The organism is Thalassotalea ponticola (genome assembly GCF_041379045.1).
In the GTDB taxonomy this organism is placed as follows: domain Bacteria; phylum Pseudomonadota; class Gammaproteobacteria; order Enterobacterales; family Alteromonadaceae; genus Thalassotalea_A; species Thalassotalea_A ponticola.
Window position 1 is genome coordinate 3,055,549 of record NZ_CP166871.1, and the last position, 57,671, is coordinate 3,113,219.

General features: G+C 46.4%; 52 protein-coding genes (2 of these 52 only partly in view). 24 read left to right on the top strand and 28 right to left on the bottom strand.

What is annotated here, in order from left to right:
- Positions 1 to 209: the final stretch of a TetR/AcrR family transcriptional regulator gene (locus ACAY30_RS13450; RefSeq protein ID WP_290251654.1), read on the top strand. 451 nt of this gene lie to the left of the window's left edge; the window shows 209 of its 660 coding nt (coding positions 452-660); its start codon lies beyond the left edge, outside the window; the stop codon is at positions 207 to 209.
- A 105-nt stretch (positions 210 to 314) separates the two neighbouring features.
- Here ACAY30_RS13450 and ACAY30_RS13455 read toward each other — a convergent pair whose 3' ends face one another.
- Positions 315 to 992 carry a 3-deoxy-D-manno-octulosonic acid kinase gene (locus ACAY30_RS13455; RefSeq protein ID WP_371189932.1) on the bottom strand — a complete coding sequence of 226 codons (678 nt, stop codon included), beginning with the start codon at positions 990 to 992 and terminating at the stop codon, positions 315 to 317.
- A gap of 173 nt (positions 993 to 1,165) precedes the next feature.
- On the opposite strand from ACAY30_RS13455, the gene ACAY30_RS13460 reads away from it, so the two are divergent.
- Entirely contained in the window at positions 1,166 to 2,203 is a 1,038-nt protein-coding gene (locus ACAY30_RS13460; RefSeq protein WP_290251652.1) for a glycosyltransferase family 9 protein, read from the top strand.
- An 82-nt stretch (positions 2,204 to 2,285) separates the two neighbouring features.
- Here ACAY30_RS13460 and waaA read toward each other — a convergent pair whose 3' ends face one another.
- Positions 2,286 to 3,572, bottom strand: a complete 1,287-nt coding sequence (gene waaA, locus ACAY30_RS13465; RefSeq protein ID WP_290251651.1) for a lipid IV(A) 3-deoxy-D-manno-octulosonic acid transferase — start codon at positions 3,570 to 3,572, stop codon at positions 2,286 to 2,288.
- A 275-nt stretch (positions 3,573 to 3,847) separates the two neighbouring features.
- On the opposite strand from waaA, the gene ACAY30_RS13470 reads away from it, so the two are divergent.
- The 8 genes from ACAY30_RS13470 to ACAY30_RS13505 all read left to right on the top strand — a co-directional run bounded on the left by ACAY30_RS13470 (position 3,848) and on the right by ACAY30_RS13505 (position 11,977).
- Positions 3,848 to 5,041, top strand: coding sequence for a glycine C-acetyltransferase (locus ACAY30_RS13470; RefSeq protein WP_290251650.1), 1,194 nt, complete (start codon positions 3,848 to 3,850; stop codon positions 5,039 to 5,041).
- Between the two features lie 14 nt (positions 5,042 to 5,055).
- Complete coding sequence (tdh, locus tag ACAY30_RS13475; RefSeq protein ID WP_290251649.1) at positions 5,056 to 6,081, top strand: L-threonine 3-dehydrogenase; 1,026 nt, start codon at positions 5,056 to 5,058, stop codon at positions 6,079 to 6,081.
- A 128-nt stretch (positions 6,082 to 6,209) separates the two neighbouring features.
- Positions 6,210 to 6,527, top strand: coding sequence for a thiosulfate sulfurtransferase GlpE (glpE, locus tag ACAY30_RS13480; protein ID WP_290251648.1), 318 nt, complete (start codon positions 6,210 to 6,212; stop codon positions 6,525 to 6,527).
- A gap of 6 nt (positions 6,528 to 6,533) precedes the next feature.
- On the top strand, positions 6,534 to 7,391 hold the full coding sequence (gene glpG, locus ACAY30_RS13485; RefSeq protein WP_290251647.1) for a rhomboid family intramembrane serine protease GlpG: 858 nt from the start codon (positions 6,534 to 6,536) through the stop codon (positions 7,389 to 7,391).
- A gap of 4 nt (positions 7,392 to 7,395) precedes the next feature.
- Positions 7,396 to 7,971 carry a chorismate lyase gene (locus tag ACAY30_RS13490; RefSeq protein ID WP_290251646.1) on the top strand — a complete coding sequence of 192 codons (576 nt, stop codon included), beginning with the start codon at positions 7,396 to 7,398 and terminating at the stop codon, positions 7,969 to 7,971.
- A gap of 137 nt (positions 7,972 to 8,108) precedes the next feature.
- Positions 8,109 to 8,519: a DUF3718 domain-containing protein gene (locus tag ACAY30_RS13495; protein ID WP_290251645.1), complete on the top strand. Its 411-nt coding sequence runs from the start codon at positions 8,109 to 8,111 to the stop codon at positions 8,517 to 8,519.
- A 230-nt stretch (positions 8,520 to 8,749) separates the two neighbouring features.
- Positions 8,750 to 9,565 (top strand): 4-hydroxybenzoate octaprenyltransferase, encoded by an 816-nt coding sequence (ubiA, locus tag ACAY30_RS13500; protein ID WP_371189933.1) that lies wholly within the window; start codon positions 8,750 to 8,752, stop codon positions 9,563 to 9,565.
- A gap of 87 nt (positions 9,566 to 9,652) precedes the next feature.
- Positions 9,653 to 11,977 carry a hypothetical protein gene (locus ACAY30_RS13505; RefSeq protein ID WP_290251643.1) on the top strand — a complete coding sequence of 775 codons (2,325 nt, stop codon included), beginning with the start codon at positions 9,653 to 9,655 and terminating at the stop codon, positions 11,975 to 11,977.
- Here ACAY30_RS13505 and recQ read toward each other — a convergent pair.
- Entirely contained in the window at positions 11,974 to 13,806 is a 1,833-nt protein-coding gene (gene recQ, locus ACAY30_RS13510) for a DNA helicase RecQ (RefSeq protein ID WP_290251642.1), read from the bottom strand. The two genes, ACAY30_RS13505 and recQ, sit on opposite strands and share 4 nt — an antisense overlap.
- 195 nt (positions 13,807 to 14,001) lie before the next feature.
- Here recQ and rarD point away from each other — a divergent pair, with 195 nt between their 5' ends.
- The gene (gene rarD / locus ACAY30_RS13515; RefSeq protein WP_290251641.1) at positions 14,002 to 14,916 is read left to right on the top strand and encodes an EamA family transporter RarD; all 915 of its coding nucleotides are present in this window, start codon (positions 14,002 to 14,004) and stop codon (positions 14,914 to 14,916) included.
- Between the two features lie 127 nt (positions 14,917 to 15,043).
- Here the strand turns inward: rarD and ACAY30_RS13520 are convergent, their stop codons facing one another.
- The 8 genes from ACAY30_RS13520 to ACAY30_RS13555 form a co-directional block, all read right to left on the bottom strand.
- A complete protein-coding gene (locus ACAY30_RS13520) occupies positions 15,044 to 16,243 on the bottom strand; it encodes an alanine racemase (RefSeq protein ID WP_290251640.1) in 1,200 nt (399 codons plus the stop codon).
- Positions 16,244 to 16,514: 271 nt separating this feature from the next.
- The gene (uvrD, locus tag ACAY30_RS13525) at positions 16,515 to 18,683 is read right to left on the bottom strand and encodes a DNA helicase II (protein ID WP_290251639.1); all 2,169 of its coding nucleotides are present in this window, start codon (positions 18,681 to 18,683) and stop codon (positions 16,515 to 16,517) included.
- A 187-nt stretch (positions 18,684 to 18,870) separates the two neighbouring features.
- Positions 18,871 to 20,424, bottom strand: coding sequence for a S10 family peptidase (locus ACAY30_RS13530; protein ID WP_290251638.1), 1,554 nt, complete (start codon positions 20,422 to 20,424; stop codon positions 18,871 to 18,873).
- 94 nt (positions 20,425 to 20,518) lie between these two features.
- Positions 20,519 to 21,232, bottom strand: coding sequence for an HAD-IA family hydrolase (locus ACAY30_RS13535; protein ID WP_290251637.1), 714 nt, complete (start codon positions 21,230 to 21,232; stop codon positions 20,519 to 20,521).
- A 4-nt stretch (positions 21,233 to 21,236) separates the two neighbouring features.
- On the bottom strand, positions 21,237 to 21,935 hold the full coding sequence (locus ACAY30_RS13540; protein WP_290251636.1) for a DUF484 family protein: 699 nt from the start codon (positions 21,933 to 21,935) through the stop codon (positions 21,237 to 21,239).
- Positions 21,936 to 21,962: 27 nt separating this feature from the next.
- Complete coding sequence (dapF, locus tag ACAY30_RS13545; protein WP_290251683.1) at positions 21,963 to 22,793, bottom strand: diaminopimelate epimerase; 831 nt, start codon at positions 22,791 to 22,793, stop codon at positions 21,963 to 21,965.
- Positions 22,794 to 22,811: 18 nt separating this feature from the next.
- A complete protein-coding gene (gene lysA / locus ACAY30_RS13550) occupies positions 22,812 to 24,059 on the bottom strand; it encodes a diaminopimelate decarboxylase (protein ID WP_290251635.1) in 1,248 nt (415 codons plus the stop codon).
- A gap of 30 nt (positions 24,060 to 24,089) precedes the next feature.
- Positions 24,090 to 24,272 (bottom strand): lipoprotein, encoded by a 183-nt coding sequence (locus tag ACAY30_RS13555; RefSeq protein WP_290251634.1) that lies wholly within the window; start codon positions 24,270 to 24,272, stop codon positions 24,090 to 24,092.
- 161 nt (positions 24,273 to 24,433) lie between these two features.
- On the opposite strand from ACAY30_RS13555, the gene cyaY reads away from it, so the two are divergent.
- From cyaY to ACAY30_RS13585, 6 genes are read left to right on the top strand one after another with little or no spacing between them, the layout of a single operon-like run.
- On the top strand, positions 24,434 to 24,766 hold the full coding sequence (gene cyaY, locus ACAY30_RS13560) for an iron donor protein CyaY (RefSeq protein WP_290251633.1): 333 nt from the start codon (positions 24,434 to 24,436) through the stop codon (positions 24,764 to 24,766).
- Between the two features lie 22 nt (positions 24,767 to 24,788).
- On the top strand, positions 24,789 to 25,721 hold the full coding sequence (gene hemC / locus ACAY30_RS13565; protein ID WP_290251632.1) for a hydroxymethylbilane synthase: 933 nt from the start codon (positions 24,789 to 24,791) through the stop codon (positions 25,719 to 25,721).
- Positions 25,708 to 26,469 carry a uroporphyrinogen-III synthase gene (locus ACAY30_RS13570; protein ID WP_290251631.1) on the top strand — a complete coding sequence of 254 codons (762 nt, stop codon included), beginning with the start codon at positions 25,708 to 25,710 and terminating at the stop codon, positions 26,467 to 26,469. The genes hemC and ACAY30_RS13570 overlap by 14 nt, the downstream gene beginning before the upstream one ends.
- Positions 26,459 to 27,766 carry a uroporphyrinogen-III C-methyltransferase gene (locus tag ACAY30_RS13575; RefSeq protein WP_290251630.1) on the top strand — a complete coding sequence of 436 codons (1,308 nt, stop codon included), beginning with the start codon at positions 26,459 to 26,461 and terminating at the stop codon, positions 27,764 to 27,766. Before ACAY30_RS13570 ends, ACAY30_RS13575 begins: the two co-directional genes overlap by 11 nt.
- Positions 27,766 to 28,938, top strand: a complete 1,173-nt coding sequence (locus ACAY30_RS13580; RefSeq protein ID WP_290251629.1) for a heme biosynthesis HemY N-terminal domain-containing protein — start codon at positions 27,766 to 27,768, stop codon at positions 28,936 to 28,938. Before ACAY30_RS13575 ends, ACAY30_RS13580 begins: the two co-directional genes overlap by 1 nt.
- Positions 28,939 to 30,081, top strand: coding sequence for an MltA domain-containing protein (locus ACAY30_RS13585; protein WP_290251628.1), 1,143 nt, complete (start codon positions 28,939 to 28,941; stop codon positions 30,079 to 30,081). It begins immediately after the preceding gene.
- Between the two features lie 903 nt (positions 30,082 to 30,984).
- Here the strand turns inward: ACAY30_RS13585 and ACAY30_RS13590 are convergent.
- From ACAY30_RS13590 to plsB, 4 genes are all read right to left on the bottom strand, one after another.
- A complete protein-coding gene (locus tag ACAY30_RS13590; RefSeq protein WP_290252636.1) occupies positions 30,985 to 31,626 on the bottom strand; it encodes an outer membrane beta-barrel protein in 642 nt (213 codons plus the stop codon).
- Positions 31,627 to 31,771: 145 nt separating this feature from the next.
- Entirely contained in the window at positions 31,772 to 33,778 is a 2,007-nt protein-coding gene (locus ACAY30_RS13595; RefSeq protein ID WP_290252637.1) for an alpha/beta hydrolase domain-containing protein, read from the bottom strand.
- Between the two features lie 284 nt (positions 33,779 to 34,062).
- Positions 34,063 to 34,191, bottom strand: coding sequence for a hypothetical protein (locus ACAY30_RS13600; RefSeq protein ID WP_290252638.1), 129 nt, complete (start codon positions 34,189 to 34,191; stop codon positions 34,063 to 34,065).
- Positions 34,192 to 34,346: 155 nt separating this feature from the next.
- The gene (gene plsB, locus ACAY30_RS13605; RefSeq protein WP_290252639.1) at positions 34,347 to 36,773 is read right to left on the bottom strand and encodes a glycerol-3-phosphate 1-O-acyltransferase PlsB; all 2,427 of its coding nucleotides are present in this window, start codon (positions 36,771 to 36,773) and stop codon (positions 34,347 to 34,349) included.
- Positions 36,774 to 37,103: 330 nt separating this feature from the next.
- Here plsB and ACAY30_RS13610 point away from each other — a divergent pair, with 330 nt between their 5' ends.
- Together ACAY30_RS13610 and ACAY30_RS13615 are read left to right on the top strand one after the other, a co-directional pair.
- The gene (locus ACAY30_RS13610) at positions 37,104 to 37,856 is read left to right on the top strand and encodes an electron transfer flavoprotein subunit beta/FixA family protein (RefSeq protein ID WP_290252640.1); all 753 of its coding nucleotides are present in this window, start codon (positions 37,104 to 37,106) and stop codon (positions 37,854 to 37,856) included.
- Positions 37,853 to 38,779 (top strand): electron transfer flavoprotein subunit alpha/FixB family protein, encoded by a 927-nt coding sequence (locus ACAY30_RS13615; protein ID WP_290252641.1) that lies wholly within the window; start codon positions 37,853 to 37,855, stop codon positions 38,777 to 38,779. The genes ACAY30_RS13610 and ACAY30_RS13615 overlap by 4 nt, the downstream gene beginning before the upstream one ends.
- Positions 38,780 to 38,865: 86 nt before the next feature.
- On the opposite strand, the gene ACAY30_RS13620 is transcribed toward ACAY30_RS13615, so the two are convergent.
- Genes ACAY30_RS13620 through ACAY30_RS13630 form a run of 3 tightly spaced genes read right to left on the bottom strand, consistent with a single transcriptional unit; the run spans position 38,866 to position 41,336 of the window.
- The gene (locus ACAY30_RS13620) at positions 38,866 to 40,068 is read right to left on the bottom strand and encodes an acetyl-CoA C-acyltransferase (protein ID WP_290252642.1); all 1,203 of its coding nucleotides are present in this window, start codon (positions 40,066 to 40,068) and stop codon (positions 38,866 to 38,868) included.
- Between the two features lie 27 nt (positions 40,069 to 40,095).
- A complete protein-coding gene (locus tag ACAY30_RS13625) occupies positions 40,096 to 40,551 on the bottom strand; it encodes a MaoC family dehydratase (protein WP_290252643.1) in 456 nt (151 codons plus the stop codon).
- Between the two features lie 2 nt (positions 40,552 to 40,553).
- Positions 40,554 to 41,336: an SDR family oxidoreductase gene (locus ACAY30_RS13630; protein WP_290252644.1), complete on the bottom strand. Its 783-nt coding sequence runs from the start codon at positions 41,334 to 41,336 to the stop codon at positions 40,554 to 40,556.
- A 307-nt stretch (positions 41,337 to 41,643) separates the two neighbouring features.
- On the opposite strand from ACAY30_RS13630, the gene ACAY30_RS13635 reads away from it, so the two are divergent.
- Positions 41,644 to 41,982, top strand: a complete 339-nt coding sequence (locus ACAY30_RS13635; protein ID WP_290252645.1) for a tRNA-binding protein — start codon at positions 41,644 to 41,646, stop codon at positions 41,980 to 41,982.
- Between the two features lie 82 nt (positions 41,983 to 42,064).
- Here ACAY30_RS13635 and ACAY30_RS13640 read toward each other — a convergent pair whose 3' ends face one another.
- Positions 42,065 to 43,105 carry a Rieske 2Fe-2S domain-containing protein gene (locus tag ACAY30_RS13640; RefSeq protein ID WP_290252646.1) on the bottom strand — a complete coding sequence of 347 codons (1,041 nt, stop codon included), beginning with the start codon at positions 43,103 to 43,105 and terminating at the stop codon, positions 42,065 to 42,067.
- 138 nt (positions 43,106 to 43,243) lie between these two features.
- Positions 43,244 to 44,605, bottom strand: coding sequence for an MFS transporter (locus tag ACAY30_RS13645; RefSeq protein ID WP_290252647.1), 1,362 nt, complete (start codon positions 44,603 to 44,605; stop codon positions 43,244 to 43,246).
- A gap of 261 nt (positions 44,606 to 44,866) precedes the next feature.
- Between ACAY30_RS13645 and ACAY30_RS13650 the strand changes: the two genes are divergently transcribed.
- The 3 genes from ACAY30_RS13650 to ACAY30_RS13660 all read left to right on the top strand — a co-directional run bounded on the left by ACAY30_RS13650 (position 44,867) and on the right by ACAY30_RS13660 (position 49,102).
- Positions 44,867 to 46,588 carry a class I adenylate-forming enzyme family protein gene (locus tag ACAY30_RS13650; RefSeq protein WP_290252648.1) on the top strand — a complete coding sequence of 574 codons (1,722 nt, stop codon included), beginning with the start codon at positions 44,867 to 44,869 and terminating at the stop codon, positions 46,586 to 46,588.
- A gap of 231 nt (positions 46,589 to 46,819) precedes the next feature.
- Complete coding sequence (locus tag ACAY30_RS13655; protein WP_290252649.1) at positions 46,820 to 48,043, top strand: acyl-CoA dehydrogenase family protein; 1,224 nt, start codon at positions 46,820 to 46,822, stop codon at positions 48,041 to 48,043.
- 15 nt (positions 48,044 to 48,058) lie between these two features.
- Positions 48,059 to 49,102, top strand: a complete 1,044-nt coding sequence (locus tag ACAY30_RS13660) for a ferredoxin--NADP reductase (RefSeq protein WP_290252650.1) — start codon at positions 48,059 to 48,061, stop codon at positions 49,100 to 49,102.
- A 126-nt stretch (positions 49,103 to 49,228) separates the two neighbouring features.
- On the opposite strand, the gene ACAY30_RS13665 is transcribed toward ACAY30_RS13660, so the two are convergent.
- From ACAY30_RS13665 to ACAY30_RS13695, 7 genes are read right to left on the bottom strand one after another with little or no spacing between them, the layout of a single operon-like run.
- The gene (locus ACAY30_RS13665; RefSeq protein ID WP_290252651.1) at positions 49,229 to 50,017 is read right to left on the bottom strand and encodes an enoyl-CoA hydratase; all 789 of its coding nucleotides are present in this window, start codon (positions 50,015 to 50,017) and stop codon (positions 49,229 to 49,231) included.
- A gap of 14 nt (positions 50,018 to 50,031) precedes the next feature.
- Complete coding sequence (locus ACAY30_RS13670; RefSeq protein ID WP_290252652.1) at positions 50,032 to 50,796, bottom strand: SDR family oxidoreductase; 765 nt, start codon at positions 50,794 to 50,796, stop codon at positions 50,032 to 50,034.
- Positions 50,797 to 50,799: 3 nt separating this feature from the next.
- Positions 50,800 to 51,825 carry a 4-hydroxy-2-oxovalerate aldolase gene (gene dmpG / locus ACAY30_RS13675; protein ID WP_290252653.1) on the bottom strand — a complete coding sequence of 342 codons (1,026 nt, stop codon included), beginning with the start codon at positions 51,823 to 51,825 and terminating at the stop codon, positions 50,800 to 50,802.
- A 9-nt stretch (positions 51,826 to 51,834) separates the two neighbouring features.
- A complete protein-coding gene (locus ACAY30_RS13680; protein WP_290252654.1) occupies positions 51,835 to 52,752 on the bottom strand; it encodes an acetaldehyde dehydrogenase (acetylating) in 918 nt (305 codons plus the stop codon).
- 15 nt (positions 52,753 to 52,767) lie between these two features.
- Complete coding sequence (locus ACAY30_RS13685) at positions 52,768 to 53,559, bottom strand: fumarylacetoacetate hydrolase family protein (RefSeq protein WP_290252655.1); 792 nt, start codon at positions 53,557 to 53,559, stop codon at positions 52,768 to 52,770.
- Between the two features lie 13 nt (positions 53,560 to 53,572).
- Positions 53,573 to 54,376: an SDR family NAD(P)-dependent oxidoreductase gene (locus ACAY30_RS13690; RefSeq protein ID WP_290252656.1), complete on the bottom strand. Its 804-nt coding sequence runs from the start codon at positions 54,374 to 54,376 to the stop codon at positions 53,573 to 53,575.
- Positions 54,349 to 55,326, bottom strand: coding sequence for a flavin reductase family protein (locus ACAY30_RS13695; RefSeq protein ID WP_290252657.1), 978 nt, complete (start codon positions 55,324 to 55,326; stop codon positions 54,349 to 54,351). Before ACAY30_RS13695 ends, ACAY30_RS13690 begins: the two co-directional genes overlap by 28 nt.
- A 184-nt stretch (positions 55,327 to 55,510) precedes the next feature.
- On the opposite strand from ACAY30_RS13695, the gene ACAY30_RS13700 reads away from it, so the two are divergent.
- The gene (locus tag ACAY30_RS13700) at positions 55,511 to 56,950 is read left to right on the top strand and encodes an aldehyde dehydrogenase family protein (protein WP_290252658.1); all 1,440 of its coding nucleotides are present in this window, start codon (positions 55,511 to 55,513) and stop codon (positions 56,948 to 56,950) included.
- A gap of 248 nt (positions 56,951 to 57,198) precedes the next feature.
- Here the strand turns inward: ACAY30_RS13700 and ACAY30_RS13705 are convergent, their stop codons facing one another.
- A protein-coding gene (locus ACAY30_RS13705; protein ID WP_290252659.1) for an SDR family oxidoreductase crosses the window boundary here: on the bottom strand, positions 57,199 to 57,671 show its 3' portion. It continues 412 nt past the right edge of the window; 473 of the gene's 885 nt are visible here — the last part of the coding sequence; the start codon falls outside the window, past its right edge; the stop codon is at positions 57,199 to 57,201.

Genomic DNA, 57,671 nt, shown 5'->3' on the forward strand with positions numbered 1-57,671 from the left:
TGCGCTTAACCACCACATTTTGGTTAAGTTATTTGCAAACTCAAGTCGATGACGAACCTGAAATAAATGACCAACGCATTTATGAAGGCTTACTTAAAATATTTGCTCTGTTGAGCCCCTATGTCACCAACGATGCACGCGATGCCTTTGAAACCGCTCGAGGCAAATACAAAAACCTATTACAACAGGCGATGCAGGAAGAAAGCTAAAGCGTCCGCTTGTAGACTGTTTATGGCGTTCGTCGCCGCGCGTTAACGGCGCCCTTAGCGATGGCGCCAGCATCTGTTTTTGCGCAAGTAGTGGCGGTGACGTAGTCAACCTTGCTGATATCCCTGCACTAGCGATTGCCAATTTTGCTCGGTAAAATTAAAGTTGGTCAATTGCGAGCGCTCTTTGACAAACGATCGGTGCAAGCGATCCAGGTTTTGCTGCTGCCACGCCCCTTGCTCGGGCATTTGTTTGCCTTGGTCAAAATCAATCAACCAGACTTTAGCATTGTTGTCCAACATGATGTTGTGCGCATTCAAATCGTGATGATAGATACGCTGTTGATGAAAGCGCTTAATGCATTGGCCAATGCTGAGCCAAGTATCATGATCTAACGCTTGTTTACTTAGAATCGCAACCAAGTCTTGGGCATCTCTAATCAGCTCAATTAAAATATCTGCGCGATACGTCAACCCTTGCTGTTGTACTTTAATAGCCAGCGGTTTAGGCGCCGGCAAATGTAATGTTTGCAGTGTTTTTAGCAACACAAATTCGCGCGCTGCGCGGGTGTTCATTAACCCTGCAAACACATAGCTGTCGTTGACGAGCTTACCGATTAAACCGCCGCGATAATAATGGCGCAACACCATATTGACGTTCTGATGTTTAACAAACCAAGCAGTCCCCCTACCGGTGGACGAACCCAGAACTGCATCGCGCTGTTGCCAATACTCGGGATCAAACATGTCGACGCTAAAGTCACTGAGCAGTTCAGCATCATACAAACAGGTGATGTTGCCTTGTTGAGAAAGATTTATGCCTGAATGTTTTACAAATCTCGCTAGGTTCAAGATAATAAGCCTTTAAGTAAGCGCTTGCTGTTACGTGATATTCTCTAACGAGGGAAACACGCCGAGGTGCAAGCACGAGTTTTAACATTAATTGTGGTGAATCCTTTATGGCGGGTCAACTTCCAACTGAGCCAAAATCTCTGTGTATTTTAAGACTGTCAGCAATTGGCGATGTTTGCCATGCCGTTGCCATGGTACAACAAATTCAAAAGCAATATCCACAAACGCAAATCACTTGGGTCATCGGCAAAGTTGAGCATATGTTGCTAAGCGGCTTACCCGGCGTTGAGTTTATCGTATTTGACAAGTCTAAAGGTTGGCGTGGCTACCGACAATTGCAACAGCAGATGTCAGGCCGACGCTTTGATGTATTACTGCACATGCAAGTAGCGCTAAGAGCGAGTATCGCCAGTCTTTTTATACCTGCCAACGTCAAAATCGGCTTTGACAAAAGTCGCGCCAAAGAAGGGCAATGGTTGTTTACTAATCACCAAATAGACGCACAAAGTGAGCCCCATGTATTAGACGGCTTTCTCAATTTCGCCAAAGCCATTGGCGTCAAAACGAGCGAACCGAGTTGGTTGATGCCTTTTGGCGACGAAGAAAGGCAGTGGACTAAGCAGCATATCAGTCAAGACAAACTGTACTGTGTTATTGCGGCGGCGGCGAGTAAAGCTGAGCGAAATTGGCATGCTAAAGGCTACGCAGAAGCGGCTGATCACATGGCCAAGCAAGGCTATAACGTGGTGTTGTGTGGTGGGCCAGCAGAGTTGGAAAAACAGTTGGCGCGTGATATTGAAGCGTTAACTGAGTGCTCACCGATTAATCTCGTTGGCAAAACCAACCTCAAGCAAATGCTAGCGGTACTAGAGTCGGCCAAGTTGGTGATTGCTCCAGACACTGGCCCTGCACATATGGCAACGGCGGTGAACACCCCTGTTATTGGTCTGTATGCTCATTCTAATCCAAAGCGCACAGGTCCGTATTGCGATCAAAACTTAGTTGTTTCTGTTTATGAGCAATGTATCGAGCAACAACACGGCAAAACCAGTGCTCAATTGCCATGGGGAATACGCGCTAAAGGCAATTTAATGGATAACATACACATTGACATGGTTACTGATGCCATCGAGAAAGCTCTTTAGTTGACCTGCCTAACGTCTGTCGATGGCGCTATTTACCTCATCCAGTGCTCGCTCTGCGCACCTGCTTGCGCAGCGAGCTAAGTCACTGACTGAGTAGGTTAGCCAACACCTCGATACTTTGCTGCGTTGCCCCTTGATTCGCTGTCACCACGCGTTGTGCATTACGGCCTAAATCAGAGCGCAAATGTGTGTCGTTAAGCAAGTGAAATAAGGTACTCGCTAGTTCTTCGTTGTGAGCTAACTGAACAATACCACGCCCATCAATGAGCTGTTGATTAACCTCTTTGAAGTTGGCCATATTGGGGCCGACAACAATTGGTTTGGCAAACAACGCTGGCTCTAATGGATTGTGGCCTCCTATCGCACTAAAACTTCCGGCGACAACACATATATCGGCTAACGCGTAGCACGCAAATAACTCGCCTAAGGTATCAATTAGCCAAACGTCGTGCTCAACGTCGACCTGACTTTTATCACTGCGGCGCACACACTTGAAATGGTTGCGATCAATTAACGCGGCAACATCATCAAAGCGCTCAGGGTGACGAGGTACTACAATCAGCAACAAACCTGGCAACTTGTCTTTGAGTGCGGTTAAGGCTTTGAGCATTTGTGCTTCCTCACCCTGATGACTACTGCCAAACACAATAATGCGCCGAGTTGAGGGCGCCAGTGATTGTTTTAGTTCAGCGATCATTTGCTCAACATCGGTGGTCAAGCTGATATCGTACTTTAAGTTGCCACTGACAGAAACGATATCCGTCTTGGCTCCTAAGGCAATAAAATTATCCGCGTGATCACCGCTTTGGCATAGAATTTGGTCAAACTTATTTAGCGCGGGGCTGATCAACCAGGTTAACTTTTTATACTGCTTCATCGATTTATCAGACAAACGGGCATTAATCAGTAACAGTGCTATATCAGACTTAGCACAACGCTGAATCAGCGTAGGCCATAGTTCCGTTTCCATCAATACGACTGCTTTGGGGCGCAATAACTTAAAGAACAAGTGTACGCAAAAGGAGATATCTAGGGGTAAGTAGCAATGTTGTACTCGACCTTGAAACGATTTAACCACTTGAGCCGAGCCGGTCGGCGTAAACGTAGTCACTGTTATCGGTAACTCGGGGAAGCGCGCAATAACACCTTCGACAAACGGCTTAATGGCAATAACTTCGCCGACGCTTGCCGCATGAACAACAATTCCCCCGCTTTTCATCCCACTGCGCACCCAACCAAAACGCTCGCTTAATCGCTGTCGATATTCGCGATGGGTTACTGAACGCAGCAAAAAAAACACCACCAGCAATGGCGCTAATATAAAAATAACAAGTTGATAAAGGCGAAATGCTAAGCTATTGCGAGTCAAGTTATTGGCTGCCTAGTGATTAATAATACCCCCAGTATACTGATCCATTTGCGATTTTTAAATTGATTAACAGCGATGAGGTCGCTCCTAGCGCAATTTACTGGGCTATACTCTTGCATACCGGCAATTGGACGTTACATCAATTTCAACACCGTCGTGTGAGGTTCACCAATTTAGACTAGGCACTGAGCTCTTAAAAGCGTAGAATGAGCCGCAATTTCAACAGGGTACGAACTGCTTTTCACACCCTATTACAACAAGTAACTGAGGTTTAAATGTCTGCAAATTTCCTCAATCACCTGCAACAACAAATTGATCAGGTAAAAGAAGAAGGTTTATATAAATCCGAACGCGTTATCACCACGGCACAAAAGGCGAATATCGCGGTAAGCAGTGGCGAGCAAGTCATTAACTTTTGCGCCAATAACTATTTGGGCTTAGCCAATCACCCAAAACTAATCGACGCTGCTAAACAAGGTTTAGATCACCACGGTTTTGGCATGGCGTCGGTGCGTTTTATTTGTGGTACGCAAGATATTCACAAAACCTTAGAAAACAAACTTAGTGCATTTTTAGGCACCGAAGATACTATTTTGTACTCATCGTGTTTTGATGCCAACGCCGGTTTGTTTGAAACCATTTTGGGCCCTGAAGACGCGATTATCTCTGACGCTTTAAATCACGCATCAATTATTGACGGTGTGCGTTTGTGTAAAGCAAAGCGCTTTCGTTATGCCAACAATGACATGGCTGATTTAGAAGCTCAATTGATTGCCGCTAATGAAGCGGGTGCGCGTTATAAGTTGATCGCTACCGATGGCGTGTTTTCGATGGATGGTGTTATCGCCAACCTCAAAGGCATCTGTGATTTAGCTGACAAATACGATGCCTTGGTTATGGTTGATGACTCGCATGCTGTTGGCTTTGTTGGTGAACACGGCCGTGGTTCTCACGAGTATTGTGATGTTATCGACCGAGTTGACATCATCACTGGTACGCTTGGTAAAGCCATGGGTGGCGCTTCAGGGGGTTACACCTCAGGTAAAAAAGAAATCGTTGAATGGCTACGTCAACGCTCACGCCCGTATTTGTTCTCTAATTCACTAGCACCGGCTATTGTCAATGCGTCAATTTGCGTACTGGATATGCTTGCCGATGGCGGCCAATTGCGCGCCACGTTAAAAGACAATGCGGCATATTTTCGCACTAAAATGGAAGCCGCTGGCTTTACCTGTGCCGGTGCTGATCACGCCATTATTCCTGTTATGTTAGGCGACGCAAAAATTGCCGCTGACATGGCAGATAGACTATTAGCCAAAGGGATTTACGTCATTGGCTTTTCGTTCCCTGTCGTACCGAAAGGGCAAGCGCGTATACGAACCCAAATTTCGGCGGCCCACAGCAAAGCACAACTAGACCAAGCAATTAATGCCTTTATTGAAATTGGCAAAGACATGGGCATCATCTAACCGAAGGTAATGCAATGAAATCATTAGCTAAATTAAAACCACAAACCGGTATCTGGATGACCGATTCTCCAATGCCTGAAGTGGGTCCAAACGATCTGTTAATCAAAATTAAAAAAACGGCAATCTGTGGTACTGATATCCATATCTATAACTGGGATGAGTGGTCACAAAAGACCATCCCCGTACCTATGGTTGTCGGACACGAATATTCTGGTGTCGTTGTTGGCATGGGGAGTGAAGTTAAAGGCTTTACCGAAGGCGACCGCGTATCCGGTGAAGGCCATATCACCTGTGGACACTGCCGAAACTGCCGCGCTGGCCGAACCCATTTGTGTAATAACACGATAGGTGTTGGCGTCGACCGCACCGGTTGCTTCGCCGAATACTTAGTGATACCGGCGTTTAACGCGTTTAAACTGCCCGATGAAGTATCCGACGAATTAGCCAGTATCTTTGATCCGTTTGGCAATGCTGTACACACCGCTTTATCTTTTGATTTAGTCGGTGAAGACGTGCTTATAACAGGCGCTGGCCCTATTGGCATTATGGCCGCAGCCGTCGCTAAGCACGTAGGTGCTCGCCATGTTGTCATTACCGATATCAATGAATACCGCCTCGACTTGGCGCGTAAAATGGGCGCAACTCGGGCGGTAAATGTAGCTAACGAAAACCTCAACGATGTCATGAACGAGTTAGGTATGACCGAGGGCTTTGATGTTGGTCTGGAGATGTCCGGCGTGCCATCGGCATTTCACGCCATGCTCGACAGCATGAATAACGGCGGAAAAATAGCGATGTTAGGCATACCAGGCCAAGACATGGCCATTGACTGGTCTAAAGTCATTTTTAAAGGGCTGATCATCAAGGGTATTTACGGCCGTGAAATGTTTGAGACCTGGTATAAGATGGCGAGCTTAATCCAGTCTGGATTAGACATTAGTCCGATCATTACCCATCAGTTTAACATTGATGATTTCCAGCAAGGCTTCGATGCGATGTTATCTGGGAATTCAGGTAAAGTTATACTCAACTGGGATTAACGCCTAGGCTATCCAACAAGGCCAGAGCGATGCTTCTGGCCTTTTTTTATCCCTATTTCAACAATGCATAGCTGTGTTACAATCGCCATTAGATAGTGACTTTAACAACAGGCCGAGTACGAGCACCCATGAGTTTTAAACATCTACACGTCAATGACGTATATCAAAATTTAGAGCTGAATAAGTTTGTCATATTAGATATTCGCGACCCTCAATCATTTGCCAGCGGCAGGATTCCAGGTGCGATTCAATTGAGCAATGAAAATCTCGCCGACTTTTTACGCGAGGCTGATTTTGATGCACCAACCATTGTGTGCTGTTATCACGGTATATCAAGTCAACAAGCCGCCCAATTTTTAATTGGTCATGACTTTAGTGATGTCTATTCACTCGATGGTGGCTTCGACTTATGGTCTCGCACCTATCCCGATAAAATTGAACGATAACACCCGATGCAGCCGTTTGCCCATATCCAGCACAAATCTTTAGCGAAGATTTTTATCAGCTACCTCAACAGTTGTGGAATTCGAGCTAAGTTAACGACTGATACCGATAGCGATGCAGATAACGAGTCGCTCGTTCTCTGGTGTGACACCGAACACCTAGCACAAGCGCAGAGGGAATTTGAGCAATTCATCCAAAACCCAACCGCTGAGCGGTATCAGGCATCGGCGTGGCATAGTGGCGCATCTCTTGATTTATCCTCAACGGGCAGCTGGGCATCGCTAAAACAGAGTTTTATCAGCAATGCCGGCCCGTTTACACTGCTCATTTTTGCCCTGTGTTGGTTGGTGTTTATAGCCACGGTGCTAGTGTTGGGCGATAGCTTGTATCAACTGTTGCTGATCAATCAATATGGCGATTTGCAGCAAACGTTACAGCAACCGTGGCGCTTCATCACCCCGGCTGTTTTTCACTATTCACTGTTGCACATCGCCTTTAATACCATGTGGTGGTGGCAATTAGGTGGGCAAATAGAACGGCACGTCGGCAGTCGCTGGTTAATCGCGTTATTTTTGGTATCCGCCCTAATCTCCAACCTCAGTCAGTTTTTTGTCTCTGGCCCGAGCTTTGCTGGTCTGTCTGGGGTTGTCTATGCGGTATTTGGCTTTGTTTGGTGGTTTGGCTACTTAAACCCTGGTCGCGGTATCGGCTTATCACAGCCTATCATTGGCTTTATGCTGTTTTGGTTAGTGCTCGGCTTTACTGATTTTATGCCTATTAATGTTGCCAATACCGCTCACTTTATGGGCTTGCTTTGTGGCGTGGCTTTTGCTTTTATCTGTCATCAACGCAACGCCAAGGTTTAACAATATGGCAAGCTTACATTCTCAATTCCCAATCGGTCTAAATGTTAACTGGGTCAGCACGGTCGATACACCGGACGTACCCAGCCTGCAGGACTGGTTACTGGACGCCAGTTCGCTGACCGCTCGATTGCAACGACAATGCCAGAACTTTCGGGTCGAATTACTCGGTCAACGGGTCGAGCCTTGTCAAGCCCATGAAGCCAATGCAAAAATCCAACAAGGGGAACAAGTCTTGGTGCGTGAGGTAGTGCTATTTTGCGATCATCAGCCGACTGTTTTTGCTCGTAGTTTGTTGCCATTGGCCAGTTTAACCGGGCCTCAGCAACAACTAGCCGAACTCGGTGAGCGCCCTTTGGGACAAGTGCTTTTTAACGACCCGAATCTGCGCCGAGATATTGTCGAGATCGCTGAAATAGCTCCATCATTGAGGGTCTGTGAATTAGCTGCGCTACTCGATTTACAGGTAACCCACAGCCTCTGGGGACGTCGCAGTCTCTTTTACATTGGCGACAAGCCTCTTATGGTAGCCGAAGTTTTCTTACCGGGTTCAGCCGCTTATGAAAACCTAATGAAAAGCTAAAGCAAACCTCTTTATTTGTCGTTAACAATCTGAAAATAATAGTTATTTTAAAGTAAGCTGCATATTATGTTTGCATCATAAAGAATTGGTGATGGATACGTATACTCAATGATGGTTACCACATCGGAGAATATACTATGAGAGCGACCATCCCTATCTCAACCCTACTTTGCGGTTCGTTGCTGTGCTTTAACACCATTGCCGACACCCCTTCTTTTGTTGCTGGCGATGATTCGCTCGCCACTAAATTGTGTGTTTCTGCTGTCACCGACAATTTAAAAGCGACCAAAAGTCAGATTAAGCGATTGTACCGTGACATCAGTGCTCAATCACAGGTACAAACTCACCTTGCGATACAAAACATCAGTTGTAATGACGCCACATTGGTTGAGTTTACCGCGCAGTATGATGCCAACGATACATTCCGTTATCTCAACAACAAGGCGCGATCTAAATACCGCATCGACGACGTTGATATTATTGACTTAACACATGCATCAGACAGGGCTTCAGACAGAGGGGTGACCATTGTTGTTACCGCCAATTAAATACCTGCCTGACATTGCATAAGTTGGTGAGTTTGAGCATTGCACCACGCTCTATTCTCACCAAACTTGTTTACTGATGACGGTGCGCTCGTCACAGACTACCGCGATACTTTATTCAACGTAGCCGATAGGCTACTATAGCCAGCATAACAACATTTCGCTTTCACAATATCAGCACCGTTATGACTGACTTAATACCAAATTGGCACGCTATTAAACAACTTACTCGTATGGATAAGCCAATTGGCACCTATCTGTTACTTTGGCCTACATATTGGTCTCTCGTTGTTGCGGCTAACGGCTTTCCCGGCTGGCACCTTATTGCAGTTTTCACCCTCGGTGTGTTCATCATGCGCAGCGCAGGCTGTGTTATTAATGATTACGCCGATCGACGAGTTGATGGTCATGTGAAACGCACCGCCAACCGCCCACTGGTCAGTGGCATGGTTACAGAACGGCAAGCCTTAGCCTTGTTTACCGGGTTGATCACAATCGCATTTGTGTTGGTAATGACATTGTCTTGGTCGACGATCTTACTCTCACTCGTCGCTTTATTGCTGGCATTTTGTTACCCGTTTATGAAGCGTTACACACATTTTCCACAAGTGGTACTCGGTGCTGCGTTTAGTTGGGGTATGATCATGGCGTTTAATGAAATTAATGGCCAGATCACCACGGTCGCTTGGCTGTTGTTTTTCGCCAATTTAGCGTGGACTGTCGCTTACGATACGATTTATGCCATGGTCGACAGGGACGATGACATAAAGATTGGCATTAAGTCGACTGCCATTTTTTTTGCTCGCTTTGACAAACTTGCCATTGCCCTATTACAACTGTTAGCACTGACTATGTTAGTTAAAGTGGGACAATTAGAACAATTTGATGGCTGGTACTACATGGCGCTTGCTTTGGTCGCTGCAAGCTTTGTCTATCAACACCGGTTGATTGCCAATCGCGAACGCGATAAGTGCTTTAGCGCATTTCTCAATAATCACTGGGGGTTATTGATCATCCTGCTCGGTTTAATAAGTCAGTACATGTTTTAAGCGTTTTTAAAAATCTCTGCTAGGCTAATAATAATCATTCTATATTCACTATAGTGTTGTAATAAAAATAAAGAGATTATTCAAGCCATGGCGAAACTAACAATAATTCGACCTCTTATTTGTGTGCTATTTTGCCTGTCAGTTACCGCTTGCGGAGGCGGTGGTGGCGGCGGCGGTGGTGGTGGCGGCGGTAACAGTAATACCGGTAGCCTGAACATCGCCAACGATACTATCAGTGGCATATCTGGACGCAAAGGTGCATCCAACCTCAACATTATCAGTAACGACAAACTCGGTGGCAAAGCGTTAACGCTTGATGATGCCACGGTGAGAGTGAGCTCCTCACAAGCGCCTCTATCCTTAAACAGCGATGCAACGCTGAATGTCGCCCCGATGACGTCGGCAGGTAACTATGAGCTTGTTTACGAGGTGTGCTTAAAAAGCAATTCAAGTCAATGTGCTCGTGCAGTGGTCACGGTTCAAGTAGAAGCGGCGCAATTTACCCTGCGTTCAGATCAAGCGAGCGAGCTCGACGGTGCCTACCCTATTAGCAATATTGTCGATTTGCTTACCAATGACCTCATTGACGGAGAGGCCATTCCAGCAAACGAAGTGAATATGAGTATTGCTGCTCCGGAGTTTGTCGATTTTTTCTCTATTCAGGACAATGGCAAACTGGATTCTTTAGGTGATCTGCCACTGGGTAATCTCGATGTAAAATATCAGGTTTGTGAAAAAATAAACCCAGACAATTGCGCGGTGCAAAGCGTTAACTTAGGGGTAGACAAGGGCATCTTCATGGATGGCTTTGTACTGGGTATCTGCTATGAAAAATCGTTTGGTGAGACCGGTTGTTTTGACAATTCAGCGCGCTTCACCTGTAAACCAAATGAAACCATCCGCTTTTTTATTGGCAACGTACAACTGGGAGATGACATTCCTTGTGAAGGGCGAATTAGCCCCTACGATATGGCGCCTGAATCTTTTTTACCAGACGACCTTGTCAGCGTAAAGCGCTTCTGGAACGAATATTCAAACAGTAGCTTTCCTGGTCGTGGCTTTAATATTGCCGCCCTCATTTACGCAAGCGATGTCGATCAAGATGCAAGTAACGGCATTGTTATCGACAAGCTTCAGCATGACAGTTGGCGCAACATTGACATCGACTTTTACCAAACTCTCAATAATTTTTACGGTGATAATGGTTGGCTAAACGCGCGACAAAAATTGGTTGATGACAATATTTTGAACGATGCTGAACCAATCCACTACATGCGCGCTTTGGATATTCTTATTGCTAGTGAATCAGTGGACAGTCAAAACTATGCAGCCACCAAGATAGAGCAAGATCGCGATGGCGATAACATTATAGATTCTCGAATCACTTACGCTCTCGATAATCAAAAGCGCTTTGTCGGTTTTACTGCTGAGACGCTAGAGTCAGGACGTGTGGCTAGCAAAAATGTTGAAACGGTTAGTTTCAACAACAACGGTGAGCTATTGAGCGCTACCTATACCAACAACGAAGCACAAGGCAAAATCCTCGAGCGCATTGATGCGACCTACAATGTCAATGGCAGCTTGACCAAACTCGTGAGCAAAGAGAACGATGTCACCTTTACCAAGCGCTTTGAATACAACAACAAGGGCTACTTAACCAAAGCGGTCGAAGATGTGGATACCGATGGTGTCAATGATTACCAAGAGGTGTACCAAAGAGATAGCGTTGGCAATGAATTGTCGCTCACAGCCTCATTTATCAACAATGGCAATGTTGTTGATTACACCAAAGTCTCTCGTTATGACAATAACGGACGGTTAATTGAACAGGTCTTTGATCACAAATTTTTAGACGAACGCGATTATACCGCAACGTATCGCTACAACAGCCAAGGCTTGTTGTCGTTTTATCAGGTCGACCAACAAAATGACGGTACTATTGATGATGGACGAGCACAAATTGTCTACGATTCTCGTCGGCGTATTATCGAAGAGCTAAAAACCCATGTCGACCCCGATGTGCGGACTATTTATAGATATGACGGCAATTTATTGGTGTCGATTAGAGAAGACATAAACAACGACGGTTCTATTGAATTAGACACCCAATTTAGCTATGACGACAACGGTTTTATTACCGGTTTTAACTCATTTGACAACGGCGACTTGGTCAGTCTGGCAATATACCAAAATGACCAATTTGGTAACGCCATTATTGCTGACTTAGATATCCAAGGTGATGGTATTTTTGACCGTCGTTACAGCACCGCCAATGAGATAGGGTTAGTCACTAAAACCGAAGTCGATTTTGGTGCCGATGACACCATTGACTCGACAGTCTTCAACAGTTATCAAAAAGTCAGTTTCATGACTCGCTATTTAATGCAGACTTATCGGTCGCTGGCTAATTAGCGCAAACCTTGATGCTCTTCAATTAACTCGATAAAGGCGCGCCCATAGCGCGCCAACTTCGTTTCGCCAACGCCACTAATCGCCAAAAATTGCTGACTATTGGTGGGTTTATACTTGGCTATTTCTATCAGCGTTGCATCGTTAAAGACAATAAACGGAGCAATGTCCTCGCTATCAGCAATCTCTTTGCGCAATATACGCAGTTTGCTAAACAGCGCCTTGTCATAGTGGACACTGCTCTTACTTTGATGCCAATAGCTTTGGTTTTGTAATCGCGGGCGCGCCATCATCAAGGCATATTCGCCTTTTAACACGGCTCGCGCGGCAACGGTCAGCAGCAGTGCCGATTGCTTCTCAATATTTTGTTGCAAGTAACCCATGTGAATTAATTGCCGAATCACCGAAAACCAATAGCCTCGTGTTTTATCTTTGCCCAAGCCAAACGTCGACACTTTGTGGTGCTCATTGGCGACGATTTGTGGACTTTCTTTACCGCGCAGGGCATCAATAACGTACTGGATATCGCCCTTTTGCTCGGTGCGATAAACACAGCTTAGTACTTTTTGCGCATCAACTGTTCCGTCATAAGTACTTGGCGGATCGAGGCAGATATCACAATTATTACAACCTTGTTTGGTGTATTCAGCAAAGTAGTTAAGCAGCACTTGACGACGACAAGTTTGCGCTTCCGCAAACCCCGCCATCGCTGCAAATCGCTGTAATTCAACGTTGGCGCGCTGCTCGTTTTCATTTTGTGAAATCCGCTTTTTCACCTTTTCGATATCTTGAGGATCAAAGAGGAATAACGCTTCAGCCGCTAAACCATCGCGCCCCGCTCGCCCCGTCTCTTGATAAAAAGCCTCTAACGTGCGCGGCATGTCGTAATGGATGACAAAGCGAACATTTGGCTTGTTAATACCAAGACCAAAGGCCACCGTGGCAACCACGACTTGAATGTTGTCTTTGGTAAAACCATCCTGAATGATCGCTCGCATATCGGCTTCAAGACCGGCGTGATAACCTGCACAATTAATACCTTGCTGTGCTAGCGACTTGCTTAGCTTATCGACTTGCCATCGGCTCGAACAATAGATGATGCCACTGTCATCGGGATTTTGTCGCAAGTATTCAATCACTTGACGCTCAGCGTTATAGCGCTCTGTCAGAGTGTAGCGAATGTTGGGCCGATCGAAGCTATCAAGGTGAATATACGGTGTATTTAGCCTCAATTGATTAAGGATATCCCGGCGAGTGGTGACGTCGGCCGTAGCGGTGAGTGCCACTATCGGTGTGTAAGGGAAGTACTCTTTAATTGCACCAAGGCGAGTATACGACGGACGAAAATCGTGTCCCCACTGAGAAATACAGTGCGCTTCATCGATAGCAAAAAAGCTAATTTTCATCGTCGCTAACGACTGTAAAAAGTACGGGCTTAGCAAGCGTTCCGGAGCTATATATAGCAATTTAATGTTGCCGTTTGCAATATTAACCATGGTTTGGTTAATGTCTTGCTGTGACAAACTCGAGTTGATAAAGGCAGCGCTAATACCTTGGCGAGTCAGACCGTCAACTTGATCTTTCATCAGGGCAATGAGCGGTGACACAACAATAGTTAAACCATCAAGTACCGCAGCTGGGAGCTGATAACACAATGACTTCCCTCCACCCGTCGGCATCAGCACGAGACAGTCACGTCCGTTGATTAATTCTGATATCACCTGCTTTTGGCCTGCTCTAAAACTGTCAAAGCCAAAATGTTGACGCAACAAATGGTGTAATTGTTGGTCGTCGATTGGGTGATGATTATCCGTGGGTGTAGGTAAGGACATGGAAACTCATGTTGTTATCAATTGCCCTGTTATTTTACTGACTCATGCGATGCATAGGTAGTACTTTTTTATCGGTTGGCGAAAAACATCGCCCTGTGCTGTGCACTGCAAACGCCTTGCAAATTTCTCCTGTGGCACTAGGACGAGTTAGGTGCTACACTCGCGCCACTTTTCTAACGCTCATATTTTTTCGCCATGCAACAAAACACCGATACCAAAGTTGGAATTATCAACGCCCTGTGTGCCTACACTATTTGGGGGCTTGCGCCGATATACTTTAAATTGTTAACGCACATTGACGCCAGTGAGATACTGGTACATCGCATGGTCTGGTCTTTGGTATTACTACTGACAATCGTACTTGGCTTAGGTCACTGGCATAAAGTGAAATCCATTTTTCGCTCGACCAAGACACTCTTGATGCTTGGCTGCACTAGCTTGATACTGGCAACTAATTGGCTGATCTTTATTTGGTCGGTTACCAACGACCATATTTTAGAAGCAAGCCTGGGCTACTACATCAACCCGTTGTTTAGTGTTGCTTTAGCCATGTTATTTTTAGGCGAGCGTTTGTCAAAGTGGCAAATAGTCGCTGTTGTACTGGCGTTATTAGGAGTATTAATTCAAGTGATAAGTCTGGGCACTGTGCCTATTATCGCCATCAGTTTGGCTACCACGTTTGGCTTATACGGCTTATTGCGCAAAAAAATGGCAGTAGACTCTTTTCCTGGATTAACCATTGAGGCCGCTTGGATGTTTCCTCTTGCCGTCCTTTACTGGACGTTTTTTATAGACTCACCAAGCTCAAATATGTTTGAAAACACATTTCAAATAAATATGCTGTTAGTACTATCCGGATTAATTACTACCGCGCCATTATTGTTTTTTACCGCGGCAGCTAAACGCTTGCCGTTAACCACGATGGGCTTTTTTCAATACCTCGGGCCGAGTATTATGTTTTTATTGGCTGTTTTCATCTTTGATGAACCCATCGTCGGAGAAAAGCTGCTGACCTTTGCCTTTATTTGGGCAGCCTTGGCCATTTACACCACCGACTCACTTGTCAAACATAAAAAGCGTCGCCAACTCGCGAAAAAGCAACGTTCCTAGCGCTGCTTTTTTCGCCGATAATAACGCGTCGAGACGTTCGCTATGCCACCGCCACAGTGCAGTTATTGCTGTCGGCGGTAATTGACAACACAGCCCGATGTTGACCATATTTATGGGCGTCTATAAATCAACGGTTTAATCTGGCGGCGACTGGTTTGGCTTTGCGCTGTGACATTATTGACCAGCTTTGCTCTACGCGCACCTGTTGATTATGGCGTCGAATAACCAATATATCGCCTAACGCGAGTAATTGTGCGTCAATTTTTTTAGGACGGAAAAAGACAAAATCATCAACCTCTAGCGGCCTATCGCTATCGATTAACATTTGTTGTTGATTGCTACTCAGACCGTATAAGCAGTTACTGATAAGTTTCGGGTAAGCACATTTGACAGGCCAGCGGCCACCGTATAAGTAAACGCTGTGTTTAAAGTTTTTAGTCCACTGTTGAATTTTGTTTGGCATCAATGGCATTTGAATGCCGGGTATGCGCTTAAGCACCTGCGTGGCGATAAAGCACGCCCCTCGATACATCGCCAAATTAGCCGATTCCAGACAGGTTGGCTTTAACAATATCGAACCAACCGATACCTCATTTATACACGAATACTGATGATAAGTGTGAGTCGCGCTACCACCACCGTTAAAAATGAAGTCGTCGGCAGTGGGTGTCAGTGCATCAACAAACTGCTGATAGCGATGCTGACTTTGCTGAAATACGCGTTCACGAGAGACAAAAGGTGTCGGGGCTTTGGTTACATGGCCGTCATACCCCATTAATCCATTGAGTTTTAGATGCTTTTTATTTTGACAAATGAACTGCTGTAAATTTTTTAATTGCTCAACATCACTCACACCGCCGCGCTTCATACCGATATCAATTTCTATTGCCACCTTAAAACAGATATTGTATTTGCGCCCCAAGGTGAGTAACTGTCGCGCCCGTGACTGATCGTCAACAAGCCAATGTATTTGCCCAATCTTAGCCTGCTGCTGTTGCTTAATTAGATATTTAATAATGTGCTCGACGCTATTGGTGGGCAGTGGTTTGCCCATCAAAATATCTGCCTCGTCAAAATGTTCTAACAACTCGAGGATAAACGGCGTGTGAAAACACATAAAGCGCGAACAATTCAGGCGCTCGCTGATATAGGACAACAGTTGTAAACTGGGGAGTGACGGCACCACCAAACGCAAGGCTTTATTTGCCACTTGTGCCTGTAATTGCTGAATATTATGGTCGAGTCTGTCTAAGTCAATAAATAAGCTCGGGCTGTTAATACCGGCTATTTTTAGGCATTTTTCATATTGTTGATAAGATTCTGTCATTGCCATATTCCCTGTTTAGTGTCGCCAATGTAAAACAGCCAACCTCTGTTTATATAATGCTTAACCAACAAACGCAATATCCACACAATTTCTTTAAAAACAACAACCTAAAAATAGTAACAGATGAATAAAAACCACGCTTATCACAGTGCTTTGGCGATAAAGGTTGCCAAAACGACCTGTTTAGATAACAAAAGCCATCGATAGTTCAAACTATCGATGGCTGTTCCACACTGCGTTGACCTTTGCCGTATATTTTTACCGCACGTTATTACAACGCCTGCAAATTGGCATAAGCGACAACTAGCCACTTACTGCCAACGTCAGTGAAGTTAACCTGAACGCGCGCCTGCTTACCTGCCCCTTCAAAATTGAGCACCACACCTTCACCAAACTTATTGTGCATTACCCGTTGACCTAATTTAAATCCACTATCGGCAAACGTATCTAAGCTGATGGTATTGCTAAACCGCCCCGTTGTTTTTGGTTTGCTGACTTGGTTGCGCATGCGAATTTCTTCCAAGTATTGGTCGGGAATTTCTTTTAAAAAGCGGCTTGGGCGATGGTATTTTTCTTGACCGTAAAGACGTCGCGTTTCTGCGTGGCTCAAATACAGTTTTTTCATTGCTCGGGTCATGCCTACGTAACACAATCGACGCTCTTCTTCTAAACGAACTAAGTCTTCGCTCGACTGTTGCGACGGAAACATGCCCTCTTCCATACCAACCATAAACACCAATGAAAACTCTAAGCCTTTGGCCGAATGCAGGGTCATGAGTTGCACCGCCGCTTCATAATCGTCGGCTTGCGACTCACCTGCTTCTAGTGCGGCATGAGTTAAGAATGCGGTCAATGGTGACATTTGTTCTTCTTGCTCGTCGACTTCAAAGGTTGAACAGGCGGTGACAAGCTCGTTTAAGTTTTCAATACGCGCTGCTGCGCGCTCGCCTTTCTCCGCTTGATACATAGCGTGCAAGCCTGAATGATGAATTACCTTTTTCGCTTGCTCGTCCAAATTTAGATCACAAATATCGTCATCTAATTGCTCGATCAATTCGATGAAGCCCTTAATCGCATTACTGGCACGACCGCTAAGTTCATTGTGTTTAAGCATATAGCGACACGCGTCCCACAATGTACAACCGTGGCTGCGCGCCGCATCGCGAATGTGGGCCAGTGTTTGATTGCCAACGCCACGGGTTGGCGTATTAATGATGCGCTCAAACGAGGCATCGTCATTGCGGTTGTTGATCAAGCGCAAATAGGCCAAGGCATCTTTAATTTCTTGTCGTTCGAAAAAGCGCAAACCGCCGTATATCCGATAGGGAATTTGTCCTTGTAGCAATGCTTCTTCCAGTAAGCGCGATTGCGCGTTGGAGCGATACAACAGCGCGACGTCGTCTAAGCTGTTGCCATCATCCAGCCACTGCTTGATTCGCGAAGCAATAAAACGCGCTTCGTCCAGTTCGTTAAAGGCGGTGTATACCGATATTTTTTCACCGTCACCATCTGTGGTCCACAGATCTTTGCCCAATCGATTGCTGTTGTTGGCAATAAGCGCATTGGCGGCGTTCAAAATATTGGCCGTTGAGCGATAATTTTGCTCTAGGCGAATAGTCTTCGCGTTAAAGTCCTTGTTAAAGTTTTGAATATTTTCGATTCGAGCACCGCGCCAGCCGTATATCGACTGGTCATCATCACCGACAATCATAATATTGCCGTTTTTTTGCGCCAGTAAATTTAGCCACGCGTATTGAATGGCGTTGGTATCTTGAAATTCGTCAACCAAAATATGACTAAACCGTTGCTGGTAGTGTTCGAGTAACAACGGGTTATTCAGCCACAATTCGTGCGCTCTTAACAATAATTCGGCAAAGTCCACCAAGCCTGCGCGATCACATGTTTCCTGATACACCTGGTAAATTTTAATGTAGGTTGCCTCAGTTGGATCAAATTGGTTGTCGATGTGTTTAGGACGTAAGCCTTCGTCTTTTTTGCCATTGATGTACCACATTGCCTGTTTCGCTGGCCATTTTTTTTCATCTAGGTTAAGCGAGCGAACCACGCGTTTAATCAGTCGCAGTTGGTCATCCGAATCAAGTACTTGAAAGCTTTGTGGTAAATTCGCCTCTTGAAAGTGCATGCGCAACAAACGATGGGCCAAACCGTGGAATGTACCAACCCACATACCATGGACATTACCATTGACCGCTTGCTCGACACGCGCCCGCATTTCTGCCGCTGCTTTATTGGTAAACGTTACCGCAAGAATACTGTGAGCTGATACTTGTTCAACTTGCATCAACCACGCAATGCGATGTACCAGTACTCTTGTCTTGCCTGATCCCGCACCGGCGAGTACCAATAGGTTTTCATTATCGGCGCCCACCGCTTCGCGTTGTTTATCATTTAATGAATCAAGTAATTCAGAGACATCCATAGTATTGTGATCTTGCTAGTAAATAAAAGTGAAAGTTAGTATACAACAAGCACTGTATAAAAATACAGCCCAGCAAGTACACTAACTGATAGGTGTGTTAAGCACGTTCAAAGTATACACCAGCGGCTAACGAATATCGCTTGGCAACGCGGTACACTGTAGCGACATTGCTCTTGGCTGTGCGCAGCTAACGAGGGTATCGCGCCGGCTCGTCAGCGGCAGGTATTGTGGCGTTGATGAACTCGCGAATGTGTTGATTTGAGGTTTTTAAATCGTCGCGACGCAAATACATCATATGGCCACTTCGATAACCCTCAAATCGCAAGCGAGATTTCATCAACCCACTTGGATCGAGCTGCCACATGGTGTACTTGGCATCAAAATAATTGGTTGCGCCATCAAAATATCCGGCTTGGATCATAACATTGAGATACGGATTTTGCGCCATCGCTTGACGCAGTTGTTCACCGCTGTTGTTATTGCTGCGATCCCACGGGTGAACGTTGCCAAACATATTGTATTTGACATCAGTTTTGTAGTTCAGTTGCTCGCGCAGATAGTAATTAATCGCCGGCGTAAATGAATGCAACCAAGACGTGAGCTCTGGCCAATAATCTTGTCGATCGCCGCTGTTGCGCTTATCAATACCCAAGTAGCGAGAATCCAAGCGACCTAAGGTTTTGCGGTCGCCTTTAAGCAAATTTTTCCAGAAGTATTGGTTGCTGACGTCGAGGTTATTATCCAATATTTGCTGTTTAGACAAGCCCGAGTATTGTGCCATTCGCGTGGCAATTTGGTCTTTTTGTTGCGGCTCGATAAAGCCCCCCAAAGCCAAAGCCGGAATCAGTTCATTGATAGTAAACTGCTCTACTTCCTCGACAAATTGCTCCAACGGCTGCGCTTGGTATTGTGGATCAAGCACCTTGTGATGCCATGCCGTGGCCGCGAAATACGGCAGTCTATTGGCTGCTTTAACCGGTCCGTCGCGTTCGATACCAATATCTGTTGGCGAGACTAAAATAACACCGTTGAGATACATCCACTGACGATTTTGCAATTCCAACGCTAACCCTGCAACGCGGGTTGTACCGTAACTTTCGCCAATGAGGTACTTCGGCGATTGCCAGCGATTATGGCGAGAGACAAAGGTATTGATCCACTCAGCTAGGTATTTAATGTCGGCGTTAACCCCAAAAAACAACTTTTGTTTTTCTGGCTCGGTTAGCGGCGCTTGTCCATCGGCGCTGACAATGCGTGAAAACCCGGTGTTCACCGGATTGACATATAAAATATCACTGACATCGAGTACCGAATAAGGATTGCTTTTAACACCATAAGGTTGCAGGGGATAACCTTCATCGTCGACGTTGATAACTTTCGGCCCAGTATACGCTAAGTGCATCCATACCGAAGCACTGCCTGGGCCGCCGTTAAACGAGATCAACAACGGACGGCTTGCTCTGTCTTTTACCTTATCGCGAGTGTAATAGGTATAGTGTAGAGATGCGATCACTCGATCTTTATCGTCCCAAACTGGCTGGGTACCCGTGGTCGCGGTGTATGCAAACGAAGTACCGTTTACCTTTGTCGTGTGTTGAGTTATCACCTTCGACTCCGCCTCTAGTGTGCGGGTTATCGCAGGCGCCTTGCCCTGACTATCGGCCGAGGCTGAGCTCAGAGGTAGCAGCGCAGTGGTAAACAGTATCAGCGCAATGGAAAAAATGTGTACTAAAAGCTTCATGGTTAATAACCTTTTTACTTATTCGTGTGATCGCCAAAGACAGTTAACGAAGACGCTAGAAAACTGAAGATAACTGTCTTGTTGAAACAGTTCGCTAAATGAGCAAGCCAAGTTGCTCAACGGAATCAAATTCTGCATTAGGTAAAATCTTTAACGGCTTTTTACGGATTCCAAACTGCGAATTATTAATCCAAATGGTTTGACAGCCTGCCGCCTGCGCCCCGTAAATATCGGCGTGTGTGCAGTCACCCACGTGCAACAATTCTGCTCGGTTAATGGCTAATGCAGCTGATGCTTGCGCAAACATATCGGCTTCGGGTTTTTGTAAATTGCCATTGCCAGCAAAAAAGCTAGCAGTAAAGTAGTCGCTAAGACCAATATCATCGATATTGACGTTACCATTTGAAATCGCCACTAACGGATAGCGCTGCGACAGTTTGAGCAATAACGCTTTAACGCTGTGCGGAACCTGAAAATCATTGCGGTGTTGTAAAAAGTGATCAAATGCCTGTTGTGATTTAGCCTTTGCATCGCGCTGATCACAGCCGAGTTGTTCCATACCAAGCTGAATGTAAGCTAAGCGCAAGGCACTGACATCGTGGGCGAGCGAAGGTTGTTCGGCGATAATGCGCTGGCGTTGCTGTTGCCAAAACTCAGGTCCAAGTGACGCGCACTGTGGCGCTAATTGTTGCAGACACAACTGCAGCTGGTGCTCTGCTTTAGTGATCACCGGATGGTTGTCATAGAGCGTGTCATCAAGATCAAAACTAATCGCTTTAAAGTTAGCGAGTCTTTTATAAAATCGCACATCCCTACCTTAGCTTTGCCAGCTGCTGTAACAACAATTTTGCCACTAACGTGCGAAACTGCTCGAGTAACAGTGTATCGACGGTCGGATTGAAATGATCGGCATCAACCGAACTGAATGCCAAAAAGCCCAACACTCTATCAGCATCGGTTAATTTTACTAAGGCCACGGACGCAGCCTCAGTCGAATCAAATAACTGTGACTTCTCAACGTTATCAAGACGTCCAAAGTAATAATCATCGTGACTTAGGCGTTTACTGATGATTGCCGAGCAATCGGTACTCAGCATACACGGGTGTTCGCTATCGACCTCTGCATCGAGCAGATACAGCTTAACCCGAGCTAAATTTAAATATTGCATGGTTTGTTCGATGTGATCTAAAAATTCATTCAAATCAGCACTGTCGAGTAACCTCAGATACAACGCATTGTACACCGAAAACAATTGTTCATTGTGATGCGCCGTCTGCAGTAATTGAGTGATTTCATCCTCGAGCGCATAAATTTTTTGTCGTTGAAGTTGCTGTTGACGCTCCACTAACGAGACGACGCCCCGCGACGTATCGGTCAGCTTCAGTGATTGCAATACGCTGGGGTTGCGCTGAAAAAAATCGGTATTTTCGCGTAGGTAGGCACTCACTAACTCATCGTTAACAAGGGAGAGTTCATCGTCTAAATTTAAGTTATTACTGTCGTTATTCAAACTACATCCAAATTTTGTTCGCTGCTTCTATATATGCAGGTGCCCGTCAAACACGTGTTCTGCAGGTCCTGTCATTTTTACGGGGTGTCCTGGCCCTTTCCAAAATATCTTCAGTTTACCACCGGGTAGCTCCACGGTCACATTATTGGCCAGTTTCTGTTGATTCATGGCCACCACCACGGCTGCACATGCTCCGCTACCACAAGCCAGTGTTTCGCCCGTTCCTCGCTCGTAAACTCTCAGCTTAATGTATTTGTCTGAGACCCGCTCCATAAAGCCGATATTAGCGCCTTCGGGAAAGCGTTCATGTTGGGCAAGCTCTTTGCCTAAAGTCTCTACCTCAGCTCTGCTTACATCATCAACGCTGATCACACAATGGGGATTGCCCATTGATACCACACCGCAAAAAACGGTTTGAGTATCAGTGCGTAAAATGTAGGTGCCTTCTACCTTTTGTGCGGTAAATGGAACTTTTGCCGGTTCAAATACGGGCACCGGCATGGTAACTGTCACCTGTCCGTCGCGCTCTATATGCAAGGTCATTTTACCCGATGCGGTCGAAACCTTAACCTTATTCTTATTGGTTAGACCTTTCATTTTAACAAAGCGGGCAAAGCAACGAGCACCATTACCGCATTGATTGACTTCACTGCCATCCGCGTTGAATATGCGGTAGTGAAAATCCAAGTCGGGATCGTATGGCGGTTCGACAATGAGCAACTGATCAAAACCTATACCAAAGTGTCTATCAGCGAGTTTACTGATTTGATCTTTTGACAAAAAGACGTTTTGGGTGACGTTATCAAGCACTAAAAAATCATTGCCTAAGCCGTGCATTTTCGAAAAATTCATCAACATTGAGTGTCTACTCATAACTTACGGTAATACCTGTTCACCTGACCACAAAGAATCAAGTGTTTCACGTTTGCGAATCAGGTAATGCTGCTCAGCATCCACCATGACTTCGGCTGCGCGAGGGCGCGAATTGTAATTAGAGCTCATGGCAAAGCCATAAGCGCCCGCTCCTCGAATGGCGAGCAAATCGCCGGTTGCTACCGCCAACTCTCGTTGCTTACCTAAAAAGTCGCCTGTTTCACACACCGGTCCGACAACATCGTAAACTTGAGCGGGAACTTTGTGATTGTGTTCCACGGCGATGATATCTTGCCATGCGTTATACAGCGACGGACGAAGGAGGTCATTCATTGCAGCATCAACAATGGCAAAGTGTTTTTGCTGGTTAGTTTTTAAGTATTCCACTTGCGTCACTAAAATACCGGCATTAGCCATAATTGCCCGACCCGGTTCATAAATCAGGGTCAAGTCGACCCCTTTGAGCTTGTCGGCTATCGCTTTGGCATACACACTTGGGTGAGGCGGTTGTTCACCTTGATACGGTACGCCAAGACCGCCACCAATATCAAGGTGCGATAACTCGATGCCTAAAGCTTTGAGTCGTTCGACTAACACCAGCACTCGATCCAATGCATCTAAAAACGGTTGCACTTCGGTTAATTGTGAACCGATGTGACAGTCGACCCCTTTGATCTCGATATGAGACAATTGATGCGCTTGCTGATACACCTCTAATGCGCGCTCAATTTCAATGCCAAATTTATTGTCTTTTAGACCGGTAGATATGTATGGGTGCGTGCCCGCATCCACATCAGGGTTGACCCGAATTGAAATAGGCGCTTTGACATTGAGCGATGCTGCTACCTCATTGATGCGTGCGAGCTCGGCTTGTGACTCCACATTAAAACAGTAAATTCCCTGTTCAAGCGCATAGCCAATTTCATCGGTTGTTTTGCCAACGCCAGAGAAAACGACTTTACCCGGATCGCCACCGGCTTGAATCACGCGAGCCAGCTCACCTTTTGAGACAATGTCAAAACCACTACCTAAACGCGCCAACACGTTGAGTACCGCCAAATTTGAATTGGCTTTCACCGCATAACAAATCATGTGATTTCGACCTTTGGCGGCATCGGCAAAAGCGTACCAATGGCGTTCAATAGTCGCGCGAGAATAAATGTAAAGTGGCGTGCCATAGCGTCTGGCCAACGCCTGAACGTCGCATTGTTCAGCGAATAAATGATCACCTTTGCGATTAAAAAAATCCATACGTCTCCCAGCTCAACTAATGCCGATTAACTACCGCTTACCGGTATTATTTGGGTTCGCCTGACCAGCTTCGTTTGGCGCTTCTACCGCCGATTTACTCTGCTCGTTAGTGTCTGTTGGCGCCGCTTCATATAAAGGGCCTTTTTGACCACAAGCTGCTAACAGCGATAAAGCAACACAGAACCACGGTAGTAAACGTAATTTATTAACCATTTTATTGATCGCATTGATGAGGTAATAGCATTATAATCGCACTTAACGAACAAAATACCAAGCCAAAAAAACGTTAAAAATTGCCCTTTTAGCGTTCAATAGACAAATTTTTGGCCGACGTCGTATGAACTGTATCCAAATTGACAAAATAAGGTTTTCGCATGAATGACAGCCAATATAACTTAATGGCCGACGAGTTGTTACTCGCGGTAGAAGAAGCGATTGATGACTGTGATGTTGATATTGATTATGAGTCTGCAGGAGGCTTACTTACCTTGATGTTCACCACCGGTGAGCACCGCGGTTCTAAAATTATTATCAATAAACAAGCGCCTTTACATGAAATTTGGGTTGCGACTAAATTCAACGGTCACCACTTTACTTATCAGAGTGAGCAATGGATCGATAAGCGAGGCGGTGGCGAGTTTTGGCAATTTTTATCGCAAGCGGTCAGCCTACAGGCAGGACAAGACATTACCCTAAGCGAACAATAGCGCTCTTTAATCGAAAGCAGAGATGATGAAACAGACATTAAAAATTGCCACCCGTAAAAGTGCTTTGGCCCTGTGGCAGGCCGAATATGTGAAAGCACGACTTGAACACTACCATCCCGACTTAATCGTAGAGCTGCTACCTATGGTGACTAAGGGTGACATCATACTCGATTCACCGTTGTCGAAAGTTGGCGGGAAAGGCCTATTTGTAAAAGAGCTGGAAGTCGCGATGCTCGAAGGCAAGGCCGATATTGCTGTGCACTCGATGAAAGATGTACCAGTCGACTTTCCCGATGGGCTGGGGCTGCACGTTATTTGTGAGCGAGAAGACCCTCGCGATGCCTTTGTCTCAAATCACATAGCGAGCTTTGAGCAACTACCACAAGGCGCGATAGTGGGTACTTCGAGCCTGCGTCGCCAGTGTCAAATAAAAGCGATGCGTCCAGATCTCGATGTTCGAGACTTGCGCGGTAATGTCAATACCCGCTTGGCGAAGCTTGACGACGGCCAATACGATGCGATTATTTTAGCCGCGGCAGGCTTAATTCGCTTGGAAATGGCAGAGCGTATTCGCCAATACATTGAACCAGAGATCATGCTTCCGGCAAATGGTCAAGGTGCTGTTGGTATTGAGTGTCGCACCGACGACGAGCGCGTCAAGGCTTTATTAGCACCGCTGGAGCACAGTGAAACACGTCATCGCGTATTAGCTGAACGCGCAATGAATCGCGCCCTGCAAGGCGGTTGCCAGGTCCCGATTGGCAGCTATGCAACTATGGATGGCGAGACCCTTTATTTGCGCGGTTTAGTCGGTGCTATCGACGGTAGCCGCATTCTAGAGGCCGAGATCAGCGGCGGTGTTAACGACGCAGAGGCACTTGGTGAACAGCTGGCTCAACAACTGCTTGATCTAGGAGCAGATACTATATTAAAACAGGTGTATGGCGAACAATAATCTCAACATCCTGATCACTCGGCCTCAGCCAAAATCACAGGAGCTAGCAACCGTGCTCGCTCCTGTTGCCAACCTCATTGAAATCTGTCCTTTACTACACATACAACCTTTGCCTATCGATCAACATCAATGGCATTCACTGAGCCAGCAACCGCCAGATATCCTAATTTTTATCAGTCCTGCGGCAGCTCAATTTGGCGTCGACCTATTACCTCGACACATTTTTAACCATGCCAAAGTAATCAGTGTCGGTGCAGCAACGGCCAAGCAGTTAAGCGATGCGGGAATCAGCGACATTGAGACGCCTTTGGTGGAGACTAGTGAAGGTCTGCTCGAACTCACATCACTGCATCACGTAGCGCAAAAACGCATTGTCATTGTACGCGGCAACGGCGGTCGCGAATTGTTACACGAGCAGTTAACCGATCGGGGCGCAAATGTCACCTATACTGAAGTGTACCAACGTCAATGGTTAACATTATCAGAACAACAAACGATTGATAAATGGCGTAAACAGAAAATTAATTGTATTGTAGTGACATCAAGCCAACTACTTGAAAAGACACTATCTTTAATAGATGACTTGGCATTTGCCAATCAGTGCAGTTGGATAGTCGTAAGCCAGCGCTGCAAACAGCGGGCAGAGCAGTTAGGTTTGAAGAAGGTTATCAATAGCCAAGGGGCAAGCCATACCAGTATATTGGCGAGCATAACCGAACAGCTAACGGAAAATACGCATGACAAGTAAAGACAACGACAAGCCGTCACCATCAGCCGACAACGACAACAAAAAAGTAAGTGCTGCCGATGCGGCGAAAATGGCGGCTCAAGCAAAATCAAATATTTCACCGCAATCAGGTCCATCAACCGAATCATCGACCAAGCAACCGAGTCGCGGCCAGGAAAAAACCAACAAAAAAAACCTGAGTGTAGAGGCAAATGATAGCGTTCGTGCTGCAACTAATAAGGCCAGTAATCAATCAACCACCTCAAAAACGGCGATATTGGCATTGCTGTTAGCGTTATCTGCCATTGGTGGTGTCGGTGGCCTGTACTATTTTCAAAATCAGCAACTCACACAAACACAGCAACAAGTGAGCAGTGCAAGTCAGCAGCGCATTGAACAATTAACGCAAACGGTGGAACAACAGCTAGCGACGATGAAAAAGGCACAACAGCAGCAAGTTAGTGACGTTATTAGCGATGTTGAACAACGCAACAAAAATCGCCTCGCCGAGCTCGAAGCACAAATTAGTCAATTACTTGAGCGCCAACCGCAAAATTGGCAAATTACCGAGGCGGAGTATCTCGCACGCATGGCCGGCCGCGTACTGTGGCTAGAAAAAGATACCGCCACGGCAATTAGCCTGTTAAAAGATGCCAATGCGCGCCTTGTAGAACTGAAAGATCCGCGTTTGTACTCTATTCGGGAATTACTGCACAAGGACATTGAATCACTGGCAACGTTACCGGCATTGGATAGAGGTGATTTGATCCTGGCGTTAATGGCATTAAGCGAACAAGTTGATCAATTACCTCTGTCGTCTGCGCAGGTTCCGCAATCGATCGAAACCACAACCAGTAATGCACTGAGTGAAGACGTCAGTGACTGGCGAGAGAACTTGGCCAAGAGTTGGCGTAAATTCAAGCGTGAATTTATCACCATTAGCTACCGCCAAGGCAATGTTGAGCCGTTGTTGGCGGCTGATCAAAGTCAAAACTTGATCCAAAATATGCAGCTGAAGTTTCAACTTGCGCAGTGGGCGGCTGCAAAAGGTGAAACTGAACTGTATCAGCAAACCATGCAAAGTATCAGTCAATGGCTAAGTGATTATTTCGATATGACCGAGGCTAAGACACAGCGCTTTAACGCCCGCTTAATTGAGTTAAGTGTCAAACCAGTGACCGTTGACTACCCTCAACAACTGCAATCGCAACAAGCATTGAGAAAACTATTGGACGGTAACGGCCTCAAGCAAACGCCAGCAGCAAAAGAAAAGCAGGCCGAGTCATTGCCGTCTGCATCATCTGAGGGCGATAGTTAATGAAAAAAATATTACTTGTCCTCGCTCTGCTAACGGCTATTGCCGTCGCGCCATTTTTGATCGATGAAAAAGGCTACATCCTAATAGCCATGGGTAATTTAACCATTGAAATGACCGTGGTTAGCGCTTTGTTGATGTTAGTTATCGGTACTATCGTTGGGTTATTATTAATTTCAATCATTCGCTTTGGTTGGAAGATGACTTCATCGACATGGCGCAAGCTGTTGTTTTCAAACGAAGCGAAAGCGAACAAAGCGTTTCAACAAGGTCTTGGTGCATATCTTCTTGGCGATTATCAAAATGCTGAAACACTGCTTGCTAACAGCGCTGAAAAGGTACAATTTAGCAATACCGCTTGGCTATTCGCGGCAAAATCAAGTGATGCGTTAAACAACAATGCCAATACACAAAACTACTTGCAATTATTGGTTGAGCACCCTGATGCCAAGCAAGATTTTAGCATCGAAAGCTTGTTGCTAACGGCCAAATTACAAATGCAGTTAGGCTATTTTGACAAAGCACGACAGTTACTCAACGATAACCACACACTAATTGGTCACGATACTCGGTTGATTGCCCTGGACATTGACATTAACACCGCTCTGGACAACTACAATGCGGCACTCGATGGTTTAAAGCGTCTGAGAAAACGCAAAGATATCTCAACTGAGACTTTGTACGAACTTGAATATGCCGCCTATAAAGGGCTCTATGACCAACTTACTCGCGACAAGAGCATTGATGCCGTCAGTTCACATTATCAAAGCTTATCGCGCAAGGAAAAACAAAGTGAAGGCGTGGTATTAGCCTACGCTGATACCTTAATTGCCAACGGACTGAGTAAAGACTTTGAAGGGTTGGTGCTACCTCACATCAATCGCAAGTCTTCAACTCACTTTATCAACGCCTTGAAAACGTTACCAGTGCGTCACGCCCAGCACGTTATTGATAGTATTCAAAAGCTGTTGCAAAAGAATCCCGATAACCCGGTGTGGTTAAGTGCGCTTGCCCACCTGTGCTATGCCGACAAGCAAATTGACAAAGCGCAAAAGGCATTTGTTAGTTTATTTAAAATTAGGCGAGACAAAGCCGATTTACTCACCTACGCGCGTTTACTTGAAGAGCAAGGCGAACACCAGCAAGCCAATCGAATCTATCGGGAATTAAATTAAGTGTTAAAGCAATCAGTATTGATGCTAGCGATTGCTAGCATCAGCTTTTTAGGTTGGGCCAATGGCCCTCGATTTGAACTAGAAAACAACCCAGACATTGGCCAGATGACGCTACAAAAAGTCAGTGACCTGTGCTTTGTTGCCGATAATACCAATGCCTATCTGCAAAACCCTGAATTGGCCAGCAGAGACAAACAAAGCGTACATCAGGGACATGTATTTGACCAAGGTGTAACCCTTGCTCGAGTACAACGCACACTGCAATTTATTTGCGATACCTATCGCTTTGATGTGCGCAATAACCAACCGAGTCGCTTACACGATGTCAACTTTATCAAGCAGCACTTTGACTTTTATCGTTGGTACCCAGATAAGACAACCGCTTCTCACATTGCCAGCAAAAGCCTCAATGACGCGAAGCAACGCATGCTAAACGATATTCCGAGCGACCAATTATTTATAACTAAATATTACACCAAGCGGTTAACCGCCAGTGAACAAAAATCAAAACAGTACCCACAGGCACTGTATGCCTTGCCGTTTGATGAGCAAGGTTTGAGTAAGCAACAAGCGCTCGCTCAGTCTAACTCGCTAACTCGCTTTAAATATACTCGTCAGCAAATTATCGATGGAGCTTTGTTGGCAAATAAGCTTGCGCAACCCTTGGTATGGCTAAGCGAAGAAGCCTTACACGACGTATTGTTACAAGGTACCGGGGTGCTTGATGTCAATGGCCGTACCCGCTACTTTAACGTACACCGTAACAATGGCATTGAATACGATTACGCGCTGGGTAAACGCGAACAACAACGCTATTGGTATTTTGCTGAAGTACCCGGCATCATGGGCTACGGCGATAGGTTAGAAGATAAAATTGAAGTGCGCCCGCATGTCACCTTTGCCGGTAATGTCACTCAACTTGGTTTGGGCAAATTAATCATGATTAATTACCAAGCAAACGGCCGTTCAACCAGCCAAATGGCTGTTTTGGCCGATACCGGTGGAGCGTTCGACAATAATTTATTTCAATTGGATTTGTTAGTCGATAGTTACGCTGGATGGAGTGATTATCACGAGGCAAACAAGCACCTCCCCGATTACGCCAAGGCATGGGTTATGCTGATCAAACAACCAGAAAAATAATGCCGTCATCCCATCATGTTTTTCGACTGCAAGGATGCTGGAGTTAGAGCAACGCATGGAGCAGTTGCCGAAGATGGGATCTCTATTCATTTTAATGTGGCTTTGATAGGCAGCTTTGTGCCAGTCAGAGTCGCTCAAATAATTACAAACAATTCAGCGTCATCCCATCATGCTTTTGGATGGGATCTCCTTCAGTTTCGATGTAGCTTGACCGGCCGAAAAGTGCCATTTTCTGCCCGTTAGCAATTGCTAATATACGCTGGTTTCGAGGTAATAACACCTCAATAAGTGGCGCAAAATAGTTGGCTAAAATAAGCGAGGCACGAGCGCAGCCAACTGTTTTGCGTCCATGACTTTATTGCCTTGTTATGGGGATCTGCGCAACTTAAAAAGCTTAAATAAAAAGGCTAAACCAAAACAAATTAAACAAAGGGTTATAAAGCGATCAAAATTTGCTATATGAGTATTGTCAATATTCTCAGGAGATGAAAAAGCGCCTAAGAAATATAAGCCGATTGTCCATCCGACCAAAATCGGGCTGAATTTGTCAAACGCAAAATGAAAAGCATTCTTGACGTCCTCTAACACTCTTTTGATCCTCATAACAGTTGCAATAAGTGGAAATATCCATGAAACACGGAATTATTCCACGTTTTATTAAATGATAATTATCGGTATTACTAAACCGACCGTTGATCGCTCGCAACAGCCGTTCGTCAGTGCATGTATTAATCAATAACTTACGCTCTAACTACGACCGATGCAAACCTACCAACAGCGGTCAGCTATGAAAGATGTCGAACGTTATTACAACGAAAGAACATTTAGCTTGACTGAATGGTTAAACATCAGAAACATAGATGCTCGATAGAGTTTAAACTGCGTTTTTAACTATCTAAGTAGTTAAAAATTATACGTTGCTCCGATAGATAGTGAATCTACTTCATCACCGTCTACATCAAATAACTCATACTCAACCCGCAGTGAAATCCTATTCCATTCATAAGAAACCCCTGCTCCATAAAATAAATCAGAACCGTCATTTGAATCTGACAAAGAATAACTTTGACTTGGTATCTCAGGATTATTAGATATTTGATTTAATGTACTATTGAAGTCAGTGTCCCACATAAAAACACCTGCTTTGGCATACAGCGAAAACTTATCTAAAACAGGATAAGAAACAACAGCATTAAGGATGTATCCATCAACTTCTAAGGAGCCACTTATTTGATTATCAAACGTTTCAATTGGTACTCCAGGATAACTTGGGATAGCTAGACTATATAACTCGGAAAACTTTAATTCTCCTAAACTTAAATAACCGCCTTCTAACCCTAAATATTGATTGTATTTATAACCTACAATTGCTTTAAATGAAGTATCTGAATCGTCTTCACCATCAGCCAAAAACTCATGAGTAGGTAAATCATAATTAGCTTGACCAATTAATCCACCTAAATAGAAATTACTTGTCTGTGAATTTGCTGTAGTTGAAAAAATACACGTGGATAAAACTAAAATTGGTAAGCTCAATGATTTCATTTATATTCCTTTATGATCATATTGTTTTTATTAAATTTTGAGTGTCTGTTTCACGCTCACGGATTTTGCCCCAATAAAATCGACAGTTAATTAACGCCAATTGAGCCAAACACACACAACAAAGGTCAACAGGGCCTAGAGTAACTTATGGTTGTTTGGTCGCTGGCTCTGTTTTTTTCACGACCGAGATAATCGGCTCTGGCTGCGACATACTCCATTCCCATAACCAAGACGCTTGCTTTTGAACTCTAGGGAGATCGCGAGCTAAAAGCCAACCCTGTTTCACACTTTGTTGCGCAATCAGATTTATATGGCTGATGTATGCTTGGCGATTTTGATAACGGGTAATGATCTTATCCTTAGGCCAACGTCGGGTAGCGCCTCTAAAATCACTCATCTCTTCACTGGCAAACAAGCCGTAACGCAAGCTCCAAGGAATAAACGTGGCAATGGGAGCCTCAATAAGTGGATGGCGAATACCGCCCAACTCGTGTCCATTGGTATCGACCTTGGCTACACTTGGCACAATTTCTGCGAGCACCATAGGCGGCTGATTGGTAATAATCCCTTTAGACCAGTCTTTGCCGTAGTCCAGTGCGTAAGCCGTGTGTGGTTTGAACGGTTTTTGCACGCCTAACCAAGCCGGTAATTGGTAATGAGAGAATGGCGTCAAGGTGTGATCAGCGTACTTGGGGTAAGCGCTGTTAGGCGGCAGTTTTGAGTCAATAACCCAATCACTTAAATGAGTTAACAATGCCCTGAGTTGTACGCGAAAATCAATTGGATTACCTTGGAATAGGTTATCGCTTTGCTCTATTGGCGTTAGCGCTTGTTGGTCTTCTACATAATGCTGCGTCGATGCCAAGTGATAAATGCGCTCGTTGTCTAATGGCTCCACATCGTGGACACCTTTAGTGTGAATAAGGGCAGCAGCGCGTCCCCAGTACTCATATCCCGTATTGGTATAAAAGATATTCGGATAAAACGGATCGTGATGTTGTTTTAGCAGACCGTCTTTCTTGTTGGTGATTGGCGAACGAGTTCGCTCACTGGTAAATGGAAAAATATCAGTGGGATAGAAAAATGCTGACATCCGATGGCCATCGCGAGATGGCTGTGCAAAGCGGTGATTAAAACTGCCGCGTCCCGCACCAGCCGTATGAATTAACATGCCATCGAACGCTTTACTGCCGGTTTCAGTTTCGTTGAAGCCTTGATAGAGAAACTGACGTAAAAAGCGACCTGTTTGCGAGACCCCAAAAGCAATGGTTTTATCGACCTTAAACGGGCTACTCGCTTGCTTTAAATAGTCCGCCGTGTCGCGGATAATTGCCAATCCAATTCCGGCAACTAGAGGATCTTTGGCAGGGTAAATCAACTCGTAAATACCTGGCTCAAAACGCCCAGCTATCGACTTGCCGTCAGAGCTAAACTGCCAATCTTCTCTAGAGACAATGCTCTTTAGACCATCTCGACTGACCCGATAAGTTAACCAAGCTTCTTGCTGTTGCGCAAAATCAACGGGGTAAACGGTTTCGATTACATTGGGGCGGTGAGCGAGAGACAGCAGAGATTTGGCGCTATCGACCGTCCAGTCACTGCGCACCCAACCAGTTTGTCCAGTAACACGAGGCAATTGCGCGCGCATGATATGTTTATCCGATGCTTTAACATCGCCTTGCCAACCAACCCAAACAAGCGACAAACCAAGTTCTTGAATTAAACCATCGCCAAGGTGCATTGACGACGATGGTATATCGCTGCTAGAGGCAAAGTTAAAGTAACGCAGGGATGCCTTGGAGCCTCGATTAGAGACTTCAACTAAGGCGCCTTTGCGCTGCTCAGGGTTCTTATTTTGGATAATTAAATAATTGGCGCTCGCGGTTACAAACCCACTGGCATTCGTCTTAGCCAACGACAAGTCTACAATCGCTTGGTTAGCATGGTGCTTTGGGTCTAAGCCCAATTCAAATTGACCGGCGATAACTTCGTACTGTTGGCCTTTAAAACTGTATTCGTATTTTTTATCAACCGTATTGCCAATAATTTTGGCGTCAACTGCATGTGGCATCAATAACCACATGCTACAGCAAAACGTCAATATCAGCTTAGAGAGCCCACTTTTGCCGATTATTAACTTCTGTAACCACATAACCATATACATCCTTTTATTATTATAAAACAGATATTAACCGCGTCAGTTGAAAATGCAAGACGTAGCGAGCAACGCAAGCGATAAACTTAACAGTTATTGCGCTATGGTGATCTACTATTGCGTAAATTGACTGAAATAGTAACTAATACTTTGTTATATATTAAAAATTTTTAGTTTTAGTCGCTAACTAACGAGAGGGATTGGTCAGCGCGGCTCGAGCGGAATGCGTCAATAGCCACGCTAATAATTGAGCTGATAATTGAAGTTTTGCCCGCTAATTGTTAGCTATCGGCACTGACTTTGCTCATAAAAAAGTAAACGTAAAAACTACAAATGGCGAGCACTGTCAGCAAACCGCCGAAGGCAAACCAAATAACCGGATCGTTAAGTAAAAAGCCTATATTATTCATAACTTATTCCACACTTCTAACAATGGTTTATTCGCTTACAGCATAGAAAAACTGGCGACTAAAGACTCTGATCCAGATCAACAATCACCGCAAAAACAAAAAAAGGAGCAATATCAATTGCTCCTTTTTGATCAACTCGAATGATATGCACTGTATTAAGAATGCAAAATGCTTTGCAGTACTCTTGGTTCGATTAAGTGCTCTATGGTCTCATTGAGCTCAGCCAATTTACTGGTGCCGATGAAATTGCCCTGTTCATTCGATTCGATGTATTCGTAGTTGCGCAGCGCATTAACCACCGCAGTCTGGGCTTTTTTATCAATAAATTCTGGCGCGTTGATATTGTGTAGAGTCGACATCCGCTCAGCCAACGCAGTCGCGTCACTTTCTAAGTTAGAACGCGGAATGGGCGAAGAGCTATTGATAATTTTTAGTACCACGGCATATCGCTGTACCGTTTCACTAATCGTGGCCGCCATAATGTTCAAGGTGTGAATCGCCTTGTTGTCATTGTTTAAGCTCCAGTAGCCTGCTTTCGACTGCTTGATATACTGTTGTTGCTCAAAGTAATGCAGTAAAGCTTCTGTTTGGGCCACAATATCATCATGGCTTTGCCATAAGAACAACTCGGCTTTGATTAACTGCATGAGTTGCTCAACCTTGTTATCGATTTCAGCCGTAGTCAGTTTGTCGTAGGTTTTCAATAAACGGCACACCACGCCCGGTAGCATGTAGGTGTGTAAAATGTTGTTGCGATAATAACTCATTTCCAAACACGCCTGTTCAGAAAGTGAAATAATTTGCCCCATTTTATCGTCTATCACATCGACTTTATTCAGCGTGATCACCGAATCAACCAGCTCGCGTCCGCTTTCTTCTGGAATGTAGATTTGATCGCTAAACGGAACCGCTTTTTGCACCGCGATAAAGAAATCCAGCTGCGATTCCAACTCGCTGCGAGTCAGCGCTTTATTTTCGGATGTCAGCAAAATCAACGCAGTTAACGTGACCGAGTTAAGAGCCGCTGCCTTATTGATTTCAACCATCACTTGGTCAGCAATGTTGTTGACCACGGGCGACAACCACTGAGGTTTGGGTGGGTTTACCGGATCAATACTTTGCTTCCAATCCGGTTGATGCTCTGATAAATAGCTGTTGAGGTTGATCGGTTCGCCAAAGTTTACATACCCTTTACCGTAATTGCGCAGTTTGCGAATCGCCTTAACCACGCCAAATGCCGATTCCTTTTGCTTGCCACTGCCCTTGAGTTCTTTGTGGTAACTGGCAACTTCCATCACGTGCTCATAGCCCAAATACACAGGCACAAGCGTCAATGGGCGTTCAATGCCTTTAAGCATGCTTTGCACGGTCATCGCTATCATTCCGGTCTTTGGTTGCAATAAGCGCCCGGTGCGGCTGCGTCCACCTTCGGTGTAGTATTTCACTGGATAGCCCAAGCTGAACAGTAGTCCCAGATATTCGCGAAAAATTGTCGAGTACAAGCGATTACCGCGAAAGCTGCGGCGAATGAAAAATGCTCCCGCTTTTCTAAAAATGGGACCTGCAGGCCAAAAGTTTAAATTGATACCTGCGGCAATTCGTGGTGTTGCTAGCCCTTGTTGGTAAATCACATAGGTTAGCAATAAGTAATCCATATGTGAGCGATGACACGGCACATAAATAATTTCATGCCCGGCTTGTGACAATTCGCGCAAGCGGTCGCCATTTTTGACTTCAATCCCACTGTATAAACGATTCCAAAGCCAAGTTAATACGCGATCGCCTAAACGAATAACAACCGGACGGTAATCAGCGGCGATTTCTTCCATTATATCCCGCGCCTGTTGTTTTATTTGTTGCTCGCTTTTGCCTTTCGCTTTGGCTTCGTCTTTGATCAGCTGCTTAATCGCAGGATTGGCAAACAAGGCGGTAAATTTTTGGTCTAGGTCTAATAAACGCGGACCGGTCGCGGCAACAGATTGACGGAAAAAGTGAATGCGCGACATGCGAAGTAACTTGCGCGCAGCCACCTCATCTGCACCTTGCGTATCGGTCAGCTCGCGCAGCGAGACCGCCTGGCTAAAACGCACCAGTGCATCACGACCTAAAAACAGCACAATAAAAAATTTGCGCAAAAAGTTTGGCGACGCTTCATCGGCGATCACATCGCTGACGTTGACCTTTGCCTTACCAGGCTTACGCCCCCACAACAAGTTGGCCGGGATAAGTGTCGCGTCGCGGTTGGTATCTTTTAAATGAGCCTGTAACAGCGCTAAAGACGAAGGTAATGCACGGGTTTTTGCCGGCTTGACCCAAGGAAAGATAGAGCTTGGTCGCTCCAAGCAAATACAGCGTTCCATCACTTGACCGTTAACGTCCACTTTTTCCAACGGATCGGGTAAGTTCAACGACTTACAGGCCATTTTCAGGGTCAGTAAGTCACTAGCTGATTGATGGCGAATAACGTAAAAAACATCTTGGCTATCACCTAACTGAAGCGCGTCTGCGGTATCGGGAATCACCTTACATTTAACCAATAAACGCACAGGTAGTGATAATAAAAAATAAAGCAAAGATCTCATGGTAAACGGTGTATCCTCGACAAACCAACGCGCTAACTAGATGCGCACTTTATAATCGCAATTCTATCACTATTATAGTGGCTGTTGCCACATTAGACTGCAGCCTTGTTTGGCCAGCACAGTTGTTTTACGTCAGCCCTATATACGTCAAATCACCACCGATTAATCACGTTAACGCTATCTGCGCACTAGCGACATTGCCAGTTAATCCGTTTGGGGTAGGTATTTGTAACGCCCGATGATTACATTAAAGATCAGTTAGATCTCGCTACCCTGGCAGGTTGATTACCAGCGCTAGCCAGATTGCGAGTAGCAGATAAAGGGGTATTTATGAAAATTCTGGTCCCAGTAAAACGGGTGATCGATTACAACGTCAAGGTTAAAGTAAAAGCCGATAAATCCGGGGTTGATTTAACCAATGTCAAAATGGCACTTAACCCATTTTGTGAGATTGCTATTGAAGAAGCGGTGCGACTTAAAGAACGCGGTATTGCCACTGATATTGTGGCGGTATCTATTGGTGATAAAGCATGCCAAGAGCAGTTGCGAACCGCGCTGGCCTTGGGTGCCGACCGAGCCATTCACGTCGAAGCGAACAACGACTTAGAGTCACTTCACATTGCCAAAATATTAACTAAATTGGTGGCCAAAGAATCACCGGATTTGATTATTCTCGGTAAACAAGCGATCGACTCTGATAACAATCAGACAGGACAAATGTTGGCAGCATTGTGTGATCTGCCACAGGGAACATTTGCCTCAAACGTCGATATTGATCAACAAACGGTCACCGTCACTCGTGAGGTCGATGGTGGCTTGCAGCGAGTTAATCTCGACTTACCTGCCGTGGTCACCACCGACTTGCGCCTCAATGAACCTCGTTACGCATCACTGCCCAATATTATGAAGGCCAAGCGAAAACCGCTTGAGCACATTCACGTCGATGAATTGGGCTTAACGCTATCACCAACGCTTACTATCGTTGAAGTTGATAACCCACCTACACGAGATGCCGGTGTCAAAGTAGCTGATGTGGCTGAACTGGTGGCAAAATTAAAAAATCAAGCAAAGGTGATTTCATGAGTACATTAGTTATTGCAGAGCATCAGCAAGGTGCGTTGAAAATTGACACATACAAAGCGATTAACGCCGCATCACAAATCGGCGCAGACATCGATGTATTAGTTTGCGGTGAACTGCTTAACGCAATTGCCGACGAAATCTGCACAATCTCAGGCGTTAAGCGAGTTTTGGTTTTAGACCACAGCGATTATGCACATCAATTAGCTGAAACCACCGCAGAGGTGGTGCTATCAATTGCGGAAAATTATCAACACATCATCACCCCAGCAACGACCACAGGTAAAAACTTCATGCCACGAGTGGCGGCGCGTCTTGACGTCTGCCAAATCTCAGATATCTGCGCCGTTATCGATAGCAATACCTTTAAACGCCCGATCTATGCGGGTAATGTGATTGCCACGGTTAAATCGTCAGATCAAATTAAAGTTATCACCGTGCGCAGTTCGGCTTTTGATGCTGCCGAGCACGGCAACCAAGCGCCACAAGTTGTCGTTGAGCCAGTGACGGCTAGCAGTAAAGCGCGTTTTATTGACCAGCAGTTTAATCAATCTGAACGCCCTGAGCTGAATGCGGCCAACGTTATTGTTTCAGGTGGCCGAGGTATGCAAAACGGAGAAAACTTTAGCTTGTTAGAGGGGGTTGCCGACAAACTCGGTGCTGCCATTGGTGCCTCACGCGCAGCAGTTGACGCAGGCTTTGTTGCCAACGATATGCAAGTAGGCCAAACCGGTAAGATTGTTGCCCCTGATTTGTACATCGCCGTTGGTATTTCGGGCGCGATACAACACTTAGCGGGGATGAAAGACTCGAAAGTGATCGTCGCCATCAACAAAGATGAAGAAGCGCCGATATTTCAGGTTGCAGATTACGGTTTAGTGGATGACTTATTTACGGTACTACCTGAGTTGGAAAACGCCCTGTAAGTAGGATACAGACACAATAAAAAAAGCGAGCCAGGGAGTAATTGGCTCGCTTTTTTTATTTATTATTTTCGGTTACCGAGAGGCTATTAACACACTTCAAATAAACCGGCGGCGCCCATGCCACCACCGATACACATGGTAACCACAACATATTTCGCATTGCGGCGCTTACCTTCTAACAACGCATGCCCCACCATGCGCGAACCCGACATGCCAAATGGATGACCAATAGCAATCGCACCGCCATTGACATTTAATTTTTCAAGCGGGATGTTGAGCTCTTTTTGGCAATAAAGAACTTGGCAGGCAAACGCTTCGTTAAGCTCCCAAAGGTCTATATCATCTACCGTTAAACCGTGGCGCTCTAGCAGTTTTGGCACGGCGTAAACTGGGCCAATACCCATTTCATCCGCATCGCAACCGGCAACCGCAATACCGCGATAAATGCCAAGCGGTTGAATACCGCGTTTTTCCGCTTCTTCACGCGCCATTACCACACAGGCTGAAGCGCCATCGGATAATTGTGAGGCATTACCCGCTGTGATATATTCGCCCTGCTTAACGACGTTACCATCGCGCCACACAGGTTCTAATTGCGCCAAACTTTGCTCGCTGGTGTTCGGTCGATTACACTCGTCTTTGTCTAACGTTACCGTCTGATACGATGTGGTTTTTGTTTCCTTGTCAAACACCGCTTGACGAGTCGTAAATGGTGCAATTTCAGCCTCAAACAAACCGGCTTGCTGAGCGTTTGCTGTTCGCTGCTGGCTGAGCAAGCTATACGCATCTTGTTCTTGGCGGCTAATTGCGTAGCGCTTAGCAACAATCTCAGCAGTTTCAATCATCGGCATGTAGGCGTGTGGGTCCTGTTCCTTTACGCATTCTGCTTGATTGCGATATACATTTTTGTGTTTGTTCTGAACCAGCGAAATAGACTCTAGACCACCGGCAACCGCAATGTCGTATTCATTGCACATAATACTTTTCGCCGCGGTGGCAATTGCCATCAGACCTGATGAACACTGACGTTCAATGGCCATACCCGCAACGCTATTTGGCAAGCCAGCTGCAACCGCACACAAACGACCTAAATTGTATGACTGAGTGCCTTGCTGCGCTGCCGCGCCCATGATCACATCATCGACCTCATTGCCTTTAATGCCGACTTTTTCAAGTGCATGCTTAACCACATGACCACCCATTGCAGGGGCTTCGGTATCATTTAACGAGCCTCGAAAGGCCTTGCCTATCGCCGTTCGCGCGGTGGCGACAATAACAGCTTCTCTCATTTTTATATCCTGTTTTTTCTCATTGGCTTAAGGGTAGTAGCGCGATATTGTGTCAACGACACAAGCGGGACGCTGCTCACCTTCAATTAACACACTGACTCGTATGGTGACTTGAATAGCACCTTTTATTTCAACGACGTCGACGATTTGGCCGTGCCCACAAATACGCGAACCAACCGGTACCGAATTTGGAAAGCGAACTTTGTCACAACCGTAGTTAACGCCCATGCTGATATTTTGTACATCGACCAACTGCGGTAAAAAGTAATTTACCAACGACAACGTTAAGTAGCCGTGCGCAATACAAGCGCCAAAAGGTCCTTTCGCTGCCTTTTCAGGATCAACGTGAATCCATTGATGGTCGCCCGTTGCTTCAGCGAATAAATCAATACGGCTTTGCTCTATCTCAATCCACGGCGTTTGGCCTAAGTCTTTACCCTTGGCCGATAACAATTCATTGGGATGGGAAAATACGGTACTCATCGCTATGCTCTCTGACTGCTTACCGAAACGACTTCACCGGTCATATAACTGCTGTAATCACTGGCGAGGAACATCATTACATTGGCAATTTCCCACACTTCAGCAGCTCGACCGAACGCTTCTTTTTCACTCAAATGTTTGAGTAGCGTTTCAGGCGCCGATTTCTTCAAAAAGTCGTGCATTGCAATACTCGGGCTTACTGCATTAATACGCACATTACTCTCGGCAGCTTCCATCGCGACGCATCGAGTTAACGCCATTACGCCTGCTTTTGCCGCCGCGTAGTGACTTTGCTCTTGTTGTGCGCGCCATCCCAACACCGAGGCATTGTTAATGATCACGCCAGTTTGGCGTTCACTCATATGTGGCAGAATCGCCCGCATCATTCGCATCGTACCGGTGAGCGAAACATCAATCACCTTGTGCCATTGCTGATCGGTCATTTCCACCAGTTTAGTGCTACCGCCTAAGCCCGCGTTGTTAATCAATACATCAACCCCACCCGTGGTGCGAATTGCATAGTCAATCAGTTCATCAACCTGATCTTGCTGAGTGACGTCACAGCTGAAACCAAATACCGATTGCAATGGTGTTTCTTGTTTAATACGAGCAACAGCCTCTTCAATTCGCTGCGGATGAATATCACTGATAATTAAATGCTTACAGCCCTCTTCTGCTGCCTTTTTCGCTGCTGCGAAACCGATTCCTGAGCCTGCGGCTGCGGTGATCAACACGGTCTTATTAGTCAACAGACCATGACCTTTTACATAATGTGGGGTTTGCATAACTACTCCTTTTTTGATGCACCATTATTGCCTCAGCAATAAGGTCAACTCATCGTCAACTCGGACTAAATACACGATTCGCGGCGATATTAGCTGCCCCTGCGAACAACTGTCGGTGAGTTAGCAGATGTTAATGCAATGGTGTCAAATCAAGGTCATTGACCAACATATGCTGTGTGTCGTAACGCTTTGTATATCCATGCACTTTGGCTTATGCTAACCAACGGGGATGGCGTTTTGGTGCGAGGTGTCGCAACCCAAGTGAAGCGCCATGCCATCGAACGTATTACCGGTATTGAGGAGCGTTATGGAATATATACAGTGGACTGACTTTGCCAAAGTCGACCTTCGCGTTGGTACCATAGTTGAGGTCACCGATTTCGCCGAAGCGCGTAAACCCGCGTATAAATTACGAGTCGATTTTGGCGAACAGATAGGGATCAAAAAGTCGAGTGCTCAAATTACTGATCTTTACAGCAAGGAGACACTGCTTGGCAAACAGGTACTTGCTGTGGTTAATTTTGAGGCCAAACAAATAGGCCCGTTTATGTCAGAGTGCTTGATTACCGGCTGTCATCGCCCTGATGGTTCGGTTGTACTCGCCACTGTAGATTTGCCATTGCCCAATGGTGCTAAACTCGCTTAACAGGTTGGCTTATAAGGGGCGATAAAAAAGGCCAAATGCGACTGCACTTGGCCTTTCGATATTATCTAAAATATTGGCTAGATTAGGATTCTTCGCTATAGGCAACGGCACCTTTCGGTACGTAGACTCCTTCACACTTGTCCAAAAACTCTTGCTGACGCGCACGCGGGTTATAAAATTGCTTATACCAAATGCGGGCTTTCATAAATGGACCATCGCTTGGTAAAAACATACCGTTTAAGCACGCTTCTTTATTTGTCCAAACTTCAAAGTCCTGTGCAAATGCCAGGCGACTTGCTTCTTGGAATTGTGCGGCAAAAATTTTATCTTGGGTGGTCACTTTAGCACTGCCCGACGGCGACTTAACCAACAACGCATGCCAAACGTGGACTTTTCCGTCTGTAACCGGAGTATGACAAATCATCAGCACTGACTCGTAATAACCGGTTAAGCGAGACATCAACACGCCCGGACCGTGATAGGCGGTAATGGTATGCAAAATCGGGCTAACACCGTCTTCACCAACTAGTGTGCGATGTGGACCACATTGACGCTGTATTGCATAAATGCCTTTAAACTCATTCTCATAGCGCTGTACTGTCGAACCGTGAATCGGTGACAAATGACCGTAATCACAAATGTTATCAATGACTTCTTGTGGGTGATGGTTTAGTTCACCTAAGTCATCAAAATTCCACTGCACCCAGCTTTCGTCATCCCATTCAGGTAAACTTGGGTGATCCCAATCCGGTGCACCACCTTCAGGATCATGCCAAGTCCAAATCGCGCCCAAGCTTTCAACAACTGGCCAAGTTTTGACACACGCGGTTTTGGGGATCGGACCGTCGTGATATGGAATATCATCACACTCGCCTTTGTCATTGAATCGCCATGCGTGGTACGGACAGCGGATGCCATCTCCCTCAATGTTGGTACCACCACCGTCGATGATCACGTATGAGGTATCATTAGGTGCCGCTAAGTGCGTTTTCATGTGCGGGCAATATGCGTCCATAAGCACCACTTTACCCGTGGCTTGACCGCGGTATAAACAAAACTCGCGACCAAAAAATGTTAATGCTAACGGCTTATGGGTGTTAATTTGTTCAGATGTTGCAATCATGAACCACCCTCTTGGGTAAGTATACTCCCCAAGATTATAATCTTTTGAGGTTGCCATTCGCTCTCTCCTGTTTACTGTATTTGGCTCATTCTGCGTCACTTTATAGTGACGTACATACTCTATACGGACGATGGCTTGTTAACTTTGTTGTAACTGAGTAACTCGACGCGCATAACCGTTGACACCCAGTGCATAACACGCCGCGGCAACTAAGAAAAAACACAAGGTAATAGCCAAACCAATAGCCAACCCTTGCGCTTCGCCATGAGATGAAAATACATCGCTTAACACCCCAGTTAAAAACGGGCCAATACCGGCGCCACACAAGGTAACAAATAAGTTTAATACCGCCGCACCTGTGGCTCGTTGCTTGTCGGTGGTCAAGTGGCTGACCGCCGCATACGACAGGGTTGGCCACCAACTGTTAAAAAATGAAAAGAACACGACAAACAGCATGGCACTTGGCACGGCGATACTGCCAATCTGCCACATCGCATCGGCCGGCGAAAATAAGAAGGCTAAGCCAAATGGAAAACTGATAACGATGCCGATAATCGGTAACCAAAGCTGCCAACGCTTATCACTTTGGCTGCGCTTATCACAATACCAACCAGAAAATATCGAACCTACGGCGGCAAAGACACCACTAGCTAGACCAAACGACAAGCCAGCAATCGTTAAAGAAATATCCCAATGGCGCACCATAAATGACGGTACCCAAATACCAAAGCCATAGCCCGCCAAGCCGGCAAAGCCACTGGCCGTACACAGCCAAAACATACCCGGAATTTTAATGATTAGACCGAGGCGCTTGACCAACGACAAACTATCTTCAGCGGTTTTAACTGGCGCAGCTTGTTGTCTTTGTTGACGTGGATCTTTGGTAAACAACCAAAGCAATGCCGCCAACAACAATCCCGGGGCACCGAAAATATAAAACACGTAACGCCAACCGTATTCTTGGGCTATATAACCACCGGCAACCATAGCTGCCAGTAAACCAATGTGTGGTCCTAACATCATCACACTAATTGCTAACGAGCGACGGTTTTTAGGGTATAAATCTGACACCATAGATACCGACGGTGCCATGCCCCCTGCTTCGCCTACGGCTACCGTCATGCGCGCAATGACCAACTGCCAAAATTGAGCAACGGCACCACATGCCACAGTTGCCAGACTCCAGAGGGAACAACAAATGGCAATAATATTACGGCGATTGACACCTTTATCGGCCAGCTGCCCCATGGGTAAACTGATCAACGCATACAAACTGGCAAAGGCTAGGCCGGACAAAAAGCCCATAACAGAATCCGATACGCCAAATTCTTGGCGAATCGGCTCCATCACAATGGCAATTACGTTGCGATCGATAAACGAAAATACATAAATAAGCGCGAGCAGTAATAAAGTAAAGTGGGTGCGCCAATTAACGCGTGGCTCTGTTTGCGCTGGCAGCGCAGATTTATCTAGAGTAGAAACATTGCTGGAAGTGTTCATAATCGTCCTGACATTACAATTTGTGTCCCAGAATGTCGTCTAAATAACTTTACAACATCGTCCTTTTGGACCAATCAACACGCGAAACCGATGATTTGCGTTGTCGTTAAATCTCGACCATTATCTATACGGCAAGGTATTTTTGATAACGCCTCGAATGCTTGCCTCGCCGGTAAGTAAGCAAAGTTAATAACAACAATTGGCAAACACAACACTGCTGTAATGCTCTATCCAGTTCTGTTTGCACAACGGGAGAGGGATATGATTTCGCCGTCAGCAGCGACTATTCAACAGCAACTAACTCAACCAGGTGCCCCATTTGAGGTAGCTACCGATGAACAAACAGGCTTAGCCTACTACAAAAATGCAGCGACCAATTTAGCGGTAATGATTAACGATGCACGGCGCGAAGATGATGAACTATTTTTAGTTTATCAACATCAGCGTTGGAGTTATCGAGATTTCTATCAACGGGTCGATCGAACCGCGGCCTTTTTACAGGACCACGGTGTTACACCAGGTCAGCGCGTTGCTATTGCCATGCGCAATCGTCCTGAATGGTGTGTGTTTTTTGTCGCGACCGTACTCATTGGAGCGATACCCGCACCGTTAAATAGCTTTGGCTTAGGCGAGGAGTTATCTGTGGCCATTGACGATATTGCCGCCGACGTACTTATTTGTGATCAAATGCGCTTTAAGCGCATTGCCAACACGCGACAACAATTACCAAAATTAACCGTGTGCTTGTATCGCAATTCAGCAGATGAACAGGACACATTAGCACCATACCCACACCTCAATGGGATCGTTAATGCGCAACACGTATTTGCCCATGCAAACACACAATGGACACTTGGCCAACGCAGTGGCGATCAACAGGCGTTAATCCTGTTTACCTCGGGAGCCACCAATCGAGCCAAGGCAGTAGTTTCATCACATAACGCGGTATGCCAAGCGCTATTTAATATCAATTTCATTGCTGCTATTTCGGCGATGGCATCGCCAACAACCATCGCCTCAATACAACAACAAGCGCTCGCGCCGGTGGCGCTAACCGCCGTCCCGTTATTTCACGTCAGTGGCTTACACGCCCAACTACTCAGTGGTTTATTGTCATCAAGACGCTTGGTGTTTATTCGCAAGTGGCATCCAGATGCCGCACTGGCATTAATGGAACAAGAAAAAGTGACCGTATTTAACGGCGCACCAGCAATGACCATGCAATTGATGCGGCATCCTGAATTCACCTCGGGTGCGATTGGCCAGCGCATAGCCGGTCTTGGCTTTGGCGGTGCCGGTATACCGCGTAAATTAATCGCAAAGGTACGACACAGCATGGCCAATAAAATGGTCGGTATCGGCTATGGTATGACCGAAACAAACGGCGTTGCTGCAGCCGGTTCAGGGCAAATATTTTTCCACCAGCCCTATGCGTCAGGCCTTATTTCACCAATTATGCAAGTGCGTATTAAACGGGCGGACGGTTCAATTGGCGATATTGGTGATGTCGGCGAAATCCAACTCAAAGGGGTGACATTGTTAACTGGCTATGTCGACAGTCAAAACGGCGTCACCTCACCGCTTGATAGCGATGGTTGGTTGAGTACCGGCGATATTGGCTATATCGATGAAGATAACTATTTATTTGTCGTCGACCGACTCAAAGATATGATAAATCGCGCCGGTGAAAACATTTCTGCAGCAGAAGTAGAGTGTTGTTTGTTACAGCACGACGACGTCATCGAAGCAGGTGTGACCGGTATCAAGGATGACGAATTGGGCGAAGTGGTTGTTGCGGTTGTCAACAAACTACCGGCAAGTGATGTCAGTGAGTCAGATTTAATCGCCTTCTGCAGCCAACATTTAGCCGCCTACAAAGTGCCTTGCAAGGTTGTGCTAACCGAACAACCGCTACCCAGAAACCCTGCAGGCAAGTTGGTCAAAAACCAATTGAAACAGAGTTTTATACAACCTAACCAATAAGAGATGCTCAGAGTGACCATTCACAGCGGTTATTAGAGTGCTGCGATCCTTTATAGCCCCACATTATCAAGGGGCTTTAGTTACTCACCCTACGGACGCGTGTTAGTTATCGCCCGCTGTTACTGGCACAACGGCGCCAATACAGCGTGGCAAGTTAGTCCATATTGACGATGAGAAGTGTGCTAAATGGTGGACAATCGAGTTAGATTCCATAACGATGAGGTACACCACATGGGTGCTCAACTTAATGACGCAATTTTAGACCACATTTCTAACGATTACATGTCGACTGAGGCAAAAGCCTTGGTTGAAAAAGCCCACGCGCTCGGACCCTTATTGGCTGCTAACGCACACCAAGCCGATGAAGACGGCAAAGTCTGCCCTGAGGTTATCGCGGCGATTGACGAAGCCGGTTTGTTCCGCATTTTACAACCCAAGCGCTGGGGCGGCTATGAAATGGACCCACGCGTGTTTTATCGCTGTCAAATGGCGTTGGCTCAACACTGTATGTCAACGGCGTGGATGTACGGAGTCATTGGTGTGCACTTTTGGCAGTTATCGCTGTTTCCAGAGCAAGCACAACAAGATGTATGGGCGCAAAACCCAGCAACTTTAATTGCCTCAACGTATATGCCGGTAGGCAAAGCCGAGAAAGTGGACGGCGGTTACCGCTTATCGGGTCACTGGAAATTTTCAACCGGTGTGGAGCATTGCCAATGGTTGTTCTTAGGCGGCTTATTGCCCAACAGCGATGGCAGCGACGGCATGCAACACACCACGTTCTTGGTACCGGTGAGTGAGGTCACAGTGAAGAAGAACTGGGATGTCTTAGGTCTGCGCGGCACTGGTAGCCACGACATCATCGTCGACGATGTGTTTGTGCCGAGCCATCACACCAACTCAACCAATGACCACAGCGATGCGGCCTGTCCTGGTCGTGAGCACAACAGTGGTTGGTTGTATAATATTCCGTTTATTCAAGTGTTCCAACGCGCGGTCTCTTCGGCCTGTATCGGCGCATTAGATGGCACCATCAACAACTTTAGAGAGTACGCGGCGAGCCACGTCGGTGCGCACGGTGGTCAAACCGCACAAGACCCGAATGCGCAATTGGCGGTCAGTGAAGCGATGATGTTAAGCGACCAATTAAAACTGGTCTTATACCGCAATTACGAGCAAGTGGTACAAAACGCCTTAGCAGGGCAAGAAATGCCGGTAGAAGAGCGCTTGTTCCAACGCGCACAATCGGCCTATGTGGCCAAGTCGTGTGCCGAAAAGGTCAATGACATCATGCGCGCCACGGCGGCATCGGGCACCTATAAGAGCAACCCGATTGAGCGATTCTTTCGCGACTTAAACCAAGCGCGTGGCCATATCGCCAATAACGCCGATGCCTATTTGAGAGCGCACGGGGCGGTGATGCTGGGCTTACCTAACCAAGACCCGTTTGTTTAACAGGCGGGTTGTGTGATGAGTCTTTATCATGCCTTAACCGTGATGGATGTGCGTCATGAAACGGCGGACGCCTGTACCTTTACCTTTGGCGTGCCGACGCAATTGGCCGATAGCTATGCCTATCAAGCCGGCCAATTCTTAACGCTTAAGGTGCCTCACCCCGAAGGCGAGCTGTTGCGTTGTTATTCGATGTGCAGCGCGCCAACGCAAACGGTCAATGACCAGGTTCAATTGTCGATTACCGTCAAGCGGGTTGTTGACGGTCGCGCCTCAAACTACTTATGCGATAACATCACCCCGGGCTGTCGCCTTGAAGTGATGCGCCCAAGTGGGCTGTTCGTGGTCAACGACTGGCAACAAGACTTGTTGTTGTTTGCCGGTGGCAGTGGCATTACCCCAGTGTTTTCCATACTCAAGACCGCGCTTGCCCAAGGCAGTGGTCAAATACGCTTAATCTATGCCAATCGAGATGAGCGCAGCATCATCTTTTTGCACGAGCTCAATCAACTGCGCCAGCAATATCCCGAGCGCTTGGAGGTGGTTCACCTGCTCGATAGCTTACAAGGTGTGCCTCGCATCGGCTTGTTGCAGTCCTTGTGTTATGACATGCAAAGCGCACGCGCCTTTATTTGTGGCCCAGGTCCTTACATGGATGCGGCAGAAACGGCGCTGCACAACGCCGGTTTCAACGCCGACACCATTCACGTTGAGCGCTTTGTCTCACTGGACAGCGCCACAGCCAAACGCGATGAATCACGGCCACAAACGCCCAGTGATTCGGCTGAGGCCAGCACAGTTACCATCGATTTATACGGCACCACCCATGTGATTGATTGCGCCTATGGCGAAACTGTTCTCAATGCGGCACGTGAGCAAGGTGTTGAATTGCCGTATTCGTGTGAAGTCGGTATGTGCGCGTCGTGTATGTGTGAAGTCACCGACGGTGATGTTGAATTACGGCACAACGACGTACTGACCGAACGCGACTTAAACAACGGCATCACGCTGACCTGTCAAGCCGTCCCCAAAAGCAAAACGCTGCAGTTGAAATATACCTAGGCCGTGTTGACCTTGAGGCTGTGGCTAAAATCGCTTTGCTCTCAGTAGATTGATCAAACAAATAACAACACGCCCCAATACGCAAAAGGCGGCCTACTGGCCGCCTTTTTTCTTGTCGTGTTCCACTTATTCGCCGGTAAATTTTGGCTGACGTTTGTCAATAAACGCCTGCATACCCTCTTTCTTATCTCGGGTTGCAAATAGCAATGCATTAGCTCGTCGCTCAAGCGCCATCGCGCTCTCCAACGACGCGTCCATACCGTGTAAGATCACCTCTTTTATCTGCTCAGCTGCCAATGGTGGCATATGGGCAATACCTTTAGCGATACGCAACGCCTTTTGCTGCGTTTCTTGATCGGCACACACTTCGCTAACTAAACCTGCCGACCAAGCCTCATGAGCAGAAATGGGCTTGCCCGTTAATGCCATATACATAGCTTTTGCTTTGCCGATAGCGCGCACCAAACGCTGAGTGCCACCAATACCCGGCATAATACCAATACGTATTTCAGGCTGGCAAAAACTTGCCGATTCACCGGCAATAATAATGTCAGCCAGCATCGCTAATTCACATCCTCCGCCAAATGCATAGCCATTAATTGCGGCGATAACCGGCTTGGGGCACTTTTCGATAGGTGCCCATAAACGCTCGGTATGACGTTTGTAGATCTCAATAGGATCGGCATCAACCATGCTGTGAATATCACCGCCTGCGGCAAAGACTTTGTCGCCACCAGTCAGCACAATGCAGCGCACGTCATCGCGCGCGGATAATTGGGTAAACTGCTGTGATAGAGCTTGTTGCAGTTCCAAACTCAGCGCATTGGTTGCCTGTGGGCGATTTAACGTCAGTCTCGCCACCCCATCAACAGGAAAATCGACCAGTAAAACGCTCTCGTTAACATCCGTCATCATATCGCGTGCTCGAGTTAAAAACTGTTAGGTCGCAGCATGGCATCCATACCGCCATCAACGAATAACACACTACCGTGAATAAAGCTTGCATCAGCCGACTGCAAGAATACCACTGACTTGGCAATTTGCTCTGCATCTGTATGCGCGCCCAACGGTGCGACAAAGTTTTTCACTGCTTGACCAAACTTAGGATCTTCAAGTGATGCTTGATGCAATGGCGTAGCAACTGCACCTGGTGCCACCACATTAAGGCGAATGCCCTGTTGGCCAAACTCCAGCGCTTGTTGGCGACAAAACACAGTAAGTGCATACTTGGATGCAGAATACGCAACATGCGGGCCTTGAATATCGGCTAATAGCTGATGCGCAAGATCGGCATTATTACTTATTAACGCTTGGCTTAATGCATCGGGATTGGCCAATTGTTGACTTGCGGCAAACGATCCTATTACCGTAATCGCCGGCTGTTCTGCCTGTTGTAAGCGGCTCTTCAAGCCATTGATCAAATCAACCGCGCCAAAGTAGTTAACCTCAATAATTACTGCTGAGTTTGGTGCAGTAACACCGACACCGGCACAACAGACTAAGCCGTCAATGTGATCGGTGTACTTGAGAATTTCACCGACGGCGGTGTCGCGACCAGCGGCAGTGCTGAGGTCAGCAACCACATCCGCTTGTTGGCGATCGACACTGATCACCTTGTGACCAGCCGCTTCTAATTGCTGTTTTACCGCGGCACCAATACCCGATGCAGCGCCTGTTATAACTGTAGTTTTCATGGTTTATCCCTGTCTTGCTTTGGCCATGGTCATCGCCGTATCATCAATCATATCTTCTTGACCGCCAACGGTTTTTAATCGACCTAGCTCAACTAAAATATCACGAGCTGAGACGCCGTATTTTTTCTCTGCACGTTGTGCAAATAACAAAAATGACGAGTAAACACCAGCGTAGCCTAGCGTTAGTGCATCGCGATCTATGCGAATTGGTTGGTCCATCATTGGCGTAATAATATCTTCGGCAACATCCATGATTTTATACAAATCAACACCGTGCTTTGCGCCCATGCGCTCCAACACCGCAACAAATACCTCTAACGGAGTATTACCAGCTCCCGCGCCAAGACCGGCTGCCGAACCATCAATGCGAACCGCGCCTGCATCTACTGCGGCTAATGAATTAGCAATACTCATACCCAGATTGTGGTGACCGTGGAAGCCGATCTCGGTTTGCGTTGATAGGCCTGCGCGCAAGGCGCTAATACGCGCGGTGACATCGTCGGGTAACATGTAACCGGCAGAGTCAGTACAGTAAATACAGTTAGCACCGTATGACTCCATCAACTTGGCTTGCTCTAACAACTGCTCAGGAGTCACCATATGCGCCATCATCAAAAAGCCAACGGTATCAAGACCGAGTTTTTGAGATGCCTGAATATGCTGGACAGAGACGTCGGCTTCAGTACAGTGAGTCGCTACGCGAATGGTACTAACGCCAAGATCTTTAGCCATGTGCAAGTGATCAACGGTGCCAATACCTGGCAGTAATAACGCTGATACTTTGGCTTGCTTCATTTTCGGAATAACTGCCGATAAATACTCTTCATCGGTGTGAGCAGGGAAACCGTAATTTAACGACGCGCCTCCCAAGCCATCGCCGTGGGTCACTTCTATTAAGGGCACGTTCGCTTGATCTAAGCCGGTCGCGACAGCAACCATTTCATCGATTGAAATTTGATGACGACGTGCATGCATGCCGTCGCGTAATGACATATCATGCAAGATGACGTTTTTGTTCGCAATATCCATAATCATTCCTTACGATGCGCAGCCAAGAGCGACCGACGCGTTACCCGATATCAACATCTGTGCATACATTTCGGCAGTGCGAGTTGCCGCGGCAGTCATAATATCTAAGTTACCGGCATATTTAGGTAGGTAATCACCAAGACCTTCTACTTCCATAAATACCGATACTTTGTTGCCGTCAAATACCGGGCCATTCTTTAACTTGTATCCCGGCACATAGCGCTGCACTTCTTCAACCATATCCAAAATGGACGCGGTGATTTTTTGTTGATCAGGCGTGTCTTTGGTTAAGCAATGAATCGTATCACGCATAATCAGCGGTGGTTCAGCCGGATTAATCACGATAATCGCCTTACCTTTTTCGGCACCGCCAACTGATTCGACGGCGCCCGCCGTAGTGCGGGTAAATTCATCGATATTCTGACGAGTTCCTGGGCCTACCGAGCGCGACGATACGGTCGCCACAATTTCACCATATGCCACCGGTTGTACACGCGACACAGCGGCAACCATTGGAATCGTCGCTTGTCCGCCACAGGTAACCATATTCAAATTCGTCAACTGTTGCATATCTTGCTTAGCTAAATTGACTGGCGGCACGCAAAAAGGCCCAATCGCTGCGGGGGTTAAATCAATAACAAAAATACCGTGTGCATTGAGCTTGGCTGAGTTTTCGGCGTGGACATAAGCCGATGTTGCGTCAAAGGCAATTTTAATTTCACCAGGCTCAGTGCTGGCAATAAGACCATCAACCCCCTCGGCCGTGGTGTTTAAACCCTTTTCTCGGGCGCGCTGTAGACCGTCAGAATTTTCGTCAATACCAACCATCCACGCCGGCTCTAACACATCGCTGCGTAGCAATTTATACATTAAGTCGGTACCGATGTTACCCGAGCCTATTAATGCGCATTTTATTTTTTGTGTCATACGTTTACCTTTTTGCTATGCGACAAAGTCAATACTGCAATCACCCAACCCTTCAATGGTCATGGTAAATTTATCGCCCGCCTGCACAGGAAGTAGTGGCGCTAGCGCACCGCTTAAAATAATGTCGCCACGATTTAACGTGATGCCATATTCGCCTAAAGTATTAGCAAGCCATGCCACAGCTTGTGCGGGATGCCCTTGAACGGCAGCCCCCACACCTTGGCCCGCAACTTGGTTATTTTTCCAAATGGTCATTTCAACACTAGCCAGATCAAGTGCATCTGGTGCAACTCGCTGATCGGATACCACAAACACACCACACGATGCGTTATCGGCTACGGTATCGACAATATTGATATTCCAGTCGTGAATGCGAGAGTCAACAATTTCAAAACACGGCGCAACCCATTGTGTTGCGTTAATCACATCGTCTTTAGTGATACCGGGCCCGTTCAAATCTTGTCCGAGATAAAAGGCAATTTCTCCTTCTGCTCGAGGTTGAATCAAACCAGCCTGTTGTAGGCTAACCGCATCACCCGGTTGGTATTGCATGGCATCGGTGAGAAAGCCAAAATCCGGCTGATGTACATTGAGCATGTCTTGTACGGCTTTACTGGTTACGCCAATTTTTTTGCCTATTACCCGCTGACCCGACGCCAGTCGGTGCTCGAGAAAATTCAGTGATATCTGATAGGCATCATCAATAGTTAACTCCGGCTTCTGAGCACTAATTGGCGGCATTGACGTGCCTTGACACAATGACTTGTACAGCGCATCGGCATAGGTTTTATGAACTAGATCACTCATAAGGTAGTTATCTCTATTGGTTAAACAATGGACTTTCGGCACCGCCGTCTACCGCCAATATTTGGCCGGTTATCCACGACGATGCATCGGTGGCGAAGAAGCATGCTGCACTGGCGATATCATCAACGTTACCAATGCGTTGCAAGGGTGTTTTTGACGCCATGTAGTCACGCATCTCAACCGTTGTCGCGCGCTCTAAGGCGCTCGTTGCTATAGGCCCTGGAGCAATTGCGTTAACGCGAATGTGCGGTGCCAAGTCTTGCGCCAGATTGCGGGTTAGATGCTCTAACCCCGCTTTTACCGTTGCATACGCTGCAAAGTTGCGCTGAATCAATTTGGCCGCTGCTGAACTGACATTAATAATGTTGCCGTGTCCCTCGGTTTTCATCGAATCAAAGCACAATTGGCTCAAGTGAAATGCACTGGTGACATTGTAGTTGAACGCCTGATTGAGCTCTTCAAACGACAAATCTTCGGCTGAGCTCGGTCGCCCGCCACCAACGGTATTTACTAAGTGCGTAACGCGACCATAGGCGGAGATCGCAGCATCGACTAACCGCCGGCGATCCGCTTCTTGGGTTACATCACTAGCCACAGCAACCGAACGATTTTCGCCATATAACTCGTTAATTTGATTAGATGTTTCATCTATATCTTGTTGTGTGCGAGCACTGCATACTACTTTACAACCTAATTCGGCAAAGGCAAGCGCAATCGCTTTGCCAATCCCCTGACCGGCTCCAGTAACAATAGCGACGCTACCACTGAGCGTATATTTATCTAAGATCATCAGTTTGCCGTCTCCTGTACTTGCCATAAATCCGGAATACCGGGGTCTGTGGCTTTAATGACTTTTTTCAACAGCAGCTTCAGCGCTTGTACTTCGCCTTCGCCAAGTGCATCAGTTATCGCTTGTTCTAAGCCCTTTGCCGTTTTGATCTGAGCAAGCGATGTCGCTTTACCAATATCCGTTAGCTCAATGGTCTGATGTTGATCAACAGCAACCATACCGAGTTGCTCAAGGTGAGCAAAATCAGCCAAGGTAACCGAGGTATTATTGTGTGCGAGGTAGGCATTTAATCGGTCAATATCAGTGCGCTTTTGAATGCCCAATATCGATAGTATATAGAACTCGAGTTCCGACAACTGCTGCTGGCCTAAATTGGTTTTCAAGCCGTGTAACATTTGAAAGTGAGCGCGGCCCAGTAAATAGCCCAATAAGTCTTCGTTGTAGGACGCGGACAACGCCTCTGATGAAGATAAATTCACGCCTTCATATGGCTTGCGAGCGGTCAGTGCGTATTGACCCGAGACAAAGGCTAACGGCGCCTTGGGCTGAGCGTCAAAGTCGAGTACTTCACCAACAAAAATAATGTGATCGCCGCCGTCGTACTGAAATGCATTGCGACATTGCAAGCGCGTGGTACAGTCGGCGATAAGTGGCGCCGGGGTAATACCATCTTCAAGTTCGACGTTGGCAAATTTGTCGGCTCCTTTTGAGGCAAACAAATTAGATAACGGCTCTTGCTCAACCGACAAAATATGGACGTTCCAATGTTCAGCTTGTTCAAACACTGGCACACTGGCAGCCGTTTTAGCTAAACTCCACAATACCAAAGGTGGATCAAGAGAGACGGAGTTAAAGCTATTGGCTGTCAATCCCACTGGCTGACCGTCTTCAGCTCGGGTTGTTATGATGGTCACGCCAGTGGCGAAATTACCGAGCACATTGCGAAATTCTCGACTGTCAAAATTTGATACTGTCATGTTCTATTCCTTGCAGTTTATGTGTTATTGTCGTTTTTGCGTTCACAATCTCATCGTCTGAATGGACTAACGCGACTTGGCATGGTCTGAAAGGACGAGGAAATGCCTCGCTAATTCGATACTATCAGTCATCATACGTCCAAACTGTGTTGTAACGCAGCTAACAATAATAGGAAGTAAGTTCATGAATACCCGTGTAGACGATATGCCAAATACGAGCGGATTAACGCAACTGGTGGCCGAGCTAAAAGCCAAAGCCCGTGCGGATTTGACCAGTTCTGTTGAACAACGCAAACAGCGCATTCAGCAAGTTATCGATATGTTGGTCGACGAAAAACAAAGTTTAGTCGAAGCTATAGAAGCGGATTACCAAGGCCGTTGCCAACCGTTTTCAACAATGACCGATATCCTAGGTTGTTTAGCATCTCTAAAATACACTCGCGATAATCTGTACAAGTGGGTGGAACCACGCGACAAAGAAATGATCGCACCCTATGACCAAATGGGGGCGAAAGCCTACACCATGGCACAGCCCAAAGGTGTCATTGGTATTTTAGGAACTTGGAACTATCCATTATTTACCGTATTAAGCCCATTGGCCTGTGTGCTCGGTGCCGGTAACCGCGCCGTATTAAAAGTGTCTGTCGCCACACCTCGCACTGCACAAGCGCTAGCTGCTGCGGTAAAAAAACACCTCGATAGTGATGTTGTCGAAGTGGTCACTGGCGACTCGCAAGTAAGTCGAGAGTTTACCAGTCAAGCTTGGGATCACTTGGTATTTACGGGTGGCATAGAAACCGGTAAAAAGATCATGGCCTCTGCCGCGCAAAACCTCGTACCGGTGACATTGGAACTGGGTGGTAAATCGCCGGCAATTATCAGTCAAAGTGCCGATATCAAAGAAGCAGCGCGTCGTCTAGCTATCGCCAAAGGCACCAACAGTGGGCAAATCTGTGTCTGTCCCGACACCGTGTACGTACCCGAATCGGCTAGACAAGAGTTTATCGATGCGTTTATGAGCAGCTATCAACAGCTGTACCCTACGGTGACCAATAATGGCGATGTGGTGCCGGTAATCAACGATGCAAATGTCGACAGAATACAAGCCTATATCAGTGAACTGAACGACATGAACGTTGCCATATATCATTCGCACGATGTGGTTGAGTATAACGATAAGCGCCTGCCAATGACCATAGCAGTAAACCCGCCGGCAGATGCGAAAGTCAGCCAAGAAGAAATCTTTGGCCCAATGCTCGTGCTCAATACCTATAACACCATTGAGCAAGTGGTATCGACCTTACAGCAACAAGCCAAGCCGCTTGCGCTGTACTATTACGGTGATGATGCCATGGAAAAACAATACGTGTTATTGAATACCACCTCTGGTGGCGTTACCGTGAATGATGCGATGTTGCATCCTGCTTTACACGACGCTCCGTTTGGCGGTGTGGGTGAATCGGGGATCGGACACTACCACGGTGAAGATGGTTTCTGGGAGTTTTCTCACAAACGCACCGTGTTTGAAGCGCCAGCATATGATTTTCGCGCTGACTACGGCTTGTTACCACCTTACAATGACAACTTTGCCGCGATGATGGATGCGCAGGTCAGCAAAGACTAAGTAGCATGTCATCGCTAGACGTCTGGCGAATATTATCAGAGCCATCGCTAACGTCCGATTAGCGGTGGCTTTTTTATTAAGCTCTCCTCGCTCGGCAGAGTTCGCTGAAGAAGACTCCAAGTACATCGGCCAAAACCACTGACGATATTGCCCGTTTGCGGCAATTACCTATCTATCGCCATAAAAAAGCCGCAGCAACTATGCTACGGCTTAGTATGTGTTTAGCTTCGCAGCTAGCGACAGCTAAATTAACTGCCCCATACTTTTTGCGCAGGGGTGCTTGCTTCTATCATGTGATCGACAACGTCACCGAGTTCATTCGGATCCCACTGAGCGTCTTTGTCAACGCCTTTGGTGGTGCGCCAACCGTCGGCTATACAGATACGGCCGCCTTCCGATTCAAACACTTTACCGCTCACATGCGCAGCTTGAGCACTGGCTAAATAGGCCAACAACACCGACACGTTTTCAGGTGCCCAGTAATCAAAGCTACCATCTTCTGGCTTGGCCATTTGCTGTGCCATCGCATCAACGGCCATGGTCATCCCCGTGCGCGCTGCTGGTGCAATGGCATTTGCCGTAATGCCATAACGACCGAGTTCTGCCGCTTGATTAAGTGTTAATGCGGCAATGCCCGCTTTTGCCGCGGCATAGTTTGACTGTCCTATAGAGCCCTGCAAGCCAGCACCTGAGGTGGTGTTGATGATACGCGCATCGACGG

What these genes read in the sequence shown, in the direction of transcription:
- glpE (WP_290251648.1), top strand. Translation starts at nt 6,210, where the DNA reads ATGAGTTTTAAACATCTACACGTCAATGACGTATATCAAAATTTAGAG.
- ACAY30_RS13600 (WP_290252638.1), bottom strand. Translation starts at nt 34,191, where the DNA reads ATGAATAATATAGGCTTTTTACTTAACGATCCGGTTATTTGGTTTGCC.
- cyaY (WP_290251633.1), top strand. Translation starts at nt 24,434, where the DNA reads ATGAATGACAGCCAATATAACTTAATGGCCGACGAGTTGTTACTCGCG.
- ACAY30_RS13655 (WP_290252649.1), top strand. Translation starts at nt 46,820, where the DNA reads ATGGGTGCTCAACTTAATGACGCAATTTTAGACCACATTTCTAACGAT.
- ACAY30_RS13650 (WP_290252648.1), top strand. Translation starts at nt 44,867, where the DNA reads ATGATTTCGCCGTCAGCAGCGACTATTCAACAGCAACTAACTCAACCA.
- ACAY30_RS13590 (WP_290252636.1), bottom strand. Translation starts at nt 31,626, where the DNA reads ATGAAATCATTGAGCTTACCAATTTTAGTTTTATCCACGTGTATTTTT.
- ACAY30_RS13625 (WP_290252643.1), bottom strand. Translation starts at nt 40,551, where the DNA reads ATGAGTACCGTATTTTCCCATCCCAATGAATTGTTATCGGCCAAGGGT.
- ACAY30_RS13520 (WP_290251640.1), bottom strand. Translation starts at nt 16,243, where the DNA reads ATGACAGAATCTTATCAACAATATGAAAAATGCCTAAAAATAGCCGGT.
- ubiA (WP_371189933.1), top strand. Translation starts at nt 8,750, where the DNA reads ATGGATAAGCCAATTGGCACCTATCTGTTACTTTGGCCTACATATTGG.
- ACAY30_RS13530 (WP_290251638.1), bottom strand. Translation starts at nt 20,424, where the DNA reads ATGAAGCTTTTAGTACACATTTTTTCCATTGCGCTGATACTGTTTACC.
- dmpG (WP_290252653.1), bottom strand. Translation starts at nt 51,825, where the DNA reads ATGGATATTGCGAACAAAAACGTCATCTTGCATGATATGTCATTACGC.
- ACAY30_RS13680 (WP_290252654.1), bottom strand. Translation starts at nt 52,752, where the DNA reads ATGACACAAAAAATAAAATGCGCATTAATAGGCTCGGGTAACATCGGT.
- ACAY30_RS13570 (WP_290251631.1), top strand. Translation starts at nt 25,708, where the DNA reads ATGGCGAACAATAATCTCAACATCCTGATCACTCGGCCTCAGCCAAAA.
- ACAY30_RS13555 (WP_290251634.1), bottom strand. Translation starts at nt 24,272, where the DNA reads ATGGTTAATAAATTACGTTTACTACCGTGGTTCTGTGTTGCTTTATCG.
- ACAY30_RS13690 (WP_290252656.1), bottom strand. Translation starts at nt 54,376, where the DNA reads ATGGCAAGTACAGGAGACGGCAAACTGATGATCTTAGATAAATATACG.
- ACAY30_RS13460 (WP_290251652.1), top strand. Translation starts at nt 1,166, where the DNA reads ATGGCGGGTCAACTTCCAACTGAGCCAAAATCTCTGTGTATTTTAAGA.
- rarD (WP_290251641.1), top strand. Translation starts at nt 14,002, where the DNA reads ATGCAACAAAACACCGATACCAAAGTTGGAATTATCAACGCCCTGTGT.
- ACAY30_RS13595 (WP_290252637.1), bottom strand. Translation starts at nt 33,778, where the DNA reads ATGTGGTTACAGAAGTTAATAATCGGCAAAAGTGGGCTCTCTAAGCTG.
- glpG (WP_290251647.1), top strand. Translation starts at nt 6,534, where the DNA reads ATGCAGCCGTTTGCCCATATCCAGCACAAATCTTTAGCGAAGATTTTT.
- ACAY30_RS13645 (WP_290252647.1), bottom strand. Translation starts at nt 44,605, where the DNA reads ATGAACACTTCCAGCAATGTTTCTACTCTAGATAAATCTGCGCTGCCA.
- ACAY30_RS13630 (WP_290252644.1), bottom strand. Translation starts at nt 41,336, where the DNA reads ATGCAAACCCCACATTATGTAAAAGGTCATGGTCTGTTGACTAATAAG.
- ACAY30_RS13685 (WP_290252655.1), bottom strand. Translation starts at nt 53,559, where the DNA reads ATGAGTGATCTAGTTCATAAAACCTATGCCGATGCGCTGTACAAGTCA.
- ACAY30_RS13615 (WP_290252641.1), top strand. Translation starts at nt 37,853, where the DNA reads ATGAGTACATTAGTTATTGCAGAGCATCAGCAAGGTGCGTTGAAAATT.
- dapF (WP_290251683.1), bottom strand. Translation starts at nt 22,793, where the DNA reads ATGTTGATGAATTTTTCGAAAATGCACGGCTTAGGCAATGATTTTTTA.
- ACAY30_RS13610 (WP_290252640.1), top strand. Translation starts at nt 37,104, where the DNA reads ATGAAAATTCTGGTCCCAGTAAAACGGGTGATCGATTACAACGTCAAG.
- ACAY30_RS13490 (WP_290251646.1), top strand. Translation starts at nt 7,396, where the DNA reads ATGGCAAGCTTACATTCTCAATTCCCAATCGGTCTAAATGTTAACTGG.
- ACAY30_RS13665 (WP_290252651.1), bottom strand. Translation starts at nt 50,017, where the DNA reads ATGATGACGGATGTTAACGAGAGCGTTTTACTGGTCGATTTTCCTGTT.
- ACAY30_RS13620 (WP_290252642.1), bottom strand. Translation starts at nt 40,068, where the DNA reads ATGAGAGAAGCTGTTATTGTCGCCACCGCGCGAACGGCGATAGGCAAG.
- tdh (WP_290251649.1), top strand. Translation starts at nt 5,056, where the DNA reads ATGAAATCATTAGCTAAATTAAAACCACAAACCGGTATCTGGATGACC.
- ACAY30_RS13660 (WP_290252650.1), top strand. Translation starts at nt 48,059, where the DNA reads ATGAGTCTTTATCATGCCTTAACCGTGATGGATGTGCGTCATGAAACG.
- ACAY30_RS13635 (WP_290252645.1), top strand. Translation starts at nt 41,644, where the DNA reads ATGGAATATATACAGTGGACTGACTTTGCCAAAGTCGACCTTCGCGTT.
- hemC (WP_290251632.1), top strand. Translation starts at nt 24,789, where the DNA reads ATGATGAAACAGACATTAAAAATTGCCACCCGTAAAAGTGCTTTGGCC.
- ACAY30_RS13575 (WP_290251630.1), top strand. Translation starts at nt 26,459, where the DNA reads ATGACAAGTAAAGACAACGACAAGCCGTCACCATCAGCCGACAACGAC.
- recQ (WP_290251642.1), bottom strand. Translation starts at nt 13,806, where the DNA reads ATGTCCTTACCTACACCCACGGATAATCATCACCCAATCGACGACCAA.
- ACAY30_RS13470 (WP_290251650.1), top strand. Translation starts at nt 3,848, where the DNA reads ATGTCTGCAAATTTCCTCAATCACCTGCAACAACAAATTGATCAGGTA.
- ACAY30_RS13495 (WP_290251645.1), top strand. Translation starts at nt 8,109, where the DNA reads ATGAGAGCGACCATCCCTATCTCAACCCTACTTTGCGGTTCGTTGCTG.
- ACAY30_RS13505 (WP_290251643.1), top strand. Translation starts at nt 9,653, where the DNA reads ATGGCGAAACTAACAATAATTCGACCTCTTATTTGTGTGCTATTTTGC.
- ACAY30_RS13695 (WP_290252657.1), bottom strand. Translation starts at nt 55,326, where the DNA reads ATGACAGTATCAAATTTTGACAGTCGAGAATTTCGCAATGTGCTCGGT.
- plsB (WP_290252639.1), bottom strand. Translation starts at nt 36,773, where the DNA reads ATGAGATCTTTGCTTTATTTTTTATTATCACTACCTGTGCGTTTATTG.
- uvrD (WP_290251639.1), bottom strand. Translation starts at nt 18,683, where the DNA reads ATGGATGTCTCTGAATTACTTGATTCATTAAATGATAAACAACGCGAA.
- ACAY30_RS13700 (WP_290252658.1), top strand. Translation starts at nt 55,511, where the DNA reads ATGAATACCCGTGTAGACGATATGCCAAATACGAGCGGATTAACGCAA.
- ACAY30_RS13580 (WP_290251629.1), top strand. Translation starts at nt 27,766, where the DNA reads ATGAAAAAAATATTACTTGTCCTCGCTCTGCTAACGGCTATTGCCGTC.
- ACAY30_RS13670 (WP_290252652.1), bottom strand. Translation starts at nt 50,796, where the DNA reads ATGAAAACTACAGTTATAACAGGCGCTGCATCGGGTATTGGTGCCGCG.
- ACAY30_RS13640 (WP_290252646.1), bottom strand. Translation starts at nt 43,105, where the DNA reads ATGATTGCAACATCTGAACAAATTAACACCCATAAGCCGTTAGCATTA.
- lysA (WP_290251635.1), bottom strand. Translation starts at nt 24,059, where the DNA reads ATGGATTTTTTTAATCGCAAAGGTGATCATTTATTCGCTGAACAATGC.